The sequence below is a fragment of the Bradyrhizobium sp. HKCCYLRH2060 genome (assembly GCF_051168135.1).
In the GTDB taxonomy this organism is placed as follows: Bacteria; Pseudomonadota; Alphaproteobacteria; order Rhizobiales; family Xanthobacteraceae; genus Bradyrhizobium.
The window spans coordinates 1-53910 of the sequence record NZ_JBNPUK010000027.1 but is presented as its reverse complement, the minus strand read 5'-3'; the positions used below and the strand labels follow the sequence as shown (position 1 = coordinate 53910).

The following is a 53910-nucleotide window of genomic DNA, read 5'->3' as shown; positions in this document are numbered from 1 at the left end:
TTGGCGATGCTCAAGACCGCAGAAGAATCCACGCCATGCACCATGTCCAGTCTGTCTGAACCGGACAGCCGTGGGCTCGTCCCGGGCATCCACGTCATTCCCAGGATGCCGACCAACGTCGATGGCCGGGACAAGCCCGGCCCTGACGACTTGGAGACACGCGAGCGCAAAGCTCCGATCTTCAAGTGTAGCAGCGTCGCCTGGGGAGGTGGAGGTGTGAGCCTCGACGTTGCGCCCAAGCGGCTGTGGCGGCCTCTCCAGACCCATTCTAAATTCAGCATGGCTCATGTGATATCTTATGCCGTTTCGGAATAGCTGATAGAAGCCCCCGGGCGCTGGTGCGCGCTGTCCCTGTCCGTCACATAGCCTGTCAAGCTGCCGAAGCTGCAAGACCCGACCACGCGAGGAACGGGCGTCTGCGGACCTCGGTTGATGCGCCAGAACAGCACCCCAAGGAAGCAGAAGCGATGCCAACGACCGCCCGTGTCGACGTCCAGGCCTTTCTCGACGACCACCCGTTTTCCGGCTTCCAGTGGCTGATCTTCGCGCTCGGCTTCGTCATCGTGCTGCTCGACGGCTTCGACACCGCGGCGATCGGCTTCATCGCGCCGTCGCTCCTGAAGGAGTGGGGCATCGAGAAGTCGGCGCTGGGACCGGTGCTGAGCGCGGCGCTGTTCGGCCTTGCCGGCGGGGCGCTGTTCGCGGGGCCTATCGCCGATCGTCTCGGCCGCAAGCTGGTGCTGGTCGGCTCCGTGCTGATCTTCGGCATCGCCTGTCTTGCCTCGGCGTTCGCGAGCAACCTCACCGAGCTCACCGTGCTCCGCTGCGTCACCGGCATCGGCCTCGGTGCCGCCATGCCGAATGCCGTGACCCTGCTCAGCGAGTACTGCCCGGGCCGGCTGCGCGCGACCATGACCAATTTGATGTTCTGCGGCTTTCCGCTGGGCGCGGCATGCGGCGGCTTTCTCGCGGCGTGGATGATCCCGCAATGGGGCTGGCGCAGCGTGCTGGTGCTCGGCGGCGTCACCCCGCTGGTGCTGACGGTGCTGCTGATCGCGATCCTGCCGGAATCGGTGCATTACCTGTTGTCGCGAGGCGCCAGTGTCGAGCGCGTCCGTAAGGTCATGCGCAGGGTCTCGGCGGCGGCCTCCGAAGTCGGCCAGTTCGTGATGCTGGAGCCGGAGCATGCCGAGACCACCCGGCGCGTCAATGCCACCGGCATCGGCATGGTGCTGTCGCCGGTGCTGCGTGTGGGCTCGCTGATGCTGTGGGTCACCTATTTCATGGGCCTGGTGATCTTCTATTCGCTGATCAACTGGATGCCGATCCTGTTCAAGGATGTCGGGCTGAACCCGCAGACCGCGACCTTGATCTCGGCGCTGTTCCCGCTCGGCGGAGTCGGGGCGGTGTTCTTCGGCCTGCTGATGGACCGCTTCAACGCCAACCGCATCGTCGCGGTCGGCTATGCGCTGACGGCGGTCACGATCTTCCTGATTGGGCAGGCGGCCGGCAACATGGGCTTCCTGGTGGTGATCGTGTTCGTCGCCGGCGTGGTCATGAACACGGCGCAGTCGTCGCTGCCGGCGCTGGCCGCGGCGTTCTATCCGACCCAGGGCCGCGCCACCGGTGTCGCCTGGATGATGGGCATCGGTCGCTTCGGCGGTATCGCCGGGTCGTTCCTGGTCGCCGAATTGACCGCGCGGCACCTGACCTTCAGCGAGATTTTCACCGTGATCGCAGTTCCCGGCTTGATCGCGGCGCTCGCCCTTGTGGTAAAGCAGGTCGTGGGACCGGGAGGCCGCGCCAGCGGCAAGGATGTCGGCGCCCCCGTGGCGGCGCATTGAAGGCGCTAGCTGGCTCGCGAGACAATCTGAGGGAGAGACTGACGTGATCATCGACGTGCACGGCCATTACACGACGGCTCCGAAGGCGCTCGAAGAGTGGCGCAACCGGCAGATCGCGGGCATCAAGGATCCCTCCGTCATGCCCAAGGCGTCGGAGCTTTCGATCAGCGACGACGAGCTGCGCGAGAGCATCGAGAGCAACCAGCTCAAGAAGATGAAGGAGCGCGGCAGCGACCTCACCGTGTTCTCGCCGCGCGCGAGCTTCATGGCCCACCATATCGGCGACTTCCAGGTGTCCTCGACCTGGGCTGGGATCTGCAACGAGCTCTGCTACCGCGTCAGCAAGCTGTTCCCGGACAATTTCATCGGCGTCGCCATGCTGCCGCAGTCGCCGGGCGTGGACCCCAAGACCTGCATTCCCGAGCTCGAGAAGTGCATCAAGGAGTACGGCTTCGTCGGCATCAATTTGAACCCGGACCCGTCCGGCGGCCACTGGACCTCGCCGCCGCTGTCGGACCGGCACTGGTATCCGATCTACGAGAAGATGGTCGAGCTCGACATCCCCGCGATGATCCACGTCTCGACCAGCTGCAATGCCTGCTTCCACACCACCGGCGCGCATTATCTCAACGCCGACACCACCGCGTTCATGCAGTGCCTGACGTCGGACCTGTTCAAGGACTTCCCGACCCTGAAGTTCCTGATCCCGCATGGCGGCGGCGCGGTGCCGTATCACTGGGGCCGGTTCCGCGGCCTCGCCCAGGAGCTGAAGAAGCCGCTGTTGAAGGACCATCTGCTCAACAACATCTTCTTCGACACCTGCGTCTATCACCAGCCGGGCATCGACCTCCTGACCGGCGTGATCCCGATCGACAACATCCTGTTCGCGTCGGAAATGATCGGCGCCGTCCGCGGCATCGATCCGGAGACCGGCTTCTACTACGACGACACCAAGCGCTACATCGAGGCCGCCAAGCTGACCCCCGAGCAGCGCCACCAGATCTACGAAGGCAATGCGCGGCGCGTGTTCCCGCGTCTCGACGCCGCGTTGAAGGCCAAGGGCAAGTAATCTAAAGGGCAGGCGATATGAGCACCCCCATGAACAATCTCGGCATCGTCAAGACGAAGATCAACCGCGCCGACAAGGCGGCGGTGGAGAAGCTGTCGAAGTTCGGCGTCGCCACCATCCACGAGGCGATGGGCCGCGTCGGCCTGATGCAATGCTACATGCGCCCGATCTATCCGACCGCCAAGATGTGCGGCACGGCCGTCACCGTGCTGCTGCAGCCCGGCGACAACTGGATGCTGCATGTCGCGGCCGAGCAGATCCAGCCCGGCGACGTCGTCGTCGCGGCCTGCACGGTCGAGAATACCGACGGCTTCTTCGGCGATCTCCTGGCGACCAGCTTCCGCGCCCGCGGCGCGCAGGGCCTCGTCATCGACGGCGGCGTCCGTGACGTCGCCGATCTCACCGACATGCAGTTCCCGGTGTTCTCGCGCGCGATCTCCGCGCGCGGCACGGTCAAGGCCACGCTCGGCTCGGTCAACATCCCGATCGTCTGCGCCGGCGCCGCGGTCAATCCGGGCGACGTGATCGTCGCCGATGTTGATGGCATCGTCGTGGTGCCGGCCGCGGTCGCACATCAGGCGGCGGATGCGGCCGCGGCGCGCGAGGCCAACGAGGCCGACAAGCGCGAGAAGCTGGCGTCGGGCGTGCTCGGCCTCGACATGTACAAGATGCGCGAGCCGCTGGCGAAGGCCGGGCTCAAGTACATTGACTAAGCGATGACGGCGGCGTCGAACCCAAATCCCTCGAACCGATGGCATGTCGGGCTGATCGGCTACGGCGAGGTCGGCAAGATCCTCGCCGAGGATCTGCGCAAGGATGGCGTGCGCGTCTCGGCCTATGATGTGAAGCTTGCCGACAGCCGCGGCGACGCCATGCGCAGCCATGCCGACGGCATCGGCGTGACGCTCGCGGCCTCGCATGCCGAACTGGCGGCGCAGGCCGACTTCATCGTCTCGGCAGTGACCGCCAGCCAGGACGTGGCGGTGGCGGAAGCCTGCGCTCCGAAGATCAAGCCAGGCGCGTGGTTCCTCGACTTCAACTCGGCTTCGCCCGGCGCCAAGCAGCGCGCGGCCGCGTTGATCGACGGCGCCGGCGGCCGCTATGTCGAAGGCGCGGTGATGACCTCGGTGCCGCCCTATCGCATCAAGGTGCCGCTGCTGCTCGGCGGTGCCGGTGCGCGCGAGTTGGCGCCGCTGCTCAACGATCTCGGCTTTGCCGCCAAGCCCGCCAGCGACAAGCTCGGCGTGGCCTCGGCCACAAAGATGTGCCGCAGCATCATGATCAAGGGCCTGGAGGCGATGGTGATCGAGAGCTTCACCACCGCCCGTGCCTATGGCGTCGAGGACGCGGTGCTGGCCTCGCTGAAGGAGACCTTTCCCGGGATCGACTGGGAGAAGCAGGGCGCCTATTTCTTTCAGCGGGTCATCGAGCATGGCCGCCGCCGCGCCGAGGAGGTGAGGGAGGTGGCCGAGACCGTACGCGACATCGGGCTGACGCCGTGGTCGGCGGACGGCACCGCCGAGCGCCAGGCCTGGGTCGCCGATCTCGCCGATGACGGCCTGTTCGGCACGCGCGGCACCAAGGAGTTCGCGCGCAGCCCGGATTGGCGCACCGAGGCCGATCGTATCATTAACAAGATCAAGTCCAAGGAGTAGGGAACCTCATGGAGTTCCAGAAGACCCCGGGATGGCTCGACTGGTACGACGGCCCGTCGAAGCCGCGCTTCAAGGTGCCGGCCGGCAGCGTCGACGCGCATTGCCACGTGTTCGGCCCTGGCGCCGAATTCCCCTATGCGCCCGAGCGCAAGTACACGCCCTGCGACGCCTCCAAGCAGCAGCTCTACGCGCTGCGCGACCATCTCGGCTTCGCCCGCAACGTCGTGGTGCAGGCGACCTGCCACGGTGCCGACAACCGCGCGATGGTCGATGCGCTGGCGCATTCGAACGGCAAGGCGCGCGGTGTCGCCACCGTCAAGCGCAGCGTCACCGACGCCGAGTTGCAGGCGATGCACGACGCCGGCGTGCGCGGCGTCCGCTTCAACTTCGTCAAGCGCCTGGTCGACTTCACGCCGAAGGACGAGTTGATCGAGATCGCCAACCGCATCAACAAGCTCGGCTGGCACGTCGTGATCTATTTCGAAGCCGTCGACCTGCCCGAGCTGTGGGACTTCTTCACGTCGCTGCCGACCACCGTCGTCGTCGACCACATGGGTCGTCCTGACGTGACCAAGCCGGTCGATGGCCCGGAGTTCGAGCTGTTCGTGAAGTTCATGCGCGAGCATTCCAACGTCTGGTCCAAGGTGAGCTGCCCGGAGCGTCTCTCGGTCAAGGGACCGCCAGCGCTGAACGGCGAGCAGAACGCCTATCGCGACGTGGTGCCGTTTGCGAAGCGCATCGTCGAGACTTTCCCGGATCGCGTGCTGTGGGGCACCGACTGGCCGCACCCGAACCTCAAGGACCACATGCCCGATGACGGCCTGCTGGTCGACTTCATTCCCCACATCGCCGTCACCGCGGAGCTGCAGCAGAAGCTCCTGGTCGACAATCCGATGCGGCTGTACTGGCCCGAAGAATCCTGAAGGAGGGAAGCGATGTCGCTCGACAAACCCTATACCGACGTTCCCGGCACGACCATCTTCGACGCGGACATGTCGCGGATGGGCTATCACCTCAACCAGTTCTGCATGTCGCTGATGAAGGCGGAGAACCGCGCCCGCTTCAAGGCCAACGAGCGCGCCTATCTCGACGAATGGCCGATGAGCGAGGAGCAGAAGCAGGCCGTGCTCGACCGCGACCTCAACCGCTGCATTGCGCTTGGTGGCAACATCTACTTCCTCGCCAAGATCGGCGCGACCGACGGCAAGAGCTTTCAGCAAATGGCCGGCAGCATGACCGGCATGACTGAAGACCAGTATCGCGAGATGATGATCAAGGGCGGCCGCTCGGTTGAGGGCAACCGCTACACCGGGGAGAAGAAGTAAATGGCAAAAATCTCCGCAAGCGTTTTCACCTCGCACGTGCCGGCGATCGGCGCAGCTCTCGACCTCGGCAAGACCGGCGAGGACTATTGGAAGCCGGTGTTCGCTGGCTACGACTTCGCGAAGCAGTGGGAGAAGGAGCAGAAGCCTGATGTCGTGTTCCTGGTCTTCAACGACCACGCGACCGCCTTCAGCCTGGACATGATTCCCACGTTCGCGATCGGCACTGCGGCCGAGTATCAGCCGGCCGACGAGGGCTGGGGCCCGCGCCCGGTGCCCAAGGTGATCGGGCATCCGAAGCTCGCCGCGCATATCGCGCAGTCGGTGATCCAGGACGATTTCGACCTCACCATCGTCAACAAGATGGATGTCGACCACGGCCTGACCGTGCCGCTTAGCCTCGTGTTCGGCCAGGTCGATGCCTGGCCGTGTCCGGTGATCCCGTTCGCCGTCAACGTCGTGCAATATCCGGTGCCGTCGGGCCGCCGCTGCTTCATGCTGGGCAAGGCGATCCGCAAGGCGATCGAGAGCTATGACGAGCCGCTCAACGTGCAGATCTGGGGCACCGGCGGCATGAGCCATCAGCTGCAGGGCCCGCGCGCCGGCCTGATCAACCGGGAATGGGACAACATGTTCCTGGACAAGCTGATCAGCGATCCCGAAGGCCTGTCCAAGGTGCCGCACATCGACTACGTCCGCGAGGCCGGCAGCGAGGGCATCGAGCTCGTGATGTGGCTGATCGCGCGCGGCGCCATGAGCGACGTCAACGAGACCAAGAAGGGCAACGCGCCGACCGTGCGCCACCGCTTCTATCATGTGCCGGCCAGCAACACCGCGGTCGGCCATCTCATCCTGGAGAACAACTAAATGGCCAAGACGATCAAGGTCGCGCTCGCCGGCGCCGGCGCCTTCGGCATCAAGCATCTCGACGGCATCAAGAACATCGACGGCGTCGAGGTGGTGTCGCTGGTCGGCCGCCGCTTCGACCAGACCAAGGAAGTCGCCGACAAATACGGCATCAAGCACGTCGCGACTGAGCTCGCCGACAGCCTCAAGCTGCCGGAGGTCGACGCCGTCATTCTCTGCACGCCGACCCAGATGCATGCGGCGCAGGCGATCGACTGCCTCAAGGCCGGCAAGCACGTGCAGGTCGAGATTCCGCTCGCGGACTCCTTGAAGGACGCACAGCAGGTCGTCGAGCTGCAGAAGGAGACCGGCTTGGTTGCGATGTGCGGTCACACCCGCCGCTTCAATCCGAGCCACCAGTTCGTGCACAAGAAGATCAAGGCCGGCGAATTTCACATCCAGCAGATGGATGTGCAGACCTACTTCTTCCGCCGCACCAATATGAATGCGCTGGGCCAGCCGCGCAGCTGGACGGACCATCTGCTGTGGCACCACGCCGCGCACACCGTCGACCTGTTCGCCTACCAGGCGGGCTCGCCGATCGTGAAGGCCAATGCGATCCAGGGGCCGATCCATCCGACCTTGGGCATTGCCATGGACATGTCGATCCAGCTCAAGGCCGCCAATGGCGCAATCTGCACCTTGTCGCTGTCGTTCAACAATGACGGCCCGCTCGGCACCTTCTTCCGCTACATCGGCGACACCGGCACCTACATCGCGCGCTACGACGATCTGGTGAACGGCAAGGAGGAGAAGATCGACGTCTCCAAGGTCGATGTCTCCATGAACGGCATCGAGCTGCAGGACCGCGAGTTCTTCGCCGCGATCCGCGAGGGCCGCGAGCCCAACGCGTCCGTTGCCCAGGTGCTGCCCTGCTACCAGGTGCTGCACGACCTCGACGCGCAGCTCGCGAAGGGCTGAGCCGATTCCCTCCTCGCGTCTCGGCGCGCGGGGAGGGGACCCTCGGCGGCGCCTGGAAGATCCGCCGACGAGCGTTGCACTCGTATGGCGGCTTCGCTTACCATCGGCTTCAGCAAGATGAGGCCGCCCTTGACCGTGCAATCGCCGCAACCGTTCCCGACCGAAAGCTTCACCGACGCGGCCGCCGCGGTGGCCCGGCTCGAGGAGATCTACGAGCGCAACACGGCGTTCCTGCGCGGCCATTTCGAGGCCTATGCCAACGGCGTCGTGCCGGCGACACGGATCCGCGCCACCTATCCCTTCGTGCGGCTGACGACCGCAAGTCATGCCCGGCTCGACTCGCGTCTGGCCTATGGCTTCGTCGCAGGGCCCGGCGTGCACGAGACCAGCGTGACGCGGCCAGACCTGTTCCGTTCGTATCTCACCGAGCAGATCCGTCTGCTGGTGGAGAACCACGGCATGCCGGTCGAGATCGGCGAGTCGGCCGAGCCGATCCCGGTGCATTTCGCCTATCGCCGCGACATCAACATCGAGACGGCGCTTCCGCACCACGAGAGCCCGTTGGTGACGCGCTCGCTGCGCGACGTGTTCGACGCTCCGGATCTCGCGACCATGGACGATGCGATCGCCGACGGCACGCTCGAGCTGAAGCCCGGCATGCCGGAGCCGCTCTCGCTGTTCCGCGCCGCGCGCGTCGACTACTCGCTGCGTCGGCTCTATCACTACACCGGGACCGACCCGGACCATTTCCAGAATTTCGTGATCTTCACGAACTATCAGTTCTATGTCGACGCCTTCGCCGATTGGGGCCGCCAGCAGCTGGCGGCCGGGCAGGGGGCAGCCGAGGCCTTCGTCGAGCCGGGCAATGTGATCACGCGAACCGCGCGGCTCGGCGGCGGCACCACGGGCTCCTCGCCGTCGCGCACGCCACAGATGCCGGCGCTTCATCTGGTCGAGCCGGGCCATCAGGGGATCACGCTGATCAACATCGGAACCGGCCCGTCGAATGCGCGCAACGTCACTGACCACATTGCGGTGCTGCGGCCGCATGCCTGGCTGATGGTCGGCCACTGCGCGGGACTGCGCAACACTCAGCGGCTCGGCGACTACGTCCTCGCGCACGGCTACGTCCGCGAGGACCACGTGCTCGACCAGGAGCTGCCGCCCTGGGTGCCGATCCCCGCGCTGGCCGAGGTGCAGGTCGCGCTCGAAGAGGCCGTGGAGACGGTGACCGGCTATTCCGGCTTTGAGCTGAAGCGGGTGATGCGGACCGGCACGGTGGCCAGCGTCGATAACCGCAATTGGGAGATCTCCGGCCCTGGGGTGATCCGCCGCTTGTCGCAGTCGCGCGCCGTCGCGCTCGACATGGAGTCCGCCGCCATCGCCGCCAACGGCTATCGCTTCCGCGTGCCCTACGGCACCTTGCTCTGCGTCTCCGACAAGCCGCTGCATGGCGAGATCAAGCTCGCCGGCATGGCCGGCGACTTCTACCGGCAGCGCGTCGGCCAGCATCTCCAGATCGGGCTGAAGGCGCTGGAACTGCTGAAGCACCAGGAGTCGGAGCGGCTGCATTCGCGCAAGCTGCGCAGCTTCGCCGAAGTCGCCTTTCAGTAGCGGTCTGCGACCGCCGCCGATCAGCGGCCGCGGCGCTCGTCGAACGCCTGACGCGCCTGCTCGACCTCGGGCATCTTGGCGATGGTCCAGGCGTAGAGCGCGCGGAATGGCGGCTGCAGGGTCCGGCCGAGCGGCGTGATCTCGTACTGGACGGCAACGGGCGAGTCCGCGATTACCTCCCGCGCGACGAGGCCGTTGCGCTCGAGCCGGCGCAGGCATTGCGTCAGCGCCTTCTGGGTGACGCCCTCGAGCTGCTTCTTGACCGCGTTGAAGCGCAACGGCCCGCCGTCCAGCACGGCCAGCACCATCATCGACCATTTGTCGGCGATCTGGTCGATCAGCACCCGGCTCGGGCACTCCGACGAGAAGTGCTGCGGCTTGCAGCGGAGCGGGGCGGTCTCTGATGTCGACGCGACGGTCACGACGCGGTTTCCTCTGATATACCTGAGCGACTTCGGGTGCCTGATTGACTTCAGGTTTACGAAGTATACTGGAGCGGTTCCGAACGCAATGGAGCCCTCTGAATGTCCGACCTCGATACCAGCGTGCTGTTTCGTCCGTTTCGCCTGAAGTCGCTGGAGCTGAAGAACCGCATCGTCATGGCGCCGATGACCCGCAACGCGGCGCCGAATGGCGTTCCCGGCGAGGCCAATGCCGCTTATTACCGTCGCCGCGCCGAAGGCGGCGTGGGGCTGATCCTGACCGAGGGCACTGTCGTCAACCGCCCGGCCTCGCGCAACGAGCCCAATATTCCCTTCTTCCACGGTGACGCAGCCCTGGCCGGCTGGCGGAGCGTGGCGAGCGCCGTGCACGCGGCCGGCGGCCGCATCGCGCCACAGATATGGCACACCGGCTCGACCAAGGGCATGAGCCGCTGGGAGCCTGATGCGCCGGTCGAGAGCCCGTCCGGGCTGGTTGCGCCTGGCAAGCCGCGCGGCAACGCGATGACCGAGAACGACATCGCCGACACCGTCGCCGCATTCGCGCAGGCCGCGGCCGACGCCAAGCGCACGGGCTTCGACACCGTCGAGATCCACGGCGCCCACGGCTATCTGATCGACGAGTTCTTCTGGTCCGGCACCAACCAGCGCGAGGATCGCTATGGCGGCGCCAGCATCAAGGAGCGCTCGCGCTTCGCCGGCGAAATCGTCGCCGCGATCCGCAAGGCGGTGGGGCCGGATTTTCCGATCATCCTGCGCGTCAGCCAGTGGAAGCAGCAGGACTATGCGGCGCGCCTCGCCGAGACGCCGGCGCTGATGGCCGACTGGCTGCAGCCGCTGGTCGCGGCCGGCGTCGACATCCTGCACTGCTCGCAGCGCCGTTTCTGGGAGCCGGAATTCCCGGACGTCGACGGCGAGAAGGGCCTGAACTTCGCCGGCTGGGCCAAGAAGATCACGGGCGCCGCGACCATCAGCGTCGGCTCGGTCGGCCTGTCCGACGAGTTCTTCTCGGCGTTCGCCGGCAAGCCGTCGACGACAGCCGATCTCGATGCGCTGCTGGAGCGCATGGCCAAGGAGGAGTTCGACCTCATCGCGGTCGGCCGCGCGCTGATCAGCGATGCCGAATGGGTCGCCAAGATCAAGTCCGGCGACAAGGCGGGCCTGAAGGGCTTCAGCGCGGCGGATCTCGGCGCGCTGGTTTGAGCTCTGGTAAACCGGTTGGCGCCTCCCTCGCCCCGCGCAAGCGGGGCGAGGGAGCGTACCGTCCGCGAGGTGCGTGCTCGAGCCCGCCATCCCGTCCTTGCGACCGACTAATGAGCCGTCAGCTCCAGGTACATCGGGCTGCGGAAGGTCGATGACGGCATCCAGGGCAGCTGCTCCTGGGTGCGGCGATAGTCCGGCACGACCTTGTGCAGCTCGTCGAACGCGATCCTGATCGCCATGCGCGCGATCGCCGATCCCAGGCAGGCATGCACGCCGCCGCCGAAGCCGAGGTGGCCGCGCGGCTTGCGCGTGATGTCGTAGACGTCGGGATTGGGAAACTGCCGCTCGTCGCGATTGGCGGAGCCGTAGGCGAGGCAGACGAAATCGCCCTCGCGCATGGTCTGGCCGTGCAGGGTGAGATCCTTCTGCAGGCAGCGGCGGAAACGCTGCGCCGAGGTGTTGAAGCGCAGCGACTCCTCGACGGCGTCCGCCAGCAGATCGGGATTGGCGACGACCGCGCGGCGGGCGTCGTCGTGATCGGCGAGATTGTACGCCAGCATCGTCATGAAGCCGCCGAGAGACTCGATGCCGGCCATGATCAGCGTGGTCGTCGTCAGCAGCACCTCGCGCTCGTCGAGCTTGTCGCCGTCGATCTCGGCCATGCTGAAATGCGAGATCAGATCGTTCTGCGGCCGCGCGCGGCGCTCCGCGATGATGCCGGCCGCATAGTCCTGCATCCAGTTGTAGGCTGCGATGTGCTGCGGTCCCTTGGCGCGGCTCACCGGATCGCTCTGCACCATGAGCACCGCCTTGTCGCGCACCGTCTGCTCGTCGCCGAGCGGCAGGCCGAGCGCGGCGAACAGCACGCGCACGGTGAATTTCGAGGAGAACGCCTCGATAAAGTCGAACCGGTCCTGGCCGCGCAGCGCCTCGGCGCAGTCGCGCGCGATGTCGCGGATCGGGCCTGACAGGCTCTCCAGATTGCGCTTCATGAAGGCATGCTGGACGAGGCCACGCAGCCGGTCATGGCGCGGCGGATCGGTGGTGCCGAGCGTCGCGCCGGCGCGGTTCGGCAGCTCGGTCATCAGGTTGCCCTTAGCCGACGAATAGGTCTGCCAGTTCGTGCCCGCCGCTGCCACGTCGGCATAGCGCGACAGGATCCACATCTGGGCTTGCTGGCTCCAGAAGCAGGGGTGCTCGTCGCGCAGCGTCTTGTAGAACGGGAACGGGTCGGCATCGACCGCCGGCGAATACGGGTCGAACGTGAACATGTCGGGCCTCCTCTCCATTGAGTGTGGTCGTTGTTGTTCTTTTCACTGATCTAGCCGAGCCGTGGCCGCGGCGTGAGACACGAAAGCCGGTCAAGACTTGTACTTTTCCGACATTCGGGGTTAGCTCTCGCTCATGCCCCGCTTTCGCACCAAGCCGTCGATCCCGGCCTTCGCGCTGTACGGCGAAGCCTCCGCCGCGCAGCCGGACATGCTGCATGTCGAGCCGATCCAGGTGCGCAGCAAGCTGTATCGCTGGGAAATCGAGGCGCATACGCACCAGGGCCTGCATCAGATCCTCTGGGTCGCCTCCGGCCCGGCCGAGATCGCCTTGGACGAAAGCCGCGAGCGCTGCACCGGCCCGGTGGCGGTGATCATTCCGCCCGGCGTGGTCCATGCCTTCCGCTTCTCGCGCGAGACCGACGGCTACGTGCTGACCTTCAATCCGCGGGCGGTGGTGGAGGGCGACGTGCCGGCGACCGGCGAGGCGCTGCGCGACCTGTTTGCAACGCCGCAAATCCTGCATCTGGAGCCGCAAGCCGTTGCGACGGGCCGGATCGGCACGCTGTTCGTCGACCTCGCCGGCGAGTTCGCCGCAGCCGATTCCGCGGCCTCGCCGGTGCCGCACTGGCTCGGGCGCTCGATCGTGTGGCGGCTGGCGCAGCAGAGCGCGCGGCAGTCGCAAGGCGGGCGGCGCGGCAGCGGGCACGCGGATCTGTTCACCCGCTTCATCGTGCTGGTCGAGGCGCATCACCGCGATCACTGGTCGGTGGCGCGCTACGCCGACGAGCTCGGCATGACGCCGGAGCGGCTCAATCGGTTGACGCGGGCCGAGACCGGCCAGTCCGCGCTCGATATCGTGCATGCGCGTCTGGCCCGTGAGGCCTGTCGTCGGCTGACCTATATTGCAGCGCCGGTGTCGAAGCTGGCGTTCGAGCTCGGTTTCAAGGACCCGGCCTATTTCTGCCGCTTCTTCAAGCGCCACACCGGCGCGAGCCCGCGCGACTATCGGCGCGCAATGGGTGTCGGAGACGGCGCGGCGCCGCCGGCCGGCTGACCGGCGCCGCCCGATACCGCCGCCGCATTCGTTTTGCGTCGCGGCATGGTGTTGGAAAAGTACAAGAGAATGCCGCGTCCATCCAAGTGATCCTGCGCATTCCTTGCTAAAATCCGCGACTGCAAAGCATACCCAACAAACCTGCGTCTGCGAATCCGGGAGAACACGCCCATGAAAGTCCAAGTCTGCATCATCGGCGGAGGCCCGTCGGGGCTGATGCTGTCGCAGCTCCTGCATCTGCAGGGCATCGATACGATCATCCTGGAGAAATCCAGCCGCGACTACGTGCTGTCGCGCATCCGTGCCGGCGTGCTCGAGCACGGCTTTGCCGAGCTGATGCGCGAGGCGCAGTGCGGCGAGCGCATGGATCGCGAGGGCGAAATCCATCACGGCTTCTACATCGCCCATGACGGCAAGCTCGACCGCGTCGACCTGCACAAATATTCCGGCGGCAACTCGGTGATGGTCTACGGCCAGACCGAGCTGACGCGCGATCTCTACGAGGCCCGCGACAAGCTCGGCGGCAAGGTCGTGCACAACGCGGCCGATGTCACGCCGCACGACATCGCCTCCGACAAGCCCTACGTCACCTATCGCAGCGGCGAGGAGGTGATCCGCGTCGACTGCGACTACATCATCGGCGCCGACGGCTTTCATGGCGTCAGCCGCAAGTCCATCCCGCAGGACAAGCTCACGGAGTATGAGCGGGTGTATCCGTTCGGCTGGCTCGGCGTGCTGTCGCGCACCAAGCCGGTGTCGCCGGAGCTGATCTATGCCAAGCACGAGCGCGGCTTCGCGCTGTGCTCGCTGCGCTCCCAGGTGCTGAGCCGCTATTACGTCCAGGTGCCGCTCACCGACAAGGTCGAGGACTGGGGCGACGATGCGTTCTGGGAGGAGCTGAAGCGCCGTCTGCCCAATGAGATCGCGGCCAAGCTGATCACTGGCCCGTCGATCGAGAAGAGCATCGCGCCGCTGCGCAGCTTCGTCGCCGAGCCGATGCGCTACGGCCGGCTGTTCCTGGCCGGCGACGCCGCCCACATCGTGCCGCCGACCGGCGCGCGCGGGCTGAACTCGGCGGCGTCCGACATCTACTATCTCTATCATGCGCTGCTCGACCATTACAAAAAGGGCGACGACACCGGCATCGACGGCTACTCCAAGCGCGCGCTGGCGCGGATCTGGAAGGCGCAGCGCTTCTCGTGGTGGATGACGACGCTGCTGCATCGCTTCCCCGACCGGCTGTCCTACGACGACAGACTTCAGGACACCGAGCTCGCCTATCTGTTCTCGTCCGAGGCCGCGCAGCGGTCGCTGGCGGAGAACTATGTCGGACTGCCGTTCTGAGTGATGCCCGCGCTCCGTGCTTCGCCTGCGTTGATTGTGGCGCAAGCGCATCGGCAAAATCCGCTGTCGTCCCGGCCTTGAGCCGGGACCCATACCCGCCGGGAGCGGTTTGAGGCAGGCTGGCCACTGGCTTTGTGCCATTCACGTCGGCTGCGGCGGCGTATGGATCGCGGATCGGCGCCGTGCCGCGCTTTGCGCGTCGCGGCTTGTCCGGGACGACGGCTTTGGGCGGGGCGGTATTCACGGCTCAAACAGCGAAGCAGGCAAGAGAGACATGATATCTCGTTCTCGCGGCTCGTTACGCCCGAGGTCTGCGATCAACGTGTCCCTCTAAAATGAGAGGGCGCAGGGAATGCCGGGTGAAGGCCTCACCCATGGCCCGCCTGCGAAAAAAATGCAGGCGGCAGGTACCACAGGTGCAGCCGATCAACCGGCATTCCCTGCGCGGCAGTCTCACGCTTATACGCAGTCGCCCTGGTGCGCCGGGCTTGTTGGCCACCATCCCCACGCGAAGCAAAGCTTCGTCGCGGGTTAACACCAGCTTCGGGGTGTCAGGCCGCTGCGACTTCACGTCCGCAAGCGATCGTTCGTCCGCCCGCTCTCAACGAGCCTGCTGCGATCTCTCGCGGCCACCGCATCCCCGCCTCGCGTGTCGTGACGATCGCGCGCAACGCCCCTCTCGTTGAGGCGGGATGGCGGGAGATAATCACGAATTCGGATAAATGGCAAGATGATTATTTTTATCGGAAGATGGCGGCGGCTGGCCGGCCGATGGCAGGCAGGTCGGCCCTCGGGCGGTTCCCCCGCCGGACGTCGTGCTTCCTGTTAGGAATTTGCTCATTCTCCTCCTAAATCCGGCGTTAAGTCCCTCCGCGAGAAGCTGTCGGCGAGGAGTTGCCGATGTCAGCCCACCACCACGACGATGCCCGCCGCCTGGAAGCCCTTGCCGAACTCGACATCCTTGATACACCCAGCGAGCTCGCCTTCGACCGTCTCACCGGCCTGTGCCGGAAGGTCTTTGGCGTCCCGATGTCGACACTCACCCTCATCGACGGCCATCGCCAATGGTTCAAGGCGGCCACAGGGATGGCCGACCGTGAGGGCGAGCGGCGGCCCGCGCTGTGCAACTATGCCATTCAGGAAAGCGAGCCGCTGATCATCCCCGACACGCACCAGGATGCGCGGTTCGCGGACAACGTGCTCGTTCATGGCAAGCCCTTCATTCGATTCTACGCCGGTGCGCAGCTGCGCATCTCCGGCGTGAACGTCGGCACGCTATGCGCGATGGACACGGCGCCGCGCGAGTTCAGTGCGCACGATGTCGACATGCTGAAGGATCTCGCCGCGATCGCCGTCGACGAGCTGATGCTGCGCAAGCTGAGCATGCGCGACGCTCTCACCGGCGCGCTGTCGCGCCGCGCCTTTCACAACGAAGGCGAGCGGTTGCGGGCGCTGGCCGAGCGTCACGGCCACAAGCTGACATATGCGATGGTCGACATCGATCACTTCAAATCGGTGAACGACACTTACGGCCATGCCGTCGGCGATCTCGTTCTGTCCAGGCTGGTCGAGACCTGGCGGTCGGTGCTGCGGAGCTCCGACGTCATCGGCCGTCTCGGGGGCGAGGAGTTCGGCATCCTGCTGCCGCATACGGGCCTGCACGACGGGCTGGCGGTGCTGGAGAAGATGCGGTCGGCGGCTGCCGGCCTGTCGATCGACACGCCATGCGGACCGATCAGGGTCACCGCCAGCTTCGGCGCCGCGGATCTGACTTCCCGTCTGAGCTTCGATGCCATGCAGGAGCGGGCGGACATGGCGATGTACTCCGCCAAGAACAACGGCCGCAATCAGGTCATCGCCTGGGTGGAGGCGTCGCCCTCGATCGCGCCCGCGCTGCGCCGCGTGTTCAAGGCGGGACAGATCGCGTTCAACGCCGGACGGTCGACGTTCGACTGCACGGTCCGTGCACTGTCCGAACACGCGGCTGCACTGGACGTGATCTCGACGGCGGAGTTGCCGGAGCACTTCAAGCTCGCGATCGCCAGCGACGGCTTCTCACGCGCCTGTCGCATGACGGCGCGGTCCGACAAGCGGATCGAGGTCGCTTTCGTCTAGCTCCCTCGGGGCTTCCAGGCGCGGCCGGGCGGGCCGCCCCTCAAAAATGAGTTGCGCACCTCAAAAACCGCGTTATGGTCCTCAACCCAAAGGGGAGGACCATGAACGCGCCGCTGACATTGCGGGACATTGCGCGACAGGCGGGTGTGAGCCTCGCCACCGTCGACCGCGTGCTGCACAACCGGCCGGGCGTGCGCCCGGACACGGTGCGACGCGTCAAGGACGCCATGGCGCGTAGCGCGTTCCAGCCGCATGCGGCGGCCTCCGAGCTCGCCCGTGCCCGCGCGCGGCGCTTTGCCTTCGTGATGCCGTCCGGCATCAATCCCTTCATGCAGCAGATTCAGGCGCATCTCGGCGATCTGGCGAGCTGGATGGCCGCGCGCCGGCTCACGGTCGATGTCGTCACGACCGACGTGTTCGATGCCGCCGTGCTGGCCGCGAAGCTCGAGCAGCTCGTCGGTCAGATCGACGGGGTCGCGGTGGTGGCGCTCGATCATCCGGGCGTGCGCGCGGCGATCAACGATCTCGTCGAGTCCGGCGCCAAGGTGGTGACGCTGGTGTCGGACGTGCCATCGTCGCGGCGTCATCATTATGTCGGCATCGACAACATCGCCGCTGGTCGCACCGCGGGCGCGCTGGTCGGACGCTTCGCCGGCGGCAAGGCGGGGCGGGTCGCGATCATGGCCGGCTCGCAAGGCCTGCGCGATCATGCCGAACGCATCTTCGGCTTCGGCCAGGTTCTGGCGGCGGAGTTTCGGCAACTTGAGGTTTTGCCGGTCGCTGAGGGGCATGACGTGGACGATCGCTCAGAGCACCTCATGCGCAAGCTGCTGGCCGAGCATCGCGACATCGTCGGGCTCTACAATGTCGGCGCCGGCACGGCCGGCGTCGCCAAGGCGCTGACCGAGTCGGGGCGGGCCGACGACATCGTGTTCGTCGGCCACGACGTGACGGCACTGACGCGCAAGCTGCTGTTGAACGGCGTGATGGATGCGGCGATTTCGCAGAACCCGGGCCACGAGGCGCGCTCCGCGGTGCGCGTGCTGCTGGCGCTGGCGCGCGGCGAGCCGATCCTGAGCGAACAGGAGACGATCCGCATCGACATCGTGATGCGGGACAATCTGCCGTGAGCGGGCGGCCGCGGTGACGCGGTCGTTTGCGTACGGAACGAGAAAGACCGAGGTGCTGGTTTCGAGGCGACAGCAGATCGCCGAAGCGCCTGGCGGTCGGTGGGAGGAGTGGAGTCGTGTTTCTCGGACTGGATGTCGGCACATCCGGCGTGAAGGCCGTGCTGGAGGACGAGGCGGGCGCGCTGATCGCAAGCGCCGGGCGTCCGCTGGCGCTGTCGCATCCGCAGCCGCTGTGGTCCGAGCAGAACCCGGATCACTGGGTCGAGGCCGTCATCGGCGCGGTCGATGATCTCGCGCGGGCGCGTCCGCGCGAGACCGCTGCCGTCAGCGGCATCGGCCTGTCCGGCCAGATGCACGGCGCGACCTTGCTGAACCGCACCGGTCGGCCGCTGCGGCCGGCAATCCTGTGGAATGACGGCCGCTCGCAAGCCGAATGCGCCGAGCTCGAACGCCGCTGCCCCGAACTGCATGCGATCGCCGGCAACCTCGCGATGCCCGGCTTCACCGCGCCGAAGCTCGTCTGGGTGGCGAAGCACGAGCCGAGGATATTTGCCGAGGTCGCGAAAGTGCTGCTGCCGAAGGCCTATGTGCGCTATCGGCTGTCCGGCGAGATGGTCGAGGACATGTCGGATGCGGCGGGCACCCTGTGGCTCGACGTCGGCGCGCGGCGCTGGTCGGAGAAACTGCTGGCGGCAACCGGGCTCGGTCTCGATCACATGCCGCGCCTGGTCGAGGGCAATGAGCGCAGCGCCGTGTTGTCGCCCGAGCTGGCGCGGCGCTGGGGCATGGGCGCTGACGTCGTGATCGCGGGCGGCGCCGGCGACAACGCGGCGAGCGCGATCGGGCTCGGCGCCATCACGCCCGGCGATGCATTCCTGTCGCTCGGCACATCGGGCGTGCTGTTCCGGGTGACCGACCGCTTCGCGCCGGTGCCGGAAGCGGCCGTGCATGCGTTCTGCCATGCGCTCGGCGGTCTCTGGCATCAGATGGGCGTGATGCTGTCGGCCGCGGCCTCGCTGGCGTGGCTGGCGCGCATTCTCGAGACGCCGGAAGCCGCGCTGCTGGCGCCGCTCGGTATCAGCGTCGAACGTCCGAGCCCGGTGCAGTTCCTGCCTTATCTCGACGGCGAGCGCACGCCGCACAACGATGCCCATGCCGCCGGCGCCCTGGTCGGGCTGCGCAGCGCCGCCGGCCGCGCTGATCTCGTGCAGGCGGTGCTGGAGGGCGTGGCGTTCGCCTCACGCGACATGTTCGCCGCGCTCGCGCGCAGCGCGCAGCCGATCACAGAGCTCGATCTCGTCGGCGGCGGCTCGCGCTCTTTGTTGTGGGCGCAGATCATGGCCGACGTGCTCGGCGTCACCGTGCATCGCGTCGAGGAGGGCGAGGTCGGCGCCGCCATCGGTGCGTCCAGGCTCGGCCGTCTGGCCGCGACCGGCGAAGCCCCGGCCGATGTCTGCCGCAAGCCACAGCGGCTGCAGAGTTTCGAACCCCGCGCGCCGCAGCGCGCCGCCTACGACGACGCCTACGCGCAATGGCGCAAGCTCTATCCCGCTCTCAAGGAGTGCATCTCGTGAACGTCCAGGCTCCCTTCTTCCAGACCGGCGCGACCGTCAGCTATGTCGGGCCCGAGTCACGCAGCCCGCTGTCGTTCCGCTGGTACGACAAGGACCGTGTCATCCGGGGCAAGCGGATGGAGGATCATCTGCGCTTCGCGGTCTGCTACTGGCATTCGTTCTGCTGGCCGGGCAGCGATCCGTTCGGCGGCGAGACCTTCCTGCGGCCGTGGCAGCATGGCGACGATGCGCTGGCGATGGCGCGCGCCAAGGCCGATGTCGCGTTCGACTTGTTCCGGCTGCTCGACGTGCCGTTCTTCACCTTCCACGACGTCGACGCGGCGCCGGAAGGCGCGACGCTGAAGGAGTCGGTCGCCAATCTCAATGCGATCGGCGACCTGTTCGAGCAGAAGATGGCGTCTGCCAAGGTACGGCTGCTATGGGGCACGGCCAATCTGTTCTCGCACCGCCGCTACATGGCGGGCGCCGCGACCAATCCGGATCCCGATGTCTTCGCCTATGCCGCCGGGCAGGTGCGCGCCGCGCTCGAGCTGACGCACCGCCTCGGCGGCGCCAACTACGTGCTGTGGGGCGGCCGCGAGGGCTACGAGACCCTGCTCAACACCGACATGAAGCGCGAGCTCGACCAGCTAGGCCGCTTCGTCTCGCTCGTGGTCGAGCACAAGCACAAGATCGGCTTCAAGGGACCGCTGCTGATCGAGCCGAAGCCGAAGGAGCCGACCAAGCACCAGTATGATTTCGATGTCGCCACCTGCTACGGCTTCCTGCAGCGCTATGACCTGCTCGACGACGTCAAGCTCAACATCGAGCAGAACCACGCCATCCTCGCCGGCCATTCGTTCCAGCACGAGATCGCACTGGCGCAGGCGCTCGGCGTGTTCGGCTCGCTCGACATCAACCGCGGCGACGATCTCTTGGGCTGGGACACCGACCAGTTCGCGATGAACGTGCCGGAGCTGGCGCTGGTGTTCCACGACATGCTCAAGGCCGGCGGCTTCACCACCGGCGGGCTGAACTTCGATGCCAAGATCCGGCGGCAGTCGATCGATCCGGATGATCTGCTGCACGCCCATGTCGGCTCGATGGACGCCTGCGCGCGGGCGCTGATCGCGGCCGACGAGATGCTGACCGACAGTGCGCTGACGGCGCCGCTCGCAGCCCGCTACGCCGGCTGGGACGGCGAGGAGGGGCAGGCGATCCTCGCCGGCCGCCGCTCGCTTGCCGAACTCGCCGACCGCGCCGCCGACACCGGCCTCGATCCGCAGCCGCGCTCCGGCCGGCAGGAATATCTCGAAAGCGTGGTGAACCGCTATGTCTGACGACAGCAGCCTGCGCATGTCCACGAACGAGGCTGGGCGCGCCGCGATGAGCACCGCCGCGCAGCCGGTGCTGGAGCTGAAGGGCCTCGGCAAGCAGTTCGGCGCGATCCGCGCGCTGCAGGGCGTGGATCTGACAATCGGCGCCGGCGAGGTCGTCGGCCTGATGGGCGACAACGGCGCCGGCAAGTCCACCCTGGTGCGCATCATCGCCGGCAACTTTCCGCCGAGCCAGGGCGCCATCCATTTCGGCGGCCGCGAGGTGCATTTCCATCGCCCGATGGATTCGCGCAGCGTCGGCATCGAGGTCGTGTACCAGGACCTCGCGCTCGCCAACAATCTCACCGCCGCCGCCAACGTGTTTCTCGGCCGCGAGCTGAAACGCAATTTCGGTCCCCTCGTGCTGCTCGACCACAAGGGCATGGAGGCGCGCGCGCTGGAGCTGTTCCGCGAGCTGCGCTCCGAGACGCGGCCGCACGATCTCGTCAAGGACATGTCGGGCGGCCAGCGCCAGGCGGTGGCGATCGCGCGCACGCGGCTGTCGAACGCCAAGCTGGTGATGATGGACGAGCCGACCGCGGCGATCTCGGTGCGTCAGGTCGAGCAGGTGCTGAGCCTGATCCATCGCCTGAAGGAGCAGGGCATCGCGGTGATCCTGATCTCGCACCGCATGCCCGACATCTTCGCGGTCTGCGATCGCGTCGTGGTGATGCGCCGCGGCGAGAAGAAGGCCGACAAGCCGGTCGGCGAGACCAGCCCCGAGGAAGTGACCGCGCTGATCACCGGCGCCAAGGAGGCGGCGTGATGTCCGTTCCATCCGAGACCAGCTCCGCCGGCACCGACGTCACCTTCACCAATGTCGGCGCCATCAGATGGTGGCATCGCGGCGTGTTCGCCTCGCAGACGGCCTACGTCACGCTGGCGCTCATCGCCCTCATCATCGTGATGAGCTTCGCCAGTCCCTATTTCCTGACCGAAGGCAATCTGCAGAACGTCGCCAAGAACTTCTCCTTCATCGCCATCGCGACGCTCGGCATCACCTTCGTGATCATCACCGGCGGCATCGACCTGTCGGTCGGCTCGATGATGTGCTTCGCGGCGATGATCACCTCGATGGTGATGACGACGCTGTCGACGCCGGGCATGCCGCTGTCCTCGCTGTTCGTGCATCTCGCCGCGGACGGCAAGACCGTGGTCGCCAACGTGCCCGGCCTGATCCTGATCGTCTCGGTGTTGGCCGGCCTTGCGGTCTCGCTGGTCGTCGGCCTCATCAACGGCGTCTGCATCGCCTTGCTCGGGCTGTCGCCGTTCGTGACCACGCTCGGCATGCTCTCGATCGTGCGCGGCCTGAGCTACGTGATCTCGAACGGCAAGGGCAGCTTCCCCGGCGGGCCGGACGCCGATTATTTCTACGCGCTGACGCAGGGTGACGTGTACGGCGTGCCGGCGCCCTTCATCTATCTGATGGCGCTGGCGCTGGTGATGGCGCTGGTGCTGCACCACACCGCGTTCGGCCGCCACGTGTTCGCGATCGGCGGCAACGAGAAGGCCGCGGAGCTCACCGGCGTCTCCGTGCCCCGCGTGAAGATCGAGGTCTATGTGATCGGCGCGCTGGCCGCCGGCCTGCAGGGCATCATCATCTCCGGCTGGCTCGGCTCGGCGCCTGCCAACATGGCAACGTCCTACGAGCTCAACGTGATCGCGGCGGCCGTGATCGGCGGCGCCAACCTCGCCGGCGGCCTCGGCGGCCCGCTCGGCGCCATCGTCGGCTGCGTCCTGCTCGAGGTGATCCGGAACGGGCTGGTGCTGGCGCAGGTCAACTCCTACTGGCAGCAGACCCTGGTCGGCGTGATCATCATCGCCGCCGTGCTGGTCGACCGCATCCGCGCCCGCCTGCTGTGACGAAGACTGGCCGGGATGACAATCACGTCTATCCTCACCCGGAACAGACAATCATCAGGGATAGACATGGAGGAGGGAACCCATGAAGAAGCTGCTCTTTGCGGTCGCGTCGCTCGCGATCATGCTGGCCCCGGCGCAGGCCGAGACCAAGTACCGCTTCGCCATCGTGCCGAAGGCGATGAACAACCCGTTCTTCGACGTCGCGCGCGACGGCTGTTTGAAGCGCGCCAAGGAGCTCGGCAATGTCGAGTGCATCTACAAGGGCCCGGTCGAGCACGAGCCGGCCACGCAGGCGCAGATCATCCAGGACTTCATCACCCAGAAGGTCGACGGCCTCGCCATCTCGGTCGCCGACGTTCCATCGATGACGAAATCGATCGAGGCGGCGACCGCCGCCGGCATTCCCGTCATCACTTTCGACGCCGATGCGCCGGGCTCCAAGCGCCTCGCCTATATCGGCACCAACAACAAGGACTTCGGCCTCGCGCTCGGCAAGCAGCTGCGGGAGCTCCGGCCTGACGGCGGCAAGTACGCCATCGTCTCCGGCGGTCCCGGCGCCAAGAACCTCGCCGAGCGTGTCGACGGCGTGCGCGAGGCGCTGAAGGGCTCGAAGTGGACGGAAGTGGCCGGTTCGCCGACCTTCTGCAACGACGATCCCGCGCTCGCCGTGCAGCAGATGGCCGACCTGCGCACCGCGACGCCCGATCTCGGCGCCATCGTGCCGATCGGCGGCTGGCCGATGTTCGCACCCGAAGGCTACAAGGCCTTCGTCAACAAGAACAAGAAGGACATCGACGCCGGCAAGCTGACGCTGGTCGTTGCCGATACGCTGAAGATGCAGCTCGAGCTGCTGCGCGACGGCTATTCCAACGCGCTGACCGGCCAGCGTCCGTTCGAGATGGGCGAGAAGGCGATGGACACGCTGCTCGCGATCAAGAAGGGCGAGAAGGTGCCGGAGGTGATCTACACCGGCCTCGACCTCGTCACCAAGGACAACGTCGCCAAGCTTCTGAACTGAGTTCCTCCCGGGGAAAACCTGGCGGTCCGGCATCCGGCCTCGGCCGGCGGCTGGGCCGCCCTTTTTTGTTTGAGGGCGGCGTGATTGTCTCCGCGTTGACATCGCGAGATATCTGACTTAAGTCAGATATCATGCTCGACCCCGTCTCCCGCGTCCGCCGCTTCAACCGCGCCGTCACCTCGGAGGTCGGCGCGCTCGATACCTCGTTTCTCGGGCGCGGTCGGCCGCTCGGCGCGGCCCGCGTGCTCAACGCGATCGGCCATGGCCGCAGCGACGTGGCCGAGCTGCGCGACTATCTCGCGCTCGATTCCGGGCTGATGAGCCGGCTGCTGCGCGGCCTGGAGGAGGAGGGGCTGGTAACGACCCGGCCGCATCCCGACGACGCGCGCCGCCGCGTCGCCAGGCTCACGGCCGCCGGCCGGCGCGAATTCGACGCCTATGAGACTCTCTCCAATGCCCAGGCGGAATCGATGCTGGCGCGCCATGGCCAGCCCCAGGCGTTGCTTGCCGCGATGGACATGGTCGCGGCCGCGCTCGGGCGTAGCCGCATCACCATCGAGGAGACCGATCCCAGGAGCGAGCAGGCGCGCTACTGCCTCGGCGAATACTACGCCGAGCTGTCACGCCGTTTCGAGCGCGGCTTCGATGTTTCGCTGTCGCGCGATCCCGACGCCTTGGACATGATGGCGCCGCGCGGCGCCTTCTTCGTCGCGTTGTCGGACGGCCTGCCGCTCGGCTGCGTCGGGCTGAAGGGCAGCGGCGGCGATGCCGCCGAGATCAAGCGGCTCTGGGTCGCGCCCGCCGCGCGCGGCCTCGGCCTCGGCCGCCGCCTGATGGATGCGGCCGAAGCGGCTGCCCGCAAGCTCTCGATCAGCCTTCTTCGCCTCGACACCAACAGCGCGCTCGCCGAGGCCATGCAGCTCTATCGCCGCACCGGCTGGACCGAGATCGACCGCTTCAACGACGACCCCTATCCGGACTTGTTCTTCGAGAAGCGGATTTCAGATTGATCTCGCGGCGCCTGCGCCTCGCGGTTCTCCAGGCCGAGCCACGGACCCGATCGCCCTGTTCGGCGTTAAGCGATGGGCAACCGGTGGGGTGGTGGAATGCGGGTCTTGGGGGCGTGCGACGGAAGGGCGCGTCTTGAGTCCGATTCGTTGCCCGATCCTGCCCCAATTGCGGCGAGCGGAATGTCGATGACATCAGGACGCGCCTTCGCCTCACTTCACCCCAAGACATGATCGAGCGTATAGATCGTCCTGCGCCGATCGCGCCGGCGGAACAGCAATGACGATTCGGGAAACAGCATGGTGACACGATCCACGGCGGCTCAGAACCTTGCAGCGATGCGGCGTCGGGGAGCGCTCCTGACGACTCTCGCGGCTGCCACCGTGCTGGCGCTGGCCGGATCCGAGGCCGGTGCACGGCAGGCGCGTCCGGCGCCGGTGACCGAGGCGACGGCGCCGCGCGCGCATGGCGATCCGATCATGGCGATCGTGTCCATCAAGGCGCAGAAGGTGACGTTCTACGACGCCGATGGCTGGATCTGGCGCGCGCCGGTCTCGACCGGCGTCTCCGGCCGCGAGACGCCGGCCGGCGTGTTCGCCATCATCGAGAAGGACAAGGACCACCACTCGACGCTCTACGACGATGCCTGGATGCCGAACATGCAGCGCATCACCTGGAATGGTGTGGCGCTGCACGGCGGGCCGCTGCCCGGCTATGCCGCCTCGCATGGCTGCGTCCGCATGCCCTATGGTTTTGCCGAGAAGCTGTTCGACCGGACGTGGATCGGCATGCGGGTGATCATCGCGCCGGGTGACCCGGCGCCGGTCGAGTTCTCCCATCCCGCCTTGTTCGTACCGAATGCGCAGGCGCTCGCCGCGGTGCCGTCGCGGGCCGCGACGCTTGGCCACGAAGCCGAGGACGCCGCCAAGAGCGCCGACGAGGCCAAGGCGGCGGCCGCCGCGGCCGAGCGCGAGGCCAAGGCGCTGAAGACGTCCTTGCGCAAGCTGGAGCAGGCCAAGGCACGCGCCGAGGCCGAGCTCAAATTCGCCGACAGGAAGCTGGCTGCCGCCAAGACCGATCAGGCCAGGACGCTGGCCGAGGATGCGAAGCAGAAGGCCGCCGCCAAGGCGACCGACGCGGCAGCGCAGCTCGAGGCCGCGAAGTCGGACGCGACCGTGAAGCTCGCAGCGGCGACCTCGACCAAGGACGCCGCCAAGGCGGCGGCGGCCAGGAAGACCGAGACGAGCAAGGCCGCGACCGACGCCAGGCTCGCGACCGAGCCGGTCTCGGTCTATATCAGCCGGTCGACGCAGATGCTCTATGTCAGGCGCAACACGCACAAGCCGGCCCCCGATGGCGGCGGCGAGGTGTTCGACACCTCGATCGAGGCCCCGGTGACCATCCGTGATCCCGAACGGCCGATCGGAACGCATGTGTTCACCGCGGTGGCGCAGGACGGCGCGGGGCTGCGCTGGACGGCGGTGACCATCGACGACGGCGACACCGCCAAGGACGCGCTCGACCGCATCACCATTCCGAAGGACGTGCTCGACCGCATCGCGCCGACGGCGGTGCCGCGCTCCTCGATCATCGTCTCGGACGAGCCGCTGTCGAGCGAGACCAACTACCGGACCGAGTTCGTGGCGGTGCTGAGCAACCAGCCGCAGGGCGGCTTCATCACGCGGCGGCCGACGACCAATGCCGATGTCGTCGCCAGCGGGGACGAATATGACGACGGCTTCGGCAGCTTCTTCCAGCGCAGCTGGGATGGCCAGCCCGTCGCGGCTCCGCGTCGTCGCGGGCCGCCTCCGACCTACTACCGGCCGGTGCAGCCGGGCTGGTGGTGACCAGCCGGGCTGATGCCTGACCGCGATTCGCGGGTCAGGCCGGTTGGCACTTCAAATCAGTTGCGGCCCGCGGGGAGGACGCCGGGCCATTGCATCAGGAACGGCTGCGGCTCGTGCTGCGCCTCGGTCGCGCGCGCGACGCGCCTGACACGGTGTGGCCTGCGGGAGATCGAGCTGGTCGCTTCGCGCGCGGTCTCGATGCGCGCCAACTGCTGACGCATCTCGCCGGTGGAAGTCCGGAGCTGCTCGATGGACATGTCACTGTTCGCGGCGGCGGTGCGCAGCCCGCTCAGCTCGGTCGCCGCATCGTCCTGGGCGCCGCGGAGGCGGACCGCCTGGCGCTTCAGCAGCGCGAGATCGGACTCGATCTTGTCGGCCGTATCGCGGCGGCGCGCCTCGGTCTCGTCGGCGGCGGTGCGCAGAGTGGCCAGGCCGGTCTCGGTCGTGGTGAGGCTGGCGCGCAATTGCATGAGCTCGCCGGAGGTGTCGCTCTGGCGGTCGCGCAACTGGGCGGTCTCGGCCTTGAGCTGCGCCAGCTCCGATGTCAGCGTGGCGACGCGGGTCTCGAGCGAAGGCGCTCCGTTACCGAAGGAGAAGCTGTTGGCGCCGCCGCTGCTCCACCACATCGCGCCGGCGCTGGCAACGAGCGCCAGGCTCAGGACAATTCGTAGAGAGGCCGTGCCGCTGCTCGGCGGGGCGTCCGGCGTCTTGGTGGATCTGCGCATCGACGGGGTCTCCGGGATTTGATGGAGACAATTATGATCATATTAAGGTTGCCAATGTTCTAAGCGCGCCGCGCCGGTGGAACATTTCATCCACGTAGTTTTGCGGAATGCGGTCCCGGCGCCGAGCTGCAAGGCCGTGCGGTGCGCGCTGCTGCACGTCGGTCTCGCGGCGCGCGTCGTGAACGTGGTCGGCGGTGCAGAACGGTGCAGAGGCGGGAGCAGCGGTGGTCCGGGGCGGATCGTTCGCACACAAGGCAGATGTGCCGGAAAAAGACTTCGTGCCTCCGTGCGATCATGCTCTAAATCGCGCATGTCCCACATTCCGCCCACCGCCGCACCGCCGGCATTCGACGCGCTCGCCGGGGCCATCAGGAATCGCCGCTCGGTCTATGGCCATATCAGCGGGCTCAGGATGGACCGCTTCGCGCCCGGCGAGGCCTGGTCGACCCTGCCTTATCGTCCCGTGTTCGTCGGCGACAGCGAGACCGGCGTCATCCATGGCGGTGTCGTCACCGCCATGCTCGACGAGAGCTGCGGCATGGCGGTGCAGCTCGCGCTCGACGGCAGCCGGGCGATCGCCACGCTCGACCTGCGCATCGACTATCAGAAGCCGGCGACCCCCGGGCTCGACATCAAGGCGCATGCCGTGTGCTTCCGCGTCACGCGCTCGATCGCCTTCGTGCGCGCCACCGCCTATCAGGAGGAAGAAAGCGAACCGGTCGCGACCGCGACGGCCTGTTTCATGATCGGCGCCAACCGCACCAACATGCTGACCGATCGCCCGGCGTTCACCGGCGCGCCGCCACCGCTCGAGGCGCCTGAGGATCCGACGGGGCCGTTCGCCACCAGTCCGTTCGCGCGCTGTCTCGGCATTCGTCTCGCCGAGAACGAGACGCTGATGATGCCGTTCTCGCAGCAGATCATCGGCAATCCCGTGTTGCCGGCGATCCACGGCGGCATGACCGGCGCATTCCTCGAAACCGCGGCGATCATCACCGTGATGCGCGAGCTCGGCGCGTCGGCGCCGCCGAAGCCGATCGGCCTCACCATCAACTATCTCCGTTCGGGGCGCGCGCTCGACAGCATCGCGTCGGCGTCGATCGTCAAGCAGGGCCGCCGCGTCGTCGCCTTCGAGGCCCGCGCCTGGCAGGACGATGATGCGAAGCCGATTGCCACCGCATTCGGGCATTTCATGCTGCGGCAGGCGCCGGGGCAGGAGCAGGACTGAGGCCTGGGTTTGCACGACCGCCGCCGCGCGCTTGGCGCTCACGGCGTGCGCAGGATCTTGTCCATCGCCTTTCCGCGCGCCAGCTCATCGACCAGCTTGTCCAGGTAGCGGATCTCGCGCATCGTCGGCTCCTCGACGTCCTCCACGCGGACGCCGCAGACCACGCCCTTGATCAGGGAGCGCGCCGGATTCATGGCCGGCGCCCGCGTAAAGAAGGTCTCGAAGTCCGTCTGTCGGTCCACCTCGGCGTCGAGCTGTTTCTGATCGTAGCCCGTCAGCCAGCAGATGATCCGATCGACCTCGGCCTTGGTTCGTCCTTTCTTTTCCCCCTTCGCGACGTAGAGCCGGTACACGCTCGCGAAGCTCGTCGTGTAGATGCGGTGTTTCGCCATGAGTGCTCCCTGTCCGTCATTGGTATCATGATGCAGCCCCTTCGTGCACCGGGGAAACCGGAGCGCTAGCCCGGCAGGAACATCGGAAACGACACTCCGAGCGACCACGCCAGGATCAGGCCGAGACCGATGCCCTCTGCCATCGGCGAGCCGGTCCGGCGGCCGACGCAGCCGCCGATCAGTCCGAACACGACGAAGAACAGCACGATCACCGGGACGATGATGAGCAGGAAGAACAGCCGCCTGAAATCGAGCGCGACCGCGCCGCCGAGCGAGGCCAGCAACGCGGTCCGGATCCACACCGTGCGCCACAGCGCGGCGTGCCCGCCCTGGTTGGCGATGCTGTCGGCCAGCATGCATGGCACTGCGCCCACGGCGATCGCCGCGATGATCGGCAGGCGGGCGGCGATCGGCATGAACGAGGCGACGTAGCGGTCGAGCGCGCCACCGAAACCGAAGATGCCATAGGCGGCCAGCACCAGCGCCGCGAGCCGGGCCACGCGGCCGAAGCGAACACCCTGCATGCGCAGCAGCGACAGCGACAGCGCGCCGTATACGAAGAGATGAACGGCGAGGTAGTCGGCGACGAGCACGGGCAGGAAATGCGTGTCGACGAATCGCAGCACGACCGGAGTGACTGCCGCGGGCACGAGCGTGGCGATCGCAAGCTGACGCGGCGGAATCGAAGGCGGCGGCGCATCGCCCTTCGGCAGCAGCGCGGCCAACGGCCAGGCCAACAGTACGATGCCGGCCAGCAGCAGCGCGATCGGGCCGCCGGTCGCCGCCACCGGCCCGCTGCTGGTGCGCCCGAACACGCGATCCAGCCAGTCGCGCGCCTCGCGCGGCGCGGTCGTCGAATACAGCACGCTCACGTGTTCGACTCCGGGCGCGACGACGGCGCGGCGTCCGCCGTTGTCCGCGGGATCGCCCACGGTGTCGCCCTCGCGCGCGGCGGGATCGGCGAGCCGGAGGTTACGCAGCGCGTCCCTGCGCAGGGCCGTCTCCCATTCGCCGGTGATGATCAGCAGATTGCGCGGCGCGCTCGGCGTGACGGCCTCGGAAAACATCGAGATCGCCACCGTTGCCCTGATCCGTGGGTCGGCCAGGGCCTGGCGTACGATGATGTCGGAAGCCATCGAGTGCCCGAGCAGGGCCACCCGGCCGTCATTGCCCGGCAGGGACAGCGCGGCGTCGGTGACGCGGCCGATCTCGCTCATCAGCTTCCTCGTCGTGCCGTCGATGCGGGTGACGTCGCCCGACATCGGCGTCGGATTGCGGCCATGCCCCTCGAAATCGAACGAGACCGCGACATAGCCGGCGCGCGCCAAGGTCAGCGCACAGGCCTCCATGAATTGGCGCGAGCCCGCAAAGCCGTGGGCAATGACGACGACGGGCGACGCAGCCGCTCCGTCGCGCCGATAGACGGTGACGGGAGTGGAGCCCGCCTGCAGCGGGGTGATCGAGATGCCCATGCGCTCGGCTTCGAGGCGCCAGAGTCCGGCGACGCAGAGCGCGAGGCCGGCAAGCGCTGCAGCCAGCAGGGCTGCCCCGCGCAAACCGATGGCGTCCCGTCTGCGCGCCGCAGCGTCCATGATTGGCTCCGTTTGCAGCCGAAACTAGCGCAGGAATGTGCGCCATAACAACGACGCCGCAGGCGAGCGGCGTGGCCGCGATCGAACGAAACGCACGCCGCTTCGTTGACAACGCCGCCGCACCGATATTCGGTGACCCCCGTTTGGCGGCGACAAGGAGGATGCATGAAACCGGAAGTCATCTGCCTGATGGCGTCGAGCGTCGACGGCCGCACGTTGCCGAGCCGCTGGCGTCCGAAGGGATCGGGCGATCTGTTCGAGCAGGTGCATGACCAGCTCGGCGGCGACGCCTGGCTGATCGGCCGCGTCACCGGCCAGGAATTCGCCAAGGGCTCGGCCTATCCCGCCGAGACCACCGAGCGCTTCCCGCGCACCCATTGGATCGCGCGACGCGGTGCCAAGGCCTACGGCATCGTGCTCGATCCCCATGGCAAGATCTGCTGGGGCCGCTCCGACATCGGCGGCGATCCGATCGTCGTCGTGCTGACCGAGGCCGTATCGGATGCGCATCTCGCGGGCCTGCGCGGCGAGGGCGTGTCCTATGTTTTCGCTGGGCAGGCGAAGCTCGATCTTTCGCGCGTGCTCGACATCGTCGCGCAGGAGCTCGGCGTGAAACGGCTGCTGCTCGAAGGCGGCGGCGGCGCCAACGGCGCGTTCCTGCGCGCCGGTCTGGTCGACGAGTTCAACCTCGTTCTGTGTCCGGCGGTGGATGGCGCCAAGGGGGCGCCCAGCGTGTTCGATTCGACGGAAGCCGAGTCCGGCATGCGCGCGCCGATCACGGCGATGACGCTCGAAAGCAGCACGGCGCTGGAGGGCGGCGCGCTGTGGCTGCGCTACAAGATCACCAACGGCTCGGCCATGCCGGCCCAGGCAAGTCATGGCTGAGCGGCCAATGCACATCATCATCGTCGGTGCCGGTGCCGCAGGCCTGATGGCGGCGCGCGAGCTGGCCCGCGCCGGCCAGCGGGTGACGCTGCTGGAAGCGCGTGACCGCTGCGGCGGACGCATCCATCTGCTGCCCGCGAGCAGGTTCGGATATCGCGCGGACGCCGGCGCGGAATTCATCCATGGCGAGGCGCCGGTCACCCATTCGCTGATGGCGGAGGCGGGGCTGGCCTCAACGCCGGTCGATGGCACGCGCTGGTACGTGGCGGATGGCGCGTTCTCGCGCGAGGATCCCGCCGATCGGCAGATGCGCCAGTTGCACCGCGTGGCGCGGCAGCTCGCCGAGGACATGACCGTGACGGCGCTGCTCGACCGGCATTTCGCCGGCGCGGAGTTCGCCGCCCTGCGCAAATCCGTGCTCGGGATGGTGCAGGGCTATGACGCGGCCGATCCCGCCCGTGCCAGCGTGTTCGCGCTGCGCGACGAATGGATGGGCGGCGAGCGCGGCGCTCAGGCGCGCATCGTCGGCGGCTACGCGGCGCTGCTCGATCATCTCCTGGCGGAGTGCCGGGCGCATGGCGTGGCGATGCAGCTCGAGGCGGTGGTGCGCGCGGTGGAGAGCGCCGATGATGGTGTCGTCGTGCGCTGCGCCGACGGCCGCGCGCAGCGCGGCGATCGCGTCATCCTGACCGTGCCGCTGCCGCTGCTGCGAACCATCGCGCTGCCGCCTTCCATGCGTCCGCAATTGGCCGCCGCCGAAACCATCGGCTTCGGCAACGTCATCAAGCTGCTGCTGCGCTTCGAGCGGCGGTGGTGGCGCGAGGCCCGGACCGAGGATCTTTCGGACATGCTGTTCGTGCTGTCCGATGCCGACGTGCCGGTGTGGTGGACGCAGCATCCGAACGATGACGCGGTGCTGACCGGCTGGCTCGCCGGGCCGCCGGCCGCTGCCTTCGCTGCGTGCGACGAGGACGCGCTGATCGAAAGAGGGCTTTCGGCGCTCGCGGACATCTTCTCACGGCCCGTGGGCTCCCTGAAGCGGCAGCTCGTCGCGTCGCATGTCACGGATTGGGCGAAGGATCCGTTCGCGCGCGGCGCCTATTCCTACGCGACGCTGACCTCGCGCGAGGCGCAGGATACGCTTTCGCGCCGGGATGGCGGACGGGTGCTGATCTCCGGCGAGGCGTTGTATCGCGGCCGCGACATGGGAACGGTCGAGGCGGCGCTGGCGAGTGGGCAACGGACGGCGCGGCGCATCCTCGCGATGTGAGCGTGCCGCGTGCATCGTTGCGCCGTCCTGCCGGCGGAGCTAGCATTCGGCCGTCATCATCGATGAGGATCGCCATGCTCGACCACGTCGGCTTCCCCGTTTCCGACTTTGCCCGCGCCAAGGCGTTCTATGCGGCGGCGCTGGCGCCGCTCGGCTACGTCCTGATGATGGAGATCACCGACGCGCAGACCGGCGGCCACGGTGATCACGCCGGCTTCGGCGACGGCCGTCCGGATTTCTGGATCGGCACCGGCGGGACGGCCGCGACCTCGACGCATGTCGCGTTCCACGCCAAGGATCGCGCCACGGTCGATGCGTTCTATCGGGCGGCGATCGCGGCAGGCGGACGCGACAACGGGGCACCCGGGCTGCGGCCGCATTATCACGAGAACTATTACGGCGCGTTCGTGCGCGACGCCGACGGCAACAACATCGAGGCGGTGTGCCATACGCCGGGGTGAGGGCCGCTCACCTCTCGGGATGAGTCACGCCATGATGGGCATGTGCTCGGCCGCAGCGGCGAGGCTCGGCGCGACCACGATCTCGAGCTGCTGGCGCAGCCAGCGGTGCATCGGATCCTCGTGGTGGCGCAGGTGCCAGACCATGTACATCGGCATCGCCGGGCAGGGGACCGGCACCGGCGCGATGGCGAGGCCGCGCAGCATGTAGGCGCGCAGCAGGCTCGGCAGGGTCGCGATCATGCGGCTGCCGCGCAGGAACGGCCCGATGCCGCCGAAGCCGGGCACCTGCGCCGCGAAGCGCCGGACGATGCCGCGCTCGGCGAGGACCTCGTCAATGTCGAGCCGGCGTCGCGGCTCGTACAGCACGGTGACATGGTCGCTGGCGAGATAGTCTTCCAGGCTTTCCGGCGGCTCGCGCTGGCTCGAATCGTAGAACACGCGATAGGTGTCCTCGAACAGCCGCTTCTGCAGGATGTCGCTGCCCTCGGGCGGGCGCGGCGTGATGATGAGCTGACAGTGCTCTTCGCGCAGCATCTCCGGCGTCGGTGCGCCTGAAGGGATCACCCGCAGGCTGAGGCCCGGCGCCTGCGCGCGGGCGTAGCGGAGCAGGGACGGCAGCAGCAGGTCGCGCTGCAGATCATTGGCCGCGATCGTCACCTGCGTGGAGATTTTCGCCGGCTCGAACGCCGCGGTGTGCGAGAAGCTCCGGAGATCGTCGAGCAGAGCGCGGGCGCGCAGCGCCAGGAGCTGCGCATGCGCGGTCGGCACGATGCCGCGGCCGGACTTCACGAACAGCGGATCGCCAGTGATCGCGCGCAGCTTGTCGAGCAGATGGCTGACGGCCGACTGCGTGACGCCGAGCCGCTGCGCGGCGCGCGTCACCGAGCCTTCCTCGATGACGGCGAGCAGCAGCTGCAGCAGGTGGCCGTCGAGGTCCAAATGATCGAATTGGCTCATGGATCAGATCGGCCGCGCGGCCTTTATCGGGGATGTCTGTCGGCGATACTGGCGGCACGAACCGGCGCCGCGTTTGATCCAGATCAAGCGTGGTCGTCGTAACACGAACAGGGGAGGCGACGATGTCCGCCACGTCAGCCCGGCAGCCCGTGCCCGGCACCACCATCTTCGACGGCGAGCAGGCGCGCAAAGGCTACGCGCTCAACAAGATGTGCTACTCGTTCAACGATGCCGCCAACCGCAAGGCCTTCGTCGCCGACGAGGACGGCTATTGCGCCAAATATGGCCTCAATGCCCAGCAGCGCGCGGCGATCAAGAACCGCAACGTGCTGGAGCTGATCGAGGCCGGCGGCAACGCCTATTACCTCGCCAAGTTTGCCGGCATCTTCGGGCTCGACATGCAGGACATCGGCGCGCAGCAGACCGGCCTGACGAAAGAGCAGTTCAAGGCCAAGCTTCTGGCGGCGAGGGGGTAATCGTCATGGCAAAGATCGTCGGCTGCATCACCACCTCCCACGTTCCGGCCATTGGCGGCGCAATCGCCAAGGGCCTGCAACAGGATCCGTATTGGAAACCGTTCTTCGACGGCTTCCCGCATGTGCGCGAATGGCTCGCCAGGGTGAAGCCGGATGTCGTCGTGCTCGTCTACAACGACCATGGCCTCAACTTCTTCCTTGACAAGATGCCGACCTTCGCGGTCGGCGCGGCCGACAGCTACAGCAATGCCGACGAGGGCTGGGGCATTCCGCAGACCGCGCCGTTCAAGGGCGACAGCGAATTGTCGTGGCACCTGATCGAGCATCTGGTGAAGGAGGATTTCGACCTCACGACCTGCCAGGAGATGGCGGTCGATCACGCCTTCACCCTGCCGATGGCGCTGTGCTGGCCGGATCAGAAATGGCCGGTGCGGGTGGTGCCGGTCGTCGTCAACACGGTGCAGGCGCCGCTGCCATCGGCTGCACGCTGCTACAAGCTCGGTCAGGCGCTGGCGCGGGCGATCGAATCCTGGCCTGGGGATGAGCGCGTCGTCGTGATGGGCACCGGCGGCCTGTCGCACCAGCTCGACGGCGAGCGGGCCGGCTTCATCAACAAGGATTTCGATGAGAAGTTCATGGCCAGCATGGTCGACGATCCCTCGTGGGCGACGAAGTATTCGACCACCGAGCTGGTCGAGCTGTCGGGCACCCAGGGCGTCGAGCTGCTGAACTGGATGGTGGCGCGCGGCACCTTGCCGGAGAAGGTCCGCAAGGAGCATTCCAACTATCACATCCCGATCTCCAACACGGCGACGGGACTGATGGTGCTGGAGCCGGTGTAGCGGCTCTTGCGGGATCCTGGTGCGGACGGTGATGACCGAGAGCCGTTCCGCCAATGACCATCACGCGGTATGGGTCCCGGCGCAAGGCCGGGACGACAGCAGTGTGTTTGGCTCGACTAGGCCGCATCAACGGTGTCGTCCCGGCGAACGCCGGGACCCATACCGCGGATGCTATCGAGGAACGTCGCTATCAGTCGCCTGTCTCATCGCGACCCGATGTTAGCAGTCTTGGCTAAAGGCCGGGACGACAGCAGATGTTTTGGATGAGGGGAGTATGGTTTCTCAACCGACGCTTCCCGCGTGGCTGCCCCTCTCCCCGTGAAGAACGGGGAGAGGGAGCGCACCGTCTGCACGGCGCAAGCACGGATATCAATTCCGGCTGCTACGCCTCCGCTTCTGGCTGATGTTGATGTCAGCTCGCCGCGCCGTCGTCATCGCCCTGGATCTCGGCGATGGCCCGGGTGAGGATGTCGCTGACACGCTTGGCCTCGTCCTCGCTCCAACCCTGCCGGTGCATCTTGAGCGCCATCTTCAGCGTCTGCACCGTCTGCAGCACCTGCTCGGGCGGGCGCATGCCGCCCATGGTGCGGGCCATGATGCGCAGCCGGCTGAGCAGACCTTCGATCGCCGCCTCGTCGTCCTTCAGCGCCTGGCGTCCGGCGTCGGTGATCGCGAACAGCTTCTTGCCACCCTCGCTTGAGGCGGCTTCGATCTGGCCCATGTCCTCGAGGAGGCTGAGGATCGGATAGACCGAGCCCGGGCTCGGCGAATAGGCGCCGCCGACCAGCTGCTCGACCGCCTTGATCAGCTCGTAGCCATGGCGCGGCTTCTCGCCGATCAGCCACAGCAGCAGGCTGCGCAGGTCGCCGGGGCCGAAGAAGCGCCCGCCGCCACGTCCGAATTCCTCGCGCCCGCCACGGCGACCGTCCCGTTCGAACAGGCCGGGACCGCGATGGCGGCCGAATCCGGGGCCGCGCCCGCTGAGCCGGATGTCCTCGCAGGTCTCGCCGAAGCCATGCCGCTCATGCCGTCCGCGTTGCGCCCAACCGCGCTCTTCGTCGTCGCGGCGAGAAGGTCCGAATTTCCAATGATGATGTCTCATACGATATGATCTCCCGTTCGTACAAACGATATATCGTTTACGTATATCGTTTGTCAATGCCGGGCTGCTCGATTGTCGGGTCTTCGCCTAAGCTTCTGATATTTCGTTGTTTTGTAAGCCGTTTAAGGAGCGGCTGTCGCCCCGGCAGCCTGGGCCGGCGTCTCGTGCGCCGTACCCCGATGGGCGATCAGCGCATAGGCGACGGGGACCACGAACAGCGTGAACAGGGTGCCGATGGCGAGCCCGGTGGCGATCACCAGCCCCATGTTGAAGCGCGACACCGCGCCGGCGCCGCTCGCGGCGATCAGCGGGATCACGCCGAGCACCATCGCCGCCGTGGTCATCAGGATCGGGCGCAGGCGGACGGTGGCCGCCGCGATGATGGCCTCGGTGCGGTCCTTGCCGTGTTCGCGCAGCTCGTTGGCGACCTCCACCATCAGGATGCCGTGCTTGCTGACGAGGCCCATCAAGGTGACGAGGCCGACCTGGGTGTAGATGTTGATGCTGGCGCCGCCGATGCCGAGGCTGATGAAGATCAGCGCGCCCGCCAGCGACATCGGCACCGACACCAGGATGATGACCGGATCGACGAAGCTGTTGAACAGCGCGGCGAGCGCCAGGAAGATGATGATCAGCGCGAACACGAAGGTCGTGACGAAACCGCCGGACTCCTGCTCGAGCTGCCGCGACGCGCCGCCATAGTCGATCGAGTAGCCCGATGGCAGCGACGTCGCGATCTCCTTCAGGGTGGCGAGCGCGTCACCCATCGCGATGCCCGGCATCGCCACGCCGGAGATGGTCGCCGCGTTGATCTGCTGGAAGTGGTTGAGCGACTCGGGGATCGTCTTGCGCTCGAGCCGGGCCACCGTCGAAAGCGGCACCATGGCGTTGCCGCTGGTGCGGATCGAATAGTCGAGCAGCTGCGTGTCGGTGAGGCGATCGTTCTGCCGGACCTGCGGGATCACCTTGTAGGAGCGGCCCTCCAGGCTGAAATAGTCGAGATAGTTGCCGCCCAGCATGGTCGCGAGCGCGCCGCCGAGATCGCTCATCTTGAGGCCGAGATCGGCGGCCTTGTCGCGGTCGAACACCACGGTGGTCTGCGGCTTGTCGATCTTCAGGTCGCTGTCGAGGAAGATGAATCTGCCGCTCGCCAGCGCCTTGGTCATGAAATCGCGCGACACGTCGTTGAGCTCGTTGAAGGACCCCGTGGTGCCGATCACGAACTGGACCGGCAGGCCGTTGCTGCCCGGCAATGGCGAGGGCTGGAAAGCGACGGAACGGGCGCCGGCGATGCTGTTCAAGAGCTGCTGGAATTCCGGCTGCAGGGTCTTGGTCGTCGCCTTGCGCTGATCCCACGGCTTCAGCACCCAGCCGCCGATCGCCTGCGTCGGGGTGTCGATCTGGAATACGGTGCGTGTCTCCGGCCGCTGCGCGATCAGGCCGTACAGCTGCTGGCCGTAGAACTGGCGCTGCTCGAGCGTGGCCGAGGGCGCGGAATTCGTCAGCGACAATACGATGCCCTGATCCTCGTCCGGCGCGAGCTCGCTGGTGGAGCTGACATAGAGCCAGGGGATCATCGCGAGCAGCAGCAGCGCGAACACCACCACTACCGGCTTGGTCGCGAACACACTTTCCAGCCCGCGGCGATAGCCGTGGGCGAGACGTTCGAGCACGCGGTCGATGGTGCGGACCAGCCGAGCCTCCAGCGTCGTGGCATCGCGCTCGGTCCGGCGCAGCAGCCAGGCGCAATTCATCGGCGACAAGGTCAGAGCGATCACCGCGGAGACGGTGACGGCGCCGGCGAGGGTGAAGGCGAATTCGGTGAACAGCGCGCCGGTGAGGCCGCCCTGGAAGCCGACGGGAACATAGACTGCGATCAGCACCACGGTCATCGCGATGATCGGGCTCGCCAGCGCCCGCGCCGACTGGATCGCCGCCTCGACCGGCGGCACGCCCTCGTCGATCAGGCGGTGCACGCTCTCGACCACGATGATGGCGTCGTCGACGACGAGGCCGATCGCGAGCACCAGCGCCAGCAAGGTCAGCAGGTTGATGGAGAAGCCCATCAGCAGCATCAGGCCGAAGGTGCCGATCAACGACAGCGGAATGGCGATCACCGGGATCAGCACCGAGCGCCACGAGCCTAAGAACATGAAGACCACGACGATCACGATCCCGATGGCCTCCACCAGCGTGTGGATCACCTCGTCGATCGACGAGTTCACGAAATCGGTGGAGTCGTAGAGGATCTCGCTGGTGATGCCGTTCGGCAATTGCCGCTGCAGCTCCGGATAGACCGCCTTCACGCCGTTGATGACGTCGAGCAGGTTCGCGGTCGGCGCCACCTGGACGCCGATATAGACCGCGGTCTTGCCGTTGAAACGCGTCGCGCTGTCGTAGTCGTCATTGCCGAGCGTGACATTGGCGACGTCGCGCAGGCGGATGATGGCGCCATTGACCTGCTTGACGACGAGGTTGCGGTATTGCTCCAGCGAATGCAGGTTGGTCGCGGCGGCGAGGTCGACCTGCACGAGGCGGCCCTTGGTGGTGCCAAGCCCGGAGATGTAGTCGTTGCCCGACAGCGCCGTGGACACGTCGGTCGCCGTCAGGCCATAGGCCGCGAGCTTGTCGGGATCGAGCCAGGCGCGCAGCGCGAACTTCTTGGCGCCGAGCAATTCGGCGGTCTGCACGCCGGAGACGGCCTGCAGCTTCGGCTGAACCACGCGCGTCAGATAGTCGGTGATCTGGTTCGGCGCCAGCACGTCGCTGGCGAAGCCGATATACATCGCGTCGATGGTCTGTCCGACCTTCAGGGTCAGGGTCGGCTGCTGCGTGCCGGTCGGCAACTGGTTCAGCACCGAGTTCACCTTGGCGTTGATCTCGGTCATCGCCTTGCCGGAATCGTAGTTGAGCCGCAGGTTCACCGTGATGGTGCTGCTGCCGGTGACGCTGGTCGACGTCATGTAGTCGATGCCGTTGGCCTGGGCGATCGCATTCTCCAGCGGCGTGGTGATGAAGCCGGCGATGATATCGCTATCGGCGCCGGCATAGGCCGTGCTGACCGTGACGATGGCGTTCTGCGTGCGCGGATATTGCAGGATGGCGAGCGTCGTCATCGAACGCAGGCCGAGCACGAGGATCAGCGCGCTGACCACGAGCGCCAGCACCGGCCGACGGATGAAGATGTCTGTGAAGCGCATGGGCGGGCTCTGAAGGTCGGAGGCTTTTCGCGAATTACTGATCGACGACGTCAGGCGCGGCCTCGGCGACCGGGACGTGCGAGTTGTCGATTCTCACCGGGCTGCCGTTGCGCAGCTTGATCTGGCCCGCGATCACCACCGTCTCGCCCGGCTTGATGCCGTCGGTGATCGCGATCCGGTCGCCCTTGGCCGGCTTGCTCTTGACGAAGGTCTGCCGCGCTCTGCCCTGGCCGTCCTTGAGATCGTCGACGACATAGACGAGGTCGCCATAGGGATTGCTGACGACAGCCGTCAGCGGCAGGGTGACGAGCTGCTCGGGCTGTCCGGTCGCGATCTCGACCTTGGCGAACATGCCCGGCAGCAGCCGCGCCGCCGCGTTGTGCAGCGCGGCGCGGACCTGGACGTTGCGGCTGGTGGAATCGACCTTGGCGTTAATGGCCGAGATCTGGCCGGCGAAACGCTCGGCAGGGAAGGCATCGACCGCGATGGTGATGTCCTGGCCGATTCGGATGTCGGCGAGCGATTGTTGCGGCAGATAGAAGTCGACGAAGATGGGATCGAGGCTCTGCAAGGTCACGATGGTGGTGCCCGCGCTGAGAAATTGTCCGAGATCGACGGCGCGGATGCCGAGCCGGCCGGCGAACGGCGCCTTCAGGGTCTTCTGCTCGACGACCGCCTTCTGCTGCGCGACCAGGGCCTGCGCGTTCTTCAGGTTGGCGCGGTCGCTGTCGAGCGTGGCCTGGCTGACGGCATTGAACTTGATCTGCTCCTCGTCGCGCTTGACGACGATGGCGTTGTTCTCGGCGGTCGCCTGCAGCGATTGCAGCTTGGCGACGTCGTCGGTGGCGACCAGTTGCAGCAGGGACTGGCCGGATTCGACGGCATCACCCGAATTGAACTGGATGCTCTGTACGATGCCCGAGACCTGCAGTGACAGATCGGCGCCGTTAACGGCGCGCAGCGAGCCGACTGCGGTGAGATTGGAGCGCCACGGCGCGGTCGCCGCGACCGTGGTCGAGATCGTCTGCGGCGGGTTCGCCATGGCGCCGATCGCCTTGGCGATCATGATGCCCTTGAAGGTCTGGAAGCCGTACAGGCCGCCGAACAGAGCGGCCATGGCGGCCAGCATGATGACCATGCGCTTCTTCATTACATTGCTTCCTGGGTCGTACGATTGGGACCGGCGAAATAGCCGGGATTGGCGCGCGGCAGCGCCGCCGGTGTTTCGTCCTGCCGATTCCACCAGCCGCCGCCGAGCGCCTGGAACAGCGCCGCGGTGTCGGTGAAGCGCGTGGCCTGCGACTTGATGCGGGAGACCCGGGCGTTGAGATAGGATTGCTGCGCGGTGATGACGTTGGCGTAGGGAACGGCGCCGGTCTTGAACTGCTCGACCGACATCGCAAGGCTGTCGGCCGTGGCCTTCTCGGCGGCGGCCTGCGCCTTCAGCGCCTCGGCGTCGTACTGGATGGCGCGCAGCGAATCCGCGACGTTCTGGAACGCCGTGATGACCGTGCTCTTATAGAGCGACAGGTCCTGCTCGAACGTCGCGACGTCGGCCTCCTTGGTGTGGTACAGCGTGCCGCCGTCGATCAGCTTCTGGCTGACGCTCGAGGCGGCATCCCATACCAGCGTCGTCGGCGAGAACAGCCGCTCCGGCCCGCTCGCGCCGTAGCTGCCGGACAGTGTCACCTGCGGCAGCAGGTTGGCGATCCCGACGCCGACGGTCGCGGTCGCCTGGTGCAAGGTCGCCTCGGCCTGACGGATGTCGGGACGCTGCCGGACGAGCGAAGAGGGCAGCGAGACCGGCAGCTTGCGCGGCAGCTTCAGCGCCGCGAGCGTCACGTGCTCGCCGCGGTCCTGGCTGGGAAGCCGGCCGAGATAGGCCATCAACTGGTTGCGCTGCTGAGCCAGCTGCTTCTGCAGCGGCGCCAGGGTCGCCTTGGCCTGCGCCAGCGTCGCCTCCTGCGCCAGCACGTCGGATTTGGAGATCGCGCCGACGTCGAACTGACGCTGGATGCGGCCGAGCTGATCGGTCTCGGCCTTGATGATCTCCTCGGTCGCCGCGATCTGGTCGCGCAGCGAGGCGTCGGTGATCGCGGCGGTCACCACATTGGCGGTCAGCGCGAGATACGTCGCCTCCATCTTGAACCCCTGGTAGTCGGCCTGGGCCTGCAGCGCCTCGACCTGACGCCGCGTACCGCCCCATAGGTCGAGCGCGTAGCTGACGCTGACGGAGCTACCGTAGAGCGTGTAGAGCGACGTCTGGCCAGGCCATTGTCCCTGCTGCGTGCTGGAGGCCTGCGTACGCTCGGCCGACCCGCTCGCGCTCAGCTGCGGAAACAGCGCGCCCTGCTGCGACAGAGCGTTCTCGCGCGCAGCACGCAACGCCAATTGTGCGGCCTCGATGTCCGGGTGGTTGCGAATCGCCTCCTCGACGAAGGCGTTGATCTGCCGGGAATGAAACAGCGCCCACCAAGTGCCGGGCAGATCGCCTCCGGGCGCGAAGCTCTGCACATTGCCGCCCGGTGTCGAGGCGTTGGCGGTCGCGGCGAGCCGACGTTTGGCCACATAACCGGTTGCGGCCGGCGCGTCGGGAGACATGAAGTCCGGGCCGACCGCGCAGGACGCGAGCAGCATGCTGCAACCGAGCAGGCCGAGCCGCAAGGGCGACGCGCTGCATCTCCGGACCAGCTCCGAACAGGCGCGAAACAACTGGACATCATCAGACATGAAACTAAACCGTTTCGTTTTCTGCTGCTGACGATGCGTGGCGGTACCGATCTGGTCAAATCACGTTGATGACAGGACGGGCTTGCTCACACCTTGACGTCTCGGGCACCGTCCGCGCGGCGTCGGTGCCCGCCTGCGCCGGACTCGCGCATGACAGTTCTGCGACGAACCCCGAGAACGCCGCTGCTCGTCCCGTATTGGCGGGGGCCGACGTCGCTCGTCATAATGATCGGGAGAGCTCTGCTGCCGAGCCCATGTTGTCGCGAAGCAGCGCGCAGATCGCGCGCAAGGTCGTAACTGAGCCGGCCCGCAGAGCGAGCCGGCTCCACGCGATGATCGCGGTCGTCAGGACGGCATCGAGGATGCGACCACCGGCTTCGACGGCCCGCTGCGCGCGCGGCTCGGACGCCGGAGCCGGCGCTGCGTCCAGATCAGCACGCCGGTGACCAGCAGCGCGAACAGCGCGACCGAGATCAGCACGTTGGCCGCGCTGCCGATCAGCGACCAGTTGCCTTCGTGCAGCAGGCGCGGCCAGTTGCGCGGCAATGCGGAGAGCCCGTCGGACGTGACCGCATAGGCCCTGAGCTCATCGTCCTCGATGATCCTCGCCATCATCCGCCCGCCGCGATTGCCGATCGAGTTCACCGACGACAGGTCGTGGTCCCTGGAGACGATGCTGACGGCCTCAGGCAGTGAGATGCGCTTGGCCGCTGCGGGCGGCGCGCTGCCTGCGAAGGTGAGGCCGAGCTCGAGGCAGAGTCCGGTGAGCGGGCTGAGCAAAATCAGCGGCAGCGTGAACCAGGCCGTGCCCTTGTGCCAGCCGGACAGCGTGTTGCGTAGCCGCGGCAGTCCCATCAGGATGCCGATGATCATGATGCCGACCATGGCGACGGTCGAGATCAGGGTGAGGCCGGGGATTCCGATCAGATGCTCGTGGGTCCTGCGCGCCCACGAGAAGACGCTGGCCATCGCCGGCCTCTCGACCGCGGCGCCGGTCGTCATGTCGACCTCGGTGCCTGGCGCCCCCTGCAAGGTCAGGTGCTGCATGGAGGCGTCGATTGACAGGCCGCGTGCCTTGCCGTCGGGATCGTACTGCTTGATCAGCGCGACCACGCGCGCCGGATCGACGCTGTGCGGCTTGACGGCGGCGACCTGCGCCATCGGCTCGAAGGAGAGGATCATCCCGGTCACGATGATGACAAGCAATGGCAGCGCGAAGACGAGGCTGATCCAACGGTGAAGTTTGAGCAGAAGCTGCTTGTTCATGATCGTCTCCGATTGATCGTCTCGCGCACGGTGTCATGCGGGACCGGTGGTCCTCAGGCGCTTGCTCCGTGAACGTTTCTGATCGTTCTTGCTGGACGACGCGGGGATATCGACACGTCGTCCGCTGCGCTTCATTAGCTGAGCACAGCAGCGAGACGAAAGAAGACAACTATTAATTTTAGGTCATGCGCCGTTTGATCGGCGTCAATGCGGCGAGACTCGCTTCACGTCTGCTTCAATGATTTCAATTTGCATCAGATGCCGTCATGACGCCATCGAGCACCTCGCGCAGGCGCGTCGCGTCCAAGCCATTCTCCCACCTCGCGATGACGATGGTGGCGACCGCGTTACCTATCAGGTTCGTCGGCGTCAGCCCCTGCGACATCAGCCGGTGAATGCCGAGCACCAAGGCGACACTGGCGACCGGAATCGTTCCGGTCGCGGCCAGCGTTGCGGCCAGCACGACGAAAGCGGCGCCCGCGATGCCGGCTGCGCCCTTCGATGTCACCAGCAGGATCAGCAGCAGCCCGATCTGGTGACTGACGTCGAGATGCGTGTTGGTCGCCTGCGCCAGGAACACCGCGGCGGTGGCGAGGTAGAGGCAGGTGCCGTCGAGATTGAACGAATAGCCGGTGGGGATGACGAGACCGACGATGCTGCGTTCGCAGCCGGCGGCTTCGAGCTTCGCCAGCATGCGCGGCAGCACGGTCTCCGATGACGTGGTGGCGATGCAGACCAGCACCTCGTCCCTGAGGTAGCGGATCAGCTTCCACAGGCTGAAGCCGGTGAAGGCGGCGATCGGTCCGAGCACGGCGGCGATGAAGATCAGGCAGGTCAGGTAGAAGCTGCCGAGCAGCAGGCCGAGCTTGGCGAGCGAGCCGATGCCGAACTTGCCGACGGTGAAGGCGATTGCCCCGAAGGCGCCGAGCGGCGCTGCCCACATCACGATCCGGACGACGCCGAAGATCATCTGCCCGGCGACCTCGATCACGTCCGTCACCGGCTTGGCGCGATCGCCGAGCCAGATCAGCGCAAAGCCTGACATCACCGAGATGAACAGCACCTGCAGGATATTGCCCTCGGCAAAGGCGCCAACGAAGGTCTGCGGGATGATGTTGAGCAGGAACGGCACGAAGCCGACCGCAGCGGTCTGCTTGACATAGGGCTCGATCGTTGCGGAGTTGATCGTCGCCGGGTCGACGTTCATGCCGACGCCGGGTTGAAACAGGTTCACCGCGGTCAAGCCGATGATCAGCGCCAGCGTCGTGATGGCCTCGAAATAGATCAGCGCCTTGATCGCGACGCGGCCGACCTTGGCCATGTCGGCCATGTGGGCGATGCCGTTGACCACCGTGCAGAAGATGATCGGCGCGATCAGCATCCGGATCGCCTTGATGAAGGCGTCGCCGAGCGGCTGCATCTGGGCGCCGAGATCCGGCTTGATGGCACCGAGCAGGATGCCCGCTGCCATCGCGATCATGACCTGGACCCAAAGCTCCTTCCACCAGCCTCGGCGGGCGCCTGGCTTGCTGTCGGCGGTGAGGGTCGTGGCGGTCATGATCGGTCCTGTCGCTGAAAGGTTCGAAGTCGCAGCTGGCGGTGACTCAGCTCTTGGGCTCGAACTTGAACAGCCGTTCGGGATTGCTGACAAGCAGCTTTCGCTGCATGGCCGGATCCGGGGCGTAGAGTGGGATCAGATCGACCAGATCGCCGTCATTGGGCATGATCTTGACGTTCGGATGCGGCCAGTCGGTGCCCCAGATGACGCGATCCGGCGCGTTGTCGATCAGCTTGCGGGCGAACGGGACCGCGTCGTGGAATGGGGGGCCGGAGGCCGAAGCGCGCTCGGGACCGGTGATCTTGATCCAGCACTTGTCGTCGCTCGCCTGCAGGTCGAGCAGCGCCTTGAACCCGGCATCGTCGATCCCCTTGGCGGCGCTGATCGTGCCCATGTGGTCGATCACATAGGTGACCGGCAGCGCCTTCAGGATCGGCACGAATTCCTGGATCGTTCCGGCCTCGAGATAAATGTCGACGTGCCAGCCGATCGCCGCGACGCGGTCCACCAGGCTGCGGAAGACGTTCATGTCGCCGACGCCGCCGAGGCGGCGGAGGAAGGCGAACCGGCAGGCGCAGATGCCGGCCTTGCCGAGCGCCGCGAGGTCGGCATCGGACATCGCCGCATTGATGTTGGCGACGCCCTTGTAGTTGCCGTTGCTCTGCGCGATCGCATCGGTCACGACCCGATTGTCGGTGCCGTGGACGGTGGCGTTGACGATGACGGCGCGCTCGACGCCGATCTTGGCGTGCAGCGCCCGGAACATCTCCAGCGATGCGTCGGGCGGCGTGTAGGGGCGGGTGGGCGAGAACGGATAGGTCGCGGCCGGTCCGAAGATATGGGTGTGGGTATCGACGCTGCCCGGTGGCACCCTGAAGCTTGGGGTCTTCGGTGCCGGATCCGGCCCGGCGATGTTGGGGATCTTGGCCTCTTCGGCGGAGAGTTGCGCGGGGACCGCGCCGAGCACGCTCGCCGCTCCCAGTCCGGCCATGGTGGCCAGCAGGTCTCGTCTCAACATCAGAGCGTCCTCCTCGGGATGGCCGCGGTCACGGCAGGCGTCGCTTGCCAGGCGCCGGCATCGTTCGTGTTTGCTATCGTCACGCCACAATGGCGAGGTCAGGCGACATTTCAACGTGGCGTCGTGATCATGAGTGCTCCGGATCCGGAGCCGGCGGATCGCTGTGATCCCGGTCGTTCCCGATCGAGGATCTTGCAGCCTCTGCGGCACGACAAGAAGCATTGGGTGAACGGACAGTTCGCTTGCTTGGACAATGCTCTGCAGTCCAACTGCCAATGTTGCCGAGACCCTCCGTTCGAGCTGCGTTGCAGCGCGGCTGGGCGAGATCGGCTGCTCTTCAACCAGTCTGCGAGAAGGCCGCGTGAGCGCGCCGATCCGCGGAATTGTTCGTGCTACGGAAAGGTGAGTTGCATCAACGCCATGGCGTGCGTTTTGGTCATGCGCCGGCAGCTTCAAGCGCCGTTGTGAAGACCGCATGCGCAGTGCTATGCGACAACAAAGAGAGCGTGCGGCCGCCGAGACGCTGCGCGCTGTCAGCGCACAGCAACATCGGGCAAAGGAAACACCATGGTCGACGCGCTCATCATCGATGCCTGCAGGACGCCGCGCGGTATCGGCAAGGCCGGCAAGGGCGCGCTCGCCGGGCTGCATCCGCAGCATCTCGGCGCCACCGTGCTGCGTGCGCTGGCCGAGCGCACCGGCATCGACACCGGCGATGTCGACGACATCATCTGGGGCTGCTCGTCGCAGCGCGGCCCGCAGAGCGGCGACCTCGGCCGCATGTCGGCGCTCGATGCCGGCTACGACATCCGCGCCTCCGGCGTCACGCTCGACCGCTTCTGCGGCTCCGGCATCACCAGCGTCAACATCGCCGCCGCCTCGATCATGGCAGGGCAGGAGGATCTCGTCGTCGCCGGCGGCTGCGAGATGATGTCGATGGAGGGCCGGCGCGGCGAGGGGCCGCTGATGATGGATGCCGGCAATCTGCATCTGCGCGCGCTGCACCCGCAGTCGCACCAGGGCGTCTGTGCCGACGCCATCGCCACCATGGAAGGCATCACCCGCGCCGATGTCGACGCGCTCGGGCTGGAGAGCCAGAAGCGCGCGGCGGCGGCGATCGCTGCCGGCCACTTCAAGAAGAGCCTGGTGCCGGTACGTCGCGAGGACGGCAGCCTCGCGCTCGACCACGAAGAATATCCCAGGCCGCAGACCACGGCGGAGGCGCTCGCCGGGCTGAAGCCGGCGTTTCCGGCGATCGCCGACTACGCGCTTGACGAGAAGGGCACGACCTATCGCAACCTGATCCTGCAGCGCTATCCCGACCTCGAGATCGACTTCGTCCATCACGCCGGCAACTCCTCGGGCGTGGTCGACGGTGCGGCAGCGATCCTGCTGGCGTCGCCGTCTTATGCCAAGGCTCATGGTCTGAAGCCGCGGGCACGCGTCGTGGCGATGGCCAACATGGGCGACGACCCGACCCTGATGCTGAACGCCCCGGTGCCGGCGACGCGCAAGGTGCTGGCCAAGGCCGGGCTCAAGCTTGATGACATCGACCTGTTCGAGATCAACGAGGCGTTCGCCGTCGTCGCCGAGAAGTACATCCGCGACCTCAAGCTCGATCGCGCCAAGGTCAATGTGAACGGCGGCTCGATCGCGCTCGGACATCCGATCGGCGCCACCGGCTCCATCCTGATCGGGACGCTGCTCGACGAACTCGAGCGGCGCGATCTCAAGCGCGGTCTGGTCACGATGTGCGCGGCCGGTGGCATGGCACCCGCGATCATCATCGAGCGGGTCTGAACGGTCGATCTCCTCGATTTGAGTTGCACGCGCCCGTTGCGGAGTCTCCCGTGGCGGGCGCCGTCGTTTTAAACTTGGGCTGCTTGTGACCTCAGCGGTGCCGCGCGGAGGCGTAGGATCGCGCGGGCCGCGGCGGTTCCACTTTCCGGACCGGTCAACCACGTTTCGACTGGACAGGAATTCGCGCTTGTTCCGCTAGTTGCGACAGGTTATTGCCACGGCGAGGCCTCATCGTAGAAGAAATGGCTCTCCGTGCTGTCGACGCTGTCGCATATCATCGATCGCAAGGCTTCGAACCGGGTGGTCACGCGGCTGCGGGCCCTGCTGCGCAGCAACGAGTTCTACCTGATACCGCTGGCGCTGGTGATCGGCGTCGCGACCGGTGCGATCGTGACGGTGATGAGCCTGATCGCGCAGGTCGCGCATGTGGTCATCTATGGCATTCCGATCGATGTCCGGCTCAGCGCTCATACCTCGGTCAACCCGGCGGTCGCCCTGATCGCGCCCGCCTGCGGCGGCCTGGCGCTCGGCGTCATGGAATGGCTGCGGCGGCGCTGGAAGATCGCGGCCGCGGTCGACCCCGTCGAGGCCAATGCGCTGCGCGGCGGACGGCTGTCGATGCGCGACAGCATCGTGGTGAGCGGCCAGACCCTGGTCTCCAACGGCTCCGGCGCCTCGGTCGGCCTCGAGGCCGGCTACACCCAGATCGGCGCCGGCGTCGCCTCGCTGCTCGGGCAGTATCTCACACTCCGCCGCAACGATCTGCGCCTCATCCTCGGCTGCGGTGCGGCGGCCGCCATTGCGGCCGCCTTCGGCGCGCCGATCACCGGCGCGTTCTATGCCTGTGAGCTGATCGTCGGCGTCTACTCCGTGGGCAGCGCGGCGCCGATTCTGGCGGCGTCGCTGGCAGGTGCGCTGACCTCGCAATATCTCGCCGGCGCGCCGTATTCGCTGGAGATCGCCAAGGTCGGCGCGGTCGGCTTCGAGCAATACATCGCGCTGTTCGTGCTGGCGCTCCTCGTCGCCGGCATCGGCATCGTGGTGATGCGCGCCTCGCCGGCGGTCGAGCGGCTGTTCGTCCGCATCCCGGTCTGGCTGCGCCCGGTGATCGGCGGGGTCTGTGTCGGCGCCATGGCGATCGTGACGCCGCAGGTGCTGGCGGCTGGCCACGGCGCGATGCTGCTCGATCTGCATCGCGAGATGGCGGTCGGCATGATCGCCACCATCATCGTGCTCAAGCTCGCCGCCTGCCTGATCTCGCTGGCCTCGGGCTTCCGCGGCGGTCTGTTCTTCGCCTCGCTGTTCGTCGGCAGCCTGCTCGGCAAGCTGTTTGCGGGACTGCTCGCGCTGGCCGGCCTCGGGCTCGCGATCGACCCGCTGGTGGCGATGCTCACCGGCATGGCGACGCTCGGTGTCGCCATCGTCGGCGGGCCGCTGACGATGTCGTTCCTGGTGCTGGAAATGACCCGCAGCGTCGACGTCACGGCCGTCGTGCTCGGCGCCTGCATCGTGACGTCGGTGTGCGTCCGCGTCCTGTTCGGCCACTCGTTTTCGACCTGGCGCCTGCATCTGCGCGGCGAGACCATCCGCAGCGCCAACGACGTCGGCTGGCTGCGCAACCTCACGGTCGAGCGGCTGATGCGCTCCGACGTCGCCAAGGTGCCGACCACGACCAGCATCGCGGCCTGCCGGCGCGAGTTCGCGCTGGGCACGCGCCAGGCCGTGGTGGTGGTGAACAACAGCGACGATTATTGCGGGCTGGTCTCCTTGCCCGATTTGTTCTCGGGCGAACTGGACTCCATCGCCGACGAGATTCAGGTGGTCGAGCTCGCCAAATATTTCGAGGTCGCGCTGTTGCCCGAAATGAACGTCAAGACGGCGATGAAGATCTTCGACGATTCCGGCGCGGAAGAGCTGGCGGTGCTGGAATCGGAGAACAGCCGCAAGGTGATCGGCTTCCTGACCGAGTCCTTCGCGCGCCGCCGCTATGTCGAGGAGATCGACCAGGCGACGCGCGGTGTGCTCGGGGCGCTGTCGTGATCGCGTCCCATCGCGGCGACACGTGATCGCCGGTCCTCGATCGGGGTAGACTGCCGGCCGTTCGAGACGCGCGAGGACTGCATGACGAGACTGATGAGCACGGCTGTCGTGGCGACCTTGAGCGCGTTGGCGGCGACCGCCGCCGCAGCCGAACCTGCTGTGCTGAAAGGCAAGGACGCGTTCGGCAGCTGGCAGGGTGATGCACCGGGCACGATCAGGCTGATCCGCCCTGAAGACCTGCCCAAGCCGGGGGCGACGGCGTCCGCCGCGAACGTGTCCCGCGTGGTGCAACGACCGGCCTCCGCCGTGCCGAAGGTCGTCGACGGTTTCAAGGTCGCGCTGTTCGCCGAGGGGCTGAACGGGCCGCGCATCCTCCGCACCGCGCCGAATGGCGACATCTTCGTCGCCGAGACCCGGGCCGGGCGCGTCCGCGTGCTGCGCCCGAGCGAGGACGGCAGCAAGGTCGCCTCCAGCGAGATCTTTGCCGACCGTCTCGGCCATCCCTTCGGCATCGCGTTCTATCCGAGTCGCGATCCGCAATGGGTCTATGTCGCAAGCACCGAGCGCGTCATGCGCTTTCCCTATCGGGCTGGCGACATGAAGGCGTCGGCCGCGGCCCAGACGATCGCCGATCTGCCGGCCGGCTACGGCCATTCGACGCGCGATATCGTCTTCACCAGGGACGACAAGCGCATGCTGGTGTCGGTCGGCTCCGCCGGCAATGTCGGCGAAGCGCTGGGAGAGCCGGCCGGCGGAATCAGTGCCTGGATCAAGGCGCACCCGCTCGGCGCGGCCTGGGGCGGGGAGGCCGACCGCGCCGGCGTGCTGGCGTTCGATCCCGACGGTCAGAACCGCAGCCTGTTCGCCACCGGCATCCGCAACTGCGTCGGCCTCGCCCTCCAGCCCGCGACCGGAGTGCCGTGGTGCTCGACCAACGAACGCGACGGGCTCGGCGACGATCTGGTGCCGGACTACGTCACGCGGGTGAAGGAGGGCGGCTTCTATGGCTGGCCCTGGTACTACATCGGCGACAACCCCGACCCGCGCCATGCCGGCGAGCGCCCCGACCTGAAGGGCAGGATCACCGTGCCCGACGTGCTGCTGCAGCCGCATTCGGCCTCGCTCGGTCTGACGTTCTACGACGGCAATCTGTTTCCGCCGGAGTATCGCGGCGATGCCTTCGCCGCCGAGCACGGCTCGTGGAACCGGTCGAAGCGCACCGGCTACAAGGTGATCCGGATCAGGCTCAAGGACGGCGCGCCCACCGGCGAATACGAGGATTTCGTCACCGGATTCGTCGTCAACGATCGCGAGGTCTGGGGGCGGCCGGTCGGCGTCACCGTGGCGCGCGACGGCAGCCTGCTCATCTCCGAAGACGGCAACGGCACGATCTGGCGCGTCAGCCGCTGATGGACCAGCTGATGCGGCATTGAGAAGCACGAGCGGGCCGTCCTCACTTCTTCGGTGCGCGGCAGTTGAACGCACGGCGGAAGCCGGCGGCGCGTGCGTCGTCCTCCGAGCAGAACCAGCGGTCGGGCTCGGTGGTCGCGGGATAGCTCGGGCAGCCCTGCAGATGGTAGATGCCGATGTTGCCGGTCACGCGGGCGCGCACCGCGAACTTGCCCTTGATGCTGCAGCCCGGCGGCGCGCTCGGCGCGTCCGGGAACAGCACCGCACGGATCTCGCGGTCGCGGTCGGCGCGGCAGGCGGCGCCGAGCAGGGCGCCGTCCTTCTTGTCGGCGCGGAACTCTGAGGGCGCGACGAAGCATCCCTTCCACAGCCCGCGCACCGCCTCCTTGGCCGCGGCGACATCGTCCTTGGCGCGATACTTGATCGCCGGATCCGCGCTCATGGCGTAGCCCGCGCGCGCGACCTGTTGGTTGAGGCTGACCTTGTCGCCGTCGATGGTGCAGAGGCCGATCCTGCGGGTCTTGAGCGGCTTGTCGGGACCGAGATCGTCGCAGCGCACCGAGCGCCCGCCGATCAGCTTGCCGAGCTGCTCGCGCGCCTCGACGCCGCAGCTCCAGGAATCGGCGTGATCGTCGATGCAGAGCTGGTCGACCTCCGGCGCATCGATGCCGTCGAGCCGGAACACAGTGTCGCCGAGCTGGATCGTGTCGCCGCTGCGCACCGTGGCGCTCGCCGCCAGCGATGCGCCGGTCATGCCGGCTCCCAGCACAATGGCCTCACACAACGACAACAGCCGGTCTCGCAGCCGCATGTTTTCTCCCGCAATCAATTGCATCAAATATCCGCGTCCAGTCCTATCACATCGCTCGTGAGTCACGGCAAGTGCGGCTTGGGATCCGGCGTCTCGGCCTCATGGTTCGAGACGCACCGCCATCTGGACCGACTGCTTGGCTCATTTTGGCGTGCGGCGCTTCTCACCATGAGGGTTTGAGATATTGCCGCGCAGCCGGTCCTCGTCCTGGGGAGCCTGCCGGAGGCGGGCGTCTCGAACGACGGCCGCAAGTGCGGATCAGCTCGCCCGCCTTGCGAACGGGACAGACCGCCACCTTGCGCCGGGGCAGGCTGCTACCCATCTGAGCGGCCGAAGGAAATCTTGCCATGTTGGACTTTACCTCCGATCTCGCCGGCGACGCGCTGTCGCCGGCGCAAGCGTCGTCTGCTGCCCCGGCCGATGACCGGGCGCTGCTCGACGCCTATTCCGATGCAGTCATCGACGTCACCGAGCGCGTCGGCCCTGCGGTCGTGCGTGTCGAGACTGGCCCCAAAGCCGGCTCCCGCGCCGAGCGCGGCGGCCTCGGCTCGGGCATCGTGATCTCGCCCGACGGGCTGGTGCTGACCAACAGCCATGTGGTCGGCTCGTCGAAGGCCATCCGGCTGCGCGACGTCGAGGGCGTCGTCACCGATGCGCAGGTGCTGGGCGTCGATCCCGACACCGATCTCGCTTTGCTGCGCGCCAATCACGCGCGCGACCTGCGCTACGCCGCGCTCGGCAACTCCAAGAGCCTGCGGCGCGGCCAGCTCGTGGTCGCGATCGGCAACCCGCTCGGCTTCGAATCGACCGTGACGGCCGGCGTGGTGTCGGCGCTGGGGCGCTCGATTCGCTCGGTCTCGGGCCGGATGATCGAGGACGTCATCCAGACCGATGCGGCGCTCAACCCCGGCAATTCCGGCGGGGCGCTGGTGTCCTCGGCCGCGGAGGTGATCGGCATCAACACCGCCATCATCCAGGGGGCGCAAGGCATCTGCTTTGCGGTCGCGAGCAACACCGCGCAGTTCGTGCTGTCGGAAATCATCCGCCACGGCTATGTCCGCCGCGCCTATATCGGCGTCTCCGGGCAGACCGCGCCGGTGCCGCGGCGTCACGCGCTGCTCGCCGGCGTCGAGAACAAGATGGGCGCGCTCTTGATGCAGATCGAGCCGGATGGCCCGGCGGCGCGTGCCGGCCTGCTGCCGGGCGATGTCGTGATCAGCCTCGACGGCGCCGACATCAACGGCGTCGACGACCTGATCCGCGTGCTCGACCGCGATCGCATCGGCCGCACCGTCGCGATGGATGTGCTGCGGCTGGGAAGGCTGCGCGGCATCGACATCCACCCGGTGGAGCGCAAGCCTGCGGCGCGGCAGGCGGCTGGATAAGCTTGCTACATGAGCGCATAGTGCTGGCGACGATTGGCTCGACAAGTCGAGCTGTGTGATATAGTGCCCTCTCCCCTTGTGGGAGAGGGCATGTATAGCCTCTCCGCATACTCGTTTGGGTGAGGGGTATCTCCATTGGCGCTAACTTACCAAATTAACGCTTGGTATTCTCGTTTTCTTGGCGGCTCTCGGAGATGGCGTTGAATGTT

46 protein-coding genes are annotated in these 53910 nt (G+C 66.9%); 32 read left to right on the top strand and 14 right to left on the bottom strand.

Going from position 1 to position 53910, the window contains the following annotated elements:
- From ACQR10_RS32095 to ACQR10_RS32050, 10 genes are all read left to right on the top strand, one after another.
- A partial coding sequence (locus tag ACQR10_RS32095) for a hypothetical protein (protein WP_316218317.1) occupies positions 1-315 on the top strand: 315 nt, incomplete at its 5' end.
- 152 nt (positions 316-467) lie between these two features.
- The gene (locus ACQR10_RS32090) at positions 468-1844 is read left to right on the top strand and encodes an MFS transporter (RefSeq protein WP_316218318.1); all 1377 of its coding nucleotides are present in this window, start codon (positions 468-470) and stop codon (positions 1842-1844) included.
- Positions 1845-1887: 43 nt separating this feature from the next.
- Positions 1888-2913: an amidohydrolase family protein gene (locus ACQR10_RS32085; RefSeq protein WP_316183233.1), complete on the top strand. Its 1026-nt coding sequence runs from the start codon at positions 1888-1890 to the stop codon at positions 2911-2913.
- Between the two features lie 17 nt (positions 2914-2930).
- Entirely contained in the window at positions 2931-3626 is a 696-nt protein-coding gene (ligK, locus tag ACQR10_RS32080) for a 4-carboxy-4-hydroxy-2-oxoadipate aldolase/oxaloacetate decarboxylase (protein WP_315802430.1), read from the top strand.
- A gap of 3 nt (positions 3627-3629) precedes the next feature.
- Positions 3630-4568: an NAD(P)-dependent oxidoreductase gene (locus tag ACQR10_RS32075; protein WP_316218319.1), complete on the top strand. Its 939-nt coding sequence runs from the start codon at positions 3630-3632 to the stop codon at positions 4566-4568.
- Positions 4569-4576: 8 nt separating this feature from the next.
- Positions 4577-5491: an amidohydrolase family protein gene (locus tag ACQR10_RS32070; protein ID WP_316183236.1), complete on the top strand. Its 915-nt coding sequence runs from the start codon at positions 4577-4579 to the stop codon at positions 5489-5491.
- 12 nt (positions 5492-5503) lie between these two features.
- Positions 5504-5893: a protocatechuate 4,5-dioxygenase subunit alpha gene (gene ligA / locus ACQR10_RS32065; RefSeq protein ID WP_257168873.1), complete on the top strand. Its 390-nt coding sequence runs from the start codon at positions 5504-5506 to the stop codon at positions 5891-5893.
- On the top strand, positions 5894-6757 hold the full coding sequence (locus ACQR10_RS32060) for a class III extradiol dioxygenase subunit beta (RefSeq protein ID WP_316218320.1): 864 nt from the start codon (positions 5894-5896) through the stop codon (positions 6755-6757).
- Positions 6758-7717, top strand: a complete 960-nt coding sequence (locus tag ACQR10_RS32055; RefSeq protein WP_316183238.1) for a Gfo/Idh/MocA family oxidoreductase — start codon at positions 6758-6760, stop codon at positions 7715-7717.
- Positions 7718-7834: 117 nt separating this feature from the next.
- Positions 7835-9331, top strand: coding sequence for an AMP nucleosidase (locus ACQR10_RS32050; protein WP_316218385.1), 1497 nt, complete (start codon positions 7835-7837; stop codon positions 9329-9331).
- A 20-nt stretch (positions 9332-9351) separates the two neighbouring features.
- Here the strand turns inward: ACQR10_RS32050 and ACQR10_RS32045 are convergent, their stop codons facing one another.
- Positions 9352-9675 carry a winged helix-turn-helix transcriptional regulator gene (locus ACQR10_RS32045; RefSeq protein ID WP_409997925.1) on the bottom strand — a complete coding sequence of 108 codons (324 nt, stop codon included), beginning with the start codon at positions 9673-9675 and terminating at the stop codon, positions 9352-9354.
- 180 nt (positions 9676-9855) lie between these two features.
- Here ACQR10_RS32045 and ACQR10_RS32040 point away from each other — a divergent pair, with 180 nt between their 5' ends.
- Positions 9856-10974, top strand: coding sequence for an NADH:flavin oxidoreductase (locus tag ACQR10_RS32040; RefSeq protein ID WP_316183240.1), 1119 nt, complete (start codon positions 9856-9858; stop codon positions 10972-10974).
- A gap of 107 nt (positions 10975-11081) precedes the next feature.
- Here ACQR10_RS32040 and ACQR10_RS32035 read toward each other — a convergent pair whose 3' ends face one another.
- Positions 11082-12245: a cytochrome P450 gene (locus ACQR10_RS32035; RefSeq protein WP_316218321.1), complete on the bottom strand. Its 1164-nt coding sequence runs from the start codon at positions 12243-12245 to the stop codon at positions 11082-11084.
- Positions 12246-12378: 133 nt separating this feature from the next.
- Here ACQR10_RS32035 and ACQR10_RS32030 point away from each other — a divergent pair, with 133 nt between their 5' ends.
- From ACQR10_RS32030 to ACQR10_RS31980, 11 genes are all read left to right on the top strand, one after another.
- Positions 12379-13299: a helix-turn-helix domain-containing protein gene (locus ACQR10_RS32030; protein ID WP_316218322.1), complete on the top strand. Its 921-nt coding sequence runs from the start codon at positions 12379-12381 to the stop codon at positions 13297-13299.
- 171 nt (positions 13300-13470) lie between these two features.
- Positions 13471-14643, top strand: coding sequence for a 4-hydroxybenzoate 3-monooxygenase (gene pobA / locus ACQR10_RS32025; protein ID WP_316218323.1), 1173 nt, complete (start codon positions 13471-13473; stop codon positions 14641-14643).
- A gap of 900 nt (positions 14644-15543) precedes the next feature.
- Positions 15544-16758, top strand: coding sequence for a sensor domain-containing diguanylate cyclase (locus ACQR10_RS32020; RefSeq protein WP_316218324.1), 1215 nt, complete (start codon positions 15544-15546; stop codon positions 16756-16758).
- Between the two features lie 101 nt (positions 16759-16859).
- On the top strand, positions 16860-17888 hold the full coding sequence (locus ACQR10_RS32015) for a LacI family DNA-binding transcriptional regulator (RefSeq protein ID WP_316218325.1): 1029 nt from the start codon (positions 16860-16862) through the stop codon (positions 17886-17888).
- Between the two features lie 116 nt (positions 17889-18004).
- On the top strand, positions 18005-19462 hold the full coding sequence (xylB, locus tag ACQR10_RS32010; RefSeq protein ID WP_316218326.1) for a xylulokinase: 1458 nt from the start codon (positions 18005-18007) through the stop codon (positions 19460-19462).
- Complete coding sequence (gene xylA / locus ACQR10_RS32005) at positions 19459-20781, top strand: xylose isomerase (protein ID WP_315802443.1); 1323 nt, start codon at positions 19459-19461, stop codon at positions 20779-20781. Before xylB ends, xylA begins: the two co-directional genes overlap by 4 nt.
- Before the next feature lie 16 nt (positions 20782-20797).
- The gene (locus ACQR10_RS32000) at positions 20798-21583 is read left to right on the top strand and encodes an ATP-binding cassette domain-containing protein (RefSeq protein ID WP_410051460.1); all 786 of its coding nucleotides are present in this window, start codon (positions 20798-20800) and stop codon (positions 21581-21583) included.
- Entirely contained in the window at positions 21583-22680 is a 1098-nt protein-coding gene (locus ACQR10_RS31995) for an ABC transporter permease (RefSeq protein WP_315802445.1), read from the top strand. Before ACQR10_RS32000 ends, ACQR10_RS31995 begins: the two co-directional genes overlap by 1 nt.
- Before the next feature lie 82 nt (positions 22681-22762).
- Positions 22763-23698, top strand: a complete 936-nt coding sequence (locus tag ACQR10_RS31990; RefSeq protein ID WP_315802446.1) for a sugar-binding protein — start codon at positions 22763-22765, stop codon at positions 23696-23698.
- 131 nt (positions 23699-23829) lie between these two features.
- Positions 23830-24708 (top strand): bifunctional helix-turn-helix transcriptional regulator/GNAT family N-acetyltransferase, encoded by an 879-nt coding sequence (locus tag ACQR10_RS31985; protein ID WP_316218327.1) that lies wholly within the window; start codon positions 23830-23832, stop codon positions 24706-24708.
- Between the two features lie 297 nt (positions 24709-25005).
- Positions 25006-26553 carry a L,D-transpeptidase gene (locus ACQR10_RS31980; protein ID WP_316218328.1) on the top strand — a complete coding sequence of 516 codons (1548 nt, stop codon included), beginning with the start codon at positions 25006-25008 and terminating at the stop codon, positions 26551-26553.
- Between the two features lie 56 nt (positions 26554-26609).
- Here ACQR10_RS31980 and ACQR10_RS31975 read toward each other — a convergent pair whose 3' ends face one another.
- Positions 26610-27278, bottom strand: coding sequence for a hypothetical protein (locus ACQR10_RS31975; protein WP_316218329.1), 669 nt, complete (start codon positions 27276-27278; stop codon positions 26610-26612).
- Positions 27279-27588: 310 nt separating this feature from the next.
- Between ACQR10_RS31975 and ACQR10_RS31970 the strand changes: the two genes are divergently transcribed.
- A complete protein-coding gene (locus ACQR10_RS31970; RefSeq protein ID WP_316218330.1) occupies positions 27589-28506 on the top strand; it encodes a PaaI family thioesterase in 918 nt (305 codons plus the stop codon).
- Between the two features lie 38 nt (positions 28507-28544).
- Here ACQR10_RS31970 and ACQR10_RS31965 read toward each other — a convergent pair whose 3' ends face one another.
- Both ACQR10_RS31965 and ACQR10_RS31960 read right to left on the bottom strand, forming a co-directional pair.
- A complete protein-coding gene (locus ACQR10_RS31965) occupies positions 28545-28898 on the bottom strand; it encodes a DUF2200 domain-containing protein (RefSeq protein WP_316218331.1) in 354 nt (117 codons plus the stop codon).
- Between the two features lie 65 nt (positions 28899-28963).
- Positions 28964-30490, bottom strand: a complete 1527-nt coding sequence (locus ACQR10_RS31960; RefSeq protein ID WP_316218332.1) for an alpha/beta fold hydrolase — start codon at positions 30488-30490, stop codon at positions 28964-28966.
- Between the two features lie 165 nt (positions 30491-30655).
- Between ACQR10_RS31960 and ACQR10_RS31955 the strand changes: the two genes are divergently transcribed.
- The 3 genes from ACQR10_RS31955 to ACQR10_RS31945 all read left to right on the top strand — a co-directional run bounded on the left by ACQR10_RS31955 (position 30656) and on the right by ACQR10_RS31945 (position 33106).
- Positions 30656-31375 (top strand): RibD family protein, encoded by a 720-nt coding sequence (locus ACQR10_RS31955; RefSeq protein ID WP_316218333.1) that lies wholly within the window; start codon positions 30656-30658, stop codon positions 31373-31375.
- Positions 31368-32645, top strand: a complete 1278-nt coding sequence (locus ACQR10_RS31950) for a flavin monoamine oxidase family protein (RefSeq protein ID WP_434848840.1) — start codon at positions 31368-31370, stop codon at positions 32643-32645. Before ACQR10_RS31955 ends, ACQR10_RS31950 begins: the two co-directional genes overlap by 8 nt.
- Before the next feature lie 74 nt (positions 32646-32719).
- Complete coding sequence (locus ACQR10_RS31945) at positions 32720-33106, top strand: VOC family protein (RefSeq protein WP_315802455.1); 387 nt, start codon at positions 32720-32722, stop codon at positions 33104-33106.
- Positions 33107-33130: 24 nt separating this feature from the next.
- Here ACQR10_RS31945 and ACQR10_RS31940 read toward each other — a convergent pair whose 3' ends face one another.
- Positions 33131-34063: a LysR family transcriptional regulator gene (locus tag ACQR10_RS31940; protein WP_316218334.1), complete on the bottom strand. Its 933-nt coding sequence runs from the start codon at positions 34061-34063 to the stop codon at positions 33131-33133.
- A 122-nt stretch (positions 34064-34185) separates the two neighbouring features.
- Between ACQR10_RS31940 and ACQR10_RS31935 the strand changes: the two genes are divergently transcribed.
- Positions 34186-34539, top strand: a complete 354-nt coding sequence (locus tag ACQR10_RS31935; RefSeq protein WP_315782786.1) for a protocatechuate 4,5-dioxygenase subunit alpha — start codon at positions 34186-34188, stop codon at positions 34537-34539.
- 5 nt (positions 34540-34544) lie between these two features.
- Complete coding sequence (locus ACQR10_RS31930; RefSeq protein ID WP_316218335.1) at positions 34545-35381, top strand: class III extradiol dioxygenase family protein; 837 nt, start codon at positions 34545-34547, stop codon at positions 35379-35381.
- Between the two features lie 412 nt (positions 35382-35793).
- Here the strand turns inward: ACQR10_RS31930 and ACQR10_RS31925 are convergent, their stop codons facing one another.
- The 7 genes from ACQR10_RS31925 to ACQR10_RS31895 form a co-directional block, all read right to left on the bottom strand.
- On the bottom strand, positions 35794-36483 hold the full coding sequence (locus ACQR10_RS31925; RefSeq protein ID WP_316183258.1) for a PadR family transcriptional regulator: 690 nt from the start codon (positions 36481-36483) through the stop codon (positions 35794-35796).
- A gap of 122 nt (positions 36484-36605) precedes the next feature.
- Positions 36606-39683, bottom strand: coding sequence for an efflux RND transporter permease subunit (locus tag ACQR10_RS31920; RefSeq protein WP_316218336.1), 3078 nt, complete (start codon positions 39681-39683; stop codon positions 36606-36608).
- 34 nt (positions 39684-39717) lie between these two features.
- Positions 39718-40833 carry an efflux RND transporter periplasmic adaptor subunit gene (locus ACQR10_RS31915; RefSeq protein WP_316218337.1) on the bottom strand — a complete coding sequence of 372 codons (1116 nt, stop codon included), beginning with the start codon at positions 40831-40833 and terminating at the stop codon, positions 39718-39720.
- On the bottom strand, positions 40833-42413 hold the full coding sequence (locus tag ACQR10_RS31910) for an efflux transporter outer membrane subunit (protein ID WP_316218338.1): 1581 nt from the start codon (positions 42411-42413) through the stop codon (positions 40833-40835). Before ACQR10_RS31910 ends, ACQR10_RS31915 begins: the two co-directional genes overlap by 1 nt.
- A 345-nt stretch (positions 42414-42758) precedes the next feature.
- Positions 42759-43679, bottom strand: a complete 921-nt coding sequence (locus ACQR10_RS31905) for a PepSY-associated TM helix domain-containing protein (protein WP_316218339.1) — start codon at positions 43677-43679, stop codon at positions 42759-42761.
- 244 nt (positions 43680-43923) lie between these two features.
- Positions 43924-45237, bottom strand: a complete 1314-nt coding sequence (gene dctA / locus ACQR10_RS31900) for a C4-dicarboxylate transporter DctA (RefSeq protein WP_316218340.1) — start codon at positions 45235-45237, stop codon at positions 43924-43926.
- A 46-nt stretch (positions 45238-45283) separates the two neighbouring features.
- Positions 45284-46255: an amidohydrolase family protein gene (locus tag ACQR10_RS31895; RefSeq protein WP_316218341.1), complete on the bottom strand. Its 972-nt coding sequence runs from the start codon at positions 46253-46255 to the stop codon at positions 45284-45286.
- Positions 46256-46822: 567 nt separating this feature from the next.
- On the opposite strand from ACQR10_RS31895, the gene ACQR10_RS31890 reads away from it, so the two are divergent.
- From ACQR10_RS31890 to ACQR10_RS31880, 3 genes are all read left to right on the top strand, one after another.
- Complete coding sequence (locus tag ACQR10_RS31890; protein WP_316183264.1) at positions 46823-48055, top strand: acetyl-CoA C-acetyltransferase; 1233 nt, start codon at positions 46823-46825, stop codon at positions 48053-48055.
- Positions 48056-48307: 252 nt separating this feature from the next.
- Positions 48308-50095 carry a chloride channel protein gene (locus ACQR10_RS31885; protein ID WP_434912197.1) on the top strand — a complete coding sequence of 596 codons (1788 nt, stop codon included), beginning with the start codon at positions 48308-48310 and terminating at the stop codon, positions 50093-50095.
- 81 nt (positions 50096-50176) lie between these two features.
- Positions 50177-51505, top strand: coding sequence for a PQQ-dependent sugar dehydrogenase (locus tag ACQR10_RS31880; protein ID WP_434912196.1), 1329 nt, complete (start codon positions 50177-50179; stop codon positions 51503-51505).
- 43 nt (positions 51506-51548) lie between these two features.
- Here ACQR10_RS31880 and ACQR10_RS31875 read toward each other — a convergent pair whose 3' ends face one another.
- The gene (locus ACQR10_RS31875; protein ID WP_434912195.1) at positions 51549-52316 is read right to left on the bottom strand and encodes a thermonuclease family protein; all 768 of its coding nucleotides are present in this window, start codon (positions 52314-52316) and stop codon (positions 51549-51551) included.
- Positions 52317-52663: 347 nt separating this feature from the next.
- On the opposite strand from ACQR10_RS31875, the gene ACQR10_RS31870 reads away from it, so the two are divergent.
- Complete coding sequence (locus tag ACQR10_RS31870; RefSeq protein WP_434912194.1) at positions 52664-53701, top strand: S1C family serine protease; 1038 nt, start codon at positions 52664-52666, stop codon at positions 53699-53701.
- Positions 53702-53910: the final 209 nt, after the last annotated feature.

Bases quoted from the DNA above. Each gene is read 5' to 3' on its own strand.
- ACQR10_RS31910 (WP_316218338.1), bottom strand. From the start codon at position 42,413: ATGTCTGATGATGTCCAGTTGTTTCGCGCCTGTTCGGAGCTGGTCCGG.
- ACQR10_RS31925 (WP_316183258.1), bottom strand. From the start codon at position 36,483: ATGAGACATCATCATTGGAAATTCGGACCTTCTCGCCGCGACGACGAA.
- ACQR10_RS32000 (WP_410051460.1), top strand. From the start codon at position 20,798: ATGTCCACGAACGAGGCTGGGCGCGCCGCGATGAGCACCGCCGCGCAG.
- ACQR10_RS31960 (WP_316218332.1), bottom strand. From the start codon at position 30,490: ATGGACGCTGCGGCGCGCAGACGGGACGCCATCGGTTTGCGCGGGGCA.
- ACQR10_RS32020 (WP_316218324.1), top strand. From the start codon at position 15,544: ATGTCAGCCCACCACCACGACGATGCCCGCCGCCTGGAAGCCCTTGCC.
- pobA (WP_316218323.1), top strand. From the start codon at position 13,471: ATGAAAGTCCAAGTCTGCATCATCGGCGGAGGCCCGTCGGGGCTGATG.
- ACQR10_RS31940 (WP_316218334.1), bottom strand. From the start codon at position 34,063: ATGAGCCAATTCGATCATTTGGACCTCGACGGCCACCTGCTGCAGCTG.
- ACQR10_RS31955 (WP_316218333.1), top strand. From the start codon at position 30,656: ATGAAACCGGAAGTCATCTGCCTGATGGCGTCGAGCGTCGACGGCCGC.
- ACQR10_RS31935 (WP_315782786.1), top strand. From the start codon at position 34,186: ATGTCCGCCACGTCAGCCCGGCAGCCCGTGCCCGGCACCACCATCTTC.
- ACQR10_RS32050 (WP_316218385.1), top strand. From the start codon at position 7,835: ATGAGGCCGCCCTTGACCGTGCAATCGCCGCAACCGTTCCCGACCGAA.
- ligK (WP_315802430.1), top strand. From the start codon at position 2,931: ATGAGCACCCCCATGAACAATCTCGGCATCGTCAAGACGAAGATCAAC.
- ACQR10_RS32035 (WP_316218321.1), bottom strand. From the start codon at position 12,245: ATGTTCACGTTCGACCCGTATTCGCCGGCGGTCGATGCCGACCCGTTC.
- ACQR10_RS32040 (WP_316183240.1), top strand. From the start codon at position 9,856: ATGTCCGACCTCGATACCAGCGTGCTGTTTCGTCCGTTTCGCCTGAAG.
- ACQR10_RS31950 (WP_434848840.1), top strand. From the start codon at position 31,368: ATGGCTGAGCGGCCAATGCACATCATCATCGTCGGTGCCGGTGCCGCA.
- ligA (WP_257168873.1), top strand. From the start codon at position 5,504: ATGTCGCTCGACAAACCCTATACCGACGTTCCCGGCACGACCATCTTC.
- ACQR10_RS31995 (WP_315802445.1), top strand. From the start codon at position 21,583: ATGTCCGTTCCATCCGAGACCAGCTCCGCCGGCACCGACGTCACCTTC.
- ACQR10_RS31890 (WP_316183264.1), top strand. From the start codon at position 46,823: ATGGTCGACGCGCTCATCATCGATGCCTGCAGGACGCCGCGCGGTATC.
- ACQR10_RS31945 (WP_315802455.1), top strand. From the start codon at position 32,720: ATGCTCGACCACGTCGGCTTCCCCGTTTCCGACTTTGCCCGCGCCAAG.
- ACQR10_RS32075 (WP_316218319.1), top strand. From the start codon at position 3,630: ATGACGGCGGCGTCGAACCCAAATCCCTCGAACCGATGGCATGTCGGG.
- ACQR10_RS31905 (WP_316218339.1), bottom strand. From the start codon at position 43,679: ATGAACAAGCAGCTTCTGCTCAAACTTCACCGTTGGATCAGCCTCGTC.
- ACQR10_RS31985 (WP_316218327.1), top strand. From the start codon at position 23,830: ATGCTCGACCCCGTCTCCCGCGTCCGCCGCTTCAACCGCGCCGTCACC.
- ACQR10_RS31895 (WP_316218341.1), bottom strand. From the start codon at position 46,255: ATGTTGAGACGAGACCTGCTGGCCACCATGGCCGGACTGGGAGCGGCG.
- ACQR10_RS32030 (WP_316218322.1), top strand. From the start codon at position 12,379: ATGCCCCGCTTTCGCACCAAGCCGTCGATCCCGGCCTTCGCGCTGTAC.
- ACQR10_RS31875 (WP_434912195.1), bottom strand. From the start codon at position 52,316: ATGCGGCTGCGAGACCGGCTGTTGTCGTTGTGTGAGGCCATTGTGCTG.
- ACQR10_RS31970 (WP_316218330.1), top strand. From the start codon at position 27,589: ATGTCCCACATTCCGCCCACCGCCGCACCGCCGGCATTCGACGCGCTC.
- ACQR10_RS32070 (WP_316183236.1), top strand. From the start codon at position 4,577: ATGGAGTTCCAGAAGACCCCGGGATGGCTCGACTGGTACGACGGCCCG.
- ACQR10_RS31880 (WP_434912196.1), top strand. From the start codon at position 50,177: ATGACGAGACTGATGAGCACGGCTGTCGTGGCGACCTTGAGCGCGTTG.
- dctA (WP_316218340.1), bottom strand. From the start codon at position 45,237: ATGACCGCCACGACCCTCACCGCCGACAGCAAGCCAGGCGCCCGCCGA.
- ACQR10_RS32055 (WP_316183238.1), top strand. From the start codon at position 6,758: ATGGCCAAGACGATCAAGGTCGCGCTCGCCGGCGCCGGCGCCTTCGGC.
- ACQR10_RS31870 (WP_434912194.1), top strand. From the start codon at position 52,664: ATGTTGGACTTTACCTCCGATCTCGCCGGCGACGCGCTGTCGCCGGCG.
- ACQR10_RS32060 (WP_316218320.1), top strand. From the start codon at position 5,894: ATGGCAAAAATCTCCGCAAGCGTTTTCACCTCGCACGTGCCGGCGATC.
- ACQR10_RS31915 (WP_316218337.1), bottom strand. From the start codon at position 40,833: ATGAAGAAGCGCATGGTCATCATGCTGGCCGCCATGGCCGCTCTGTTC.
- ACQR10_RS31920 (WP_316218336.1), bottom strand. From the start codon at position 39,683: ATGCGCTTCACAGACATCTTCATCCGTCGGCCGGTGCTGGCGCTCGTG.
- ACQR10_RS32090 (WP_316218318.1), top strand. From the start codon at position 468: ATGCCAACGACCGCCCGTGTCGACGTCCAGGCCTTTCTCGACGACCAC.
- ACQR10_RS31965 (WP_316218331.1), bottom strand. From the start codon at position 28,898: ATGGCGAAACACCGCATCTACACGACGAGCTTCGCGAGCGTGTACCGG.
- ACQR10_RS31980 (WP_316218328.1), top strand. From the start codon at position 25,006: ATGGTGACACGATCCACGGCGGCTCAGAACCTTGCAGCGATGCGGCGT.
- ACQR10_RS31930 (WP_316218335.1), top strand. From the start codon at position 34,545: ATGGCAAAGATCGTCGGCTGCATCACCACCTCCCACGTTCCGGCCATT.
- ACQR10_RS31975 (WP_316218329.1), bottom strand. From the start codon at position 27,278: ATGCGCAGATCCACCAAGACGCCGGACGCCCCGCCGAGCAGCGGCACG.
- ACQR10_RS31990 (WP_315802446.1), top strand. From the start codon at position 22,763: ATGAAGAAGCTGCTCTTTGCGGTCGCGTCGCTCGCGATCATGCTGGCC.
- ACQR10_RS32015 (WP_316218325.1), top strand. From the start codon at position 16,860: ATGAACGCGCCGCTGACATTGCGGGACATTGCGCGACAGGCGGGTGTG.